Genomic DNA, 55914 nt, shown 5'->3' with positions numbered 1-55914 from the left:
CCGCGTCATGCCCATCGCCATGGCCACCGGCCAGGCCGCGGGCGTGTGCGCCGCCCTCGCCGTACGGCTCGGCCGCGTCCCGCGCGAGGTGCCCGCCGCCCTGGTGCAGGACGAACTCCTCCGCCAGGGCGCCCGCCTCCACCGCACCGCCGACACGGTGGCACGGGTCGCGGGCGGCTAGGCCCTGTCGTCACATTCCCGTCGTCGCCCGAAGGGCGGCCCTGCGGCGTCAGGTGCGTGCTCTCGGTGTGCCGGGCCCTGACCCTCGTACTGGATGTACTCGGGTCTGGGCCCGGTGCGGCGAGAGTGCGTGCATGGCGTCGCGGGGCAGACGGGAATGTGACGACAGGGCCTAGGACCACACCGGCCGCGCCGTGCTGACGGACCTGCCGCCCGGGCAGACAGGTTCTGCCGGCACGGTCGTCTCCGCCGGCAACGGCATCGGCCGGGCACAGACCCGCCGACGGGTCGCCTCCCGTGCGGAGGAGGTCGGGGCGCTGGGCGTCGCGGCGGACATGGACGTCGAGACGCCGTCGCCGTACGGCGTGCGGTGGGCAGGTGGACCCCGCGCCCGGGGAAAGCGCTCCGGTCGCCGGCGGCGAAGGTGTGCCCCTGCAGCGCGGCCACCGTGATGACCGGCAGCGACAGCATCCGCGCGGGGGGCTCGTGGACGGTGACGACGTAGTCCGGGTGCTGGTCGGCATGGGCGAACGACCAGTCCAGGTCGAGCCCGTTGGAGGAGAAGAACTCGCCGGTGGCGGCGGTGACCAGGGCGCGGGGGCCCTGCGCCTTCTCCACCTCGTCGAGCGCGCTCTCGACGACGGCGTGGCCCGCCCGGCGTGCCACCTGTCGGTAACTTATGGGGCATGGCCTGGACCGCGCGAGACGCCGGTCACGCACACGCTGATGCCCGCCCTCACGGCGGCCCGTCTGATCGGGCCGCGCACGGAGCCCGACAGCGGTGAACAGGTCGGGCTCCCCGCCCACCCGACGGAGATGAGGCCGCACTCCACGGTGCCTCCGGCGGCGACGACCCCGCCCCGTGTCCGGCATCGTGACGTCCCGCCGGAATGCGCTTGTTCGCCGTTCCGGTCCGGTACTACCGTGCCGCGGTGGATCTCTTCTCGCTCTCTTGGACGGCGTTGCGCACGGCGGTCGCCGACCTCCCGGACGACGACTTCGAGCGGCCCTCCGGCTGTGACGGCTGGCTCGTGCGGGACCTGGTGTGCCACCTGGTCATCGACGCCCAGGACGTCCTGATCACCCTGGTCACGCCCGCCGACACCGAACCGACCGTGGACGCGGTCACCTACTGGGACCTCCTGCCCGAACCACCGACCGGCGAGGACCCGCTCGACGCGCTGATCCCGCGACTGGCCGCCGCGTACGGCGAGCCGCGGTGGCTCAGGTTCCACCTCGACGACGTCGGTTCCGCCGCGGGCCGCGCCGCCGCACTCGCCGATCCCGCCGCCCGCGTCAGCACCCGCGACGCGGTGCTGACCGTCGGCGACTACCTCCGCGCGTACGTGCTCGAATGGTCCCTGCACCACCTCAACCTGATCGCGCATCTGCCGTCGGCCGCCGAGCCGCCCGCGGAAACCCTCGCGGCGGCGCGCGCGTCGCTGGAGAGGATCGCCGGGACCGCCTTTCCCGCCTCGTTCTCCGACAGGGACGCGCTGCTCGTCGGCACCGGACGGCGCACCCCCACCGACACGGAGAGGACCGCGCTGGGCGACCTCGCCGCGAAACTCCCGCTCATCCTCGGCTGAACGTTCACTCCGGCGGCACGTCGTCGGCTCCCCGCCGGCGTGCGGGACGGATCGCCGGTTCCGCGGCCCTGCGAGGAGCCCGAGCGCACGGACGAACTGCGCGCCGAGGTCGGCATCGCGCCCTTCCACGAGTGCGTCGCCCCGTCCCCGGTGACCTGACGCACCGCGCTCCCCGCCGCGACCGGCGGACCCCTCCCCGGCCCCACCCGCGGTCCGGGCCGGGCAGGCAGACGAAGCAGCGCCCACCTCGTCCACGTCATCATCCGATGGTCACCACCCGCGCCCACTCCGGCGGCGCGTCCGGCACGTAATCCGGATCGTCCTCCTCCCACGACCGGGCCGCCCGCTGCCGGGGGAACAGACCCACCACCGTCCGGCAGGGCGGTCGCGTCGCCGGCCACGGTGTTCGGCCGTCGGTCAGGACCACCAGGACGTCGGGGTGCGGTCGCATGCGGAGCGCCTTGGTGAAACCCGCGCGCAGATCCGTACCGCCGCCGCCCACCAGCGCGATGCCCTCGGCGCGGCACAGCGGGTGCGCGACCGGGACGGCGGCGTCGCAGGACAGCACCGTGACCAGGTCGCGGCGGCCGCCCACGGCCCGGGAGATCGCGGCGACCTCGAGGAGGGCGCTGCCCAGTTCGGCGTCGCCGACCGACCCGGAGGTGTCGATGATCACCGAGACGCGGGGCGGCTTGCGCCGCAGGCTCGGCAGTACGGCGCCGGGCACCCCCGCCGAGCGCCGCGCCGGCCGGCCGTACGTGTAGTCCTCGCCCGCGCCGCTTGTGGAGACCGCCGAGCGGACCGCCGCTCCGAGCAGCTCCCGCCACGGCTGCGGCGGGTGGAACGCCTCCTGAGCCCACCGCCGCCAGCCTCCCGAGGCGTTCCCGGGACGGGCGGTGATGCCCTGCGCCACCCGGAAGCGGACCGCGTCCCGTTCCTGCGCGCTGAGTCCGTGGGCGCCGTCCGGGCCGAGGTCCCACGCCCGTTCCAGTCCGTCGGCACCGCTGCCGCAGTCCAGCCAGGCCAGGTCCTGGGTGTGCTGCCCGAGCCGGAACCGGCTCAGGTACTCCTCCATGAGCTCGCCCACGGGCAGTCCCAGGGTCTCCGGGGCGACGGCGCCCTCCGGCCGGGCCAGCCCGTCGCCGAACGCGTCGTCGTTGATCTCGCAGTCCGCGGCGATGTTCATCCGCAGCCGTTCCCCCGCGCCGATGAGCCCCCGCTCCCGGGCGACCCGGTCGCTGCGCCCGTGGTGGTCGCGCAGCAGGTGCGACACCTCGTGCACCCACACGCCGGCGAGGTCCTCCACCGGGGTGCGGGCCACGAAGGCGGGTGAGACGTAGCACCGCCAGTGCCGGTCGACGGCCATGGTCGGCACCAGCCGCGACTCCACCGGGTGCAGGGCGAACAGGGCCGTCGCCAGGTACGGCCGGACGCGGGCGGCGTGCAGGCGGGCGGCGAAGAGCTTGTCGAGGTCCAGCGCGCTCGGACCGTCGGGAACGGGCGCCCCCGGTGCGCCGGCCGTCATCGGCCGGCCTTCGCCGCGGCGGCGGTGCGGGCGGCCACCTGGTCGGCCCGCCGCGACAGGTTCACCGCTCCGGCGAGCCGCTCGACCGACGCCGGGACGTCCCAGTCCTCGCGGCGCAGCGAGGCGAGGGTGGTGGCGGGCACGACCACCAGGTCAGGGGCCCCGGTCTCGAGCGCCCGGACCAGGAGCGTCCACGCCGCGTCCCAGCGCGACTTCTCCGGCTGTCTGCGGACCGCGGCGACCACCGCGTCCAGGACGGCCTGCCGCAGGTCTCCCCGTTCGGGCAGGACGGCCCGCGCCGGGTCGGCGAGCAGCACCTCGGGGTCCGGCAGGTCCATCCGGTCGAGGCTCGCCAGCAGTTCCAGCCCGGGGCCGTCCCCCACCGCGCCCCGGACGAGGAGGGACAGTACCTCCCGGGAGGAGCCGGCCGCGGTGGCGAAGGCGATCAGATGCAGCGTCATCTCCCAACTGCGCGGTGACGGCCAGGCCCCGCCCCGGCGGGTCTCGCCGCTGGGCAGCCGGTGGACGAGCCCCGGCCGGGCGGCGAGCAGCCCGCACACGGCACGGCGGGCGAGGGCCACGGACTCCGGCAGCCTGAGCGGGTCGAGCCGTGGCAGGGTGGCCCGCGGCCATGTCCCGCCGAGTCCGCGTACGACGACGTCGTGGTCGTGGACCCACTGGAGATGGACGAACCGGTTGGCGAGGGGCGGGCTCAGCTCCCAGCCGTCGGCCGCCGAGGACCGCGGGTTGGCGGCCGCGACGATCCGCACGCCGGGCGGCAGCCGCAGGGCACCGATCCGCCGCTCCAGCACCAGGCGGAGCAGCGCGGCCTGAACGGCCGGTGGCGCGGTGGACAGCTCGTCCAGGAACAGCAGCCCGCGGCCGGCCCGCACCAGGCGCACCGCCCAGTCCGGCGGGGCCATCGGGATCCCCTGCTCCGCGGGATCGTCCCCGACGACGGGCAGCCCGGAGAAGTCGGACGGCTCGTGCACGCTGGCGATCACCGTGGTCAGCGGAAGGTCCAGGGCTTCGGCGAGCTGGTTCAGGGCCGCGGTCTTGCCGATCCCAGGCTCACCCCACAGCATCACGGGCAGGTCGGCGGCCACGGCCAGCGTGAGGGCCTCCAGTTGGGGGTCGGGGCGGGGTTCGGTGGTGGTCTCGCGCAGCAGGGCCAGCAGGTCGCCGGCGATGTCCGACCGGGAGGCGTGGGCCGGGCCGGCGGGAGGGTCGGTCGTGGGGAACGGAGCGCGTGTGGGCATGGTCGATCACCTTTCGGGTTCGTGAGGAGACGTGTGGGGCGGGTGGGGGAGGGGGTGGGAATTCCCGGTCAGTGGAAGGCCGCGTGGCGAGGCCGCGTGCGGCGGACGCGGGGACGGCCAGGCCTCGCTGGTGGGACAGGGGCGGATTCGTCTCCGGCCAGGCCCGCCCGGAACATGCCGTAGGCGGTCCGCCGTTGCGCGGCCGCCTCCAGCGCGTCCCGCAGGGCACCGTCGCGCAGCACGGCGTCGGGACCGAGCAGGCCTTCTACGACGGCCAGCGCCCCGGCGATGTCCCCGTGGCCGAGGCGGTCGCGAACCCCCGCGAGGCAGTCGGGACGGCGGTGCGCCTCGTCGATGGCCCGCAGGCAGGGAAGCGGCGGGCCACCGAGCGCGGCCAGCAGCTCCTCGCGCCGGATCTCCTCCGGGGCGTGGTCCAGCGGAGCCAGGACCCCGTCGACCAGACCGATGTGGTGCCGGGCTCCCCGGCACTCCACGAGGCGCGCCGGCGCCGCCGGATCCGTGGTGCGGGGCGCGGCGGCCGGCGTGTGGTCCGGTACGAGGGCGGAGACGACCAGGGGGTGCAGTCGACCGGCCTCGATGGCACCGGAGCGGAGCAGCTCCAGGTCGGGCAGGACCCAGGTCGCCGCGTGGGGCAGGACCGGCAACGGGCGGGAACCGTCGTCCGTGGTGACCGCCGTGATCCGCGGTGGGGTCGGCCTGGTGCCGCCCCGTCCCGCTGCCACGTCCAGGACCAGCCGGTGACGGGCCCCCAACCGCACGCAGACCTGGCCGTCGGACCGCCCCTCGCACCCGAGCAGGATCGCCGCCTCGGCCGCCCAACGGTCGACGGCGCGGCGACGCCCGGGCGGCACCGTCTCACCCGGATCGGGGCCCCACACGACGTGCTCCGTCACCGGCGGCCGGTCGGCCCCGGAACGGATCCGCAACTCCCCGCTGCGGCGCGCGTCCCACAGGTGGCGGTGCAGGTCGAGACGGAACCGTCGGCTGGGGTACGGATGCGGATGCCGGCGGGAACGGTCGTCGCGGGACCCGTCCCACAGCGCGAGGCTGATGCGTTGGCCGCCGTCCGCCCGGGCCGGCGGAGTCCGCACCACGAGGTGCACCGGGTCCGTGCCGTCGCGCCCGACGGTGTCGTAGCGGGCCAGGGTGAGCGTCAGCCCCGGGCGCAGCAGCCCGTCGGGGGCGATGCGGGGCATGTGCCAGCGCAGCAGGTCGGGTGCCAGGTGCCGGAGGTCGGCTCGGACACGGGCCGCGAGGTCCCGGCCGTGCGTACGTGCCGCGGAACGCAGGTTGAGGTCGACATCGATGCCTGCGGCGGCACACGCCCCCGCCCAGTCGCCGGTGTGACGGCGGGCGGTCGCAGTCTCGATCATGGGGAGCGGCACGGCGTACTCACGCACGCGCAGCCAGAAGGAAAGGCGGGGATCCGCGTTCGCGGTGTGAGTGGACATCAGCACTCACCTTGCGCGGACCGGACCCCCCATCTGCCAGCGGAGGAAGTCGTCATCGCGGGGAGCATAGCCCCCGCCGTCGACCCGGGCACGGCAATATCGCGTCGCCGCCTCACACCTGTGCCGCGCCGTACGCGGTCGGTCCCCCGCGCCGTACGCAGTCGGCGCCGATCGCCACCGGACGGGCCGAAAGGTCATCTACATCCACGCAATGTCCTCCAGGCGGGCGGCTGTTGTGCGGTACGACCCGGCCCGCCCTGTTCCGGAACGGTGGCCTGTGTCGAACGTTCGAGCCATGTTCACCCGTCGGCCCGCCGCGGCCTGCCTCGCCCTCCTGGGGATCGCCAGCAGCGTGCTGGTGGCCCGGGGCGGTTTGAACACGGTGGTCGGCTGTGGAATCGCCCATGACCCCCGCCCCTCCCAGACCGCGAAGGACTGGGTGACCCAGGCGGACCATGCCGTCGTGGCCACGCCGGTCCGCGAACAGGACACCGGGCGCCAGGAGTTCACCAAGGGAGCGGTCCGTTATGCGACCGACCGCATGGTGACGTTCCGCACCGACCGCGTCCTGTGGTCCACCGACGCGCCGCAGCGCACGGTGGGCAGGACCTTCGACCTGGTGGCCGCCGGCTGGGACGTGTACCGGCAGGACGGCAGACGCGTGAAGAGAACGACCCCGCACGCCCCCCGCCTGGAGCCCGGCCACACCTACCTCCTCGCCCTGGCCTGGTCCGGGGAGGGGTGGACGGTCCTCGGCGAGGGCGCGGCTGTGCCGTTCGACCACCACGTCGCCGGCCAGGGGGAGTGGTGCGGACGCACCCTCCGCAAGGAGGACGTCGCCCTGGCCGAACGCTTCTCCCGCTCGGACGACCACAGCGTGGAGAAGACGGTGCTCGGCCAGGACGAGAGCGCGGTCGTCCGCGAACTGCGGCGCGCCCGCGGCGAGTGACCGGAGCGGGCCCGCGGCACGGACGACCGTGACGGCCCCCGCCCGGAGCCGTTGGAGTGCGCTGCGGCCTGCCGCGACCGGCAGGGGGCCGAGGCGGCTGACAGATCAGTGACCCCGTGCGATCCAGTCGGCGAGGTGCGGCGCTTCGGTACCGATGGTGGTGTCCTCACCGTGCCCGGTGCGCACCCTCGTGGCCGGCGGCAGCACCAGCAGGCGGTCCCGGATCGAGCGGACGATGGTCGGGAAGTCCGAGTACGACCGTCCGGTCGCGCCCGGACCGCCGGCGAAGAGCGTGTCGCCGGTGAGGACCGTATGCAGCCGGTGCGCGTGCAGGCAGACGGCTCCGGGGGTGTGCCCGGGCGTGTGGAGCACTCGCAGTCGGGTGCCGGCGATCTCGATGAGCCGGTTGTCGGACAGGTGGCCGCCCGGATCGTGATCCGGGTGGGTGTGTTTCCCGCAGGGGCCGGTCGTCCGGGTGGAGGAGGACGGGTGCACCGGTGGTTTCGGCCAGGGCGGGGGCCGCGTTGACGTGGTCGTCGTGGGCGTGGGTGCAGACGACGGCCCTCAGCCGCGGTCGCCGACCGCTGCCAGGACGGCGTCGGGGTCGTGGGCCGCGTCGATGACCAGCGCCTCGTGGTCGTCGCCGACGATCCGGACGTTGTTGTCGACGTCCCAGGTGCCGCCGTCCAGGCTGAACGTCCCCGACGTGACCACCCGTTCGACCCGCGCACCGGTCGTCAGAAGGTCACCACCGAGCGCAGTACGTCACCCTTGGCATGCGGGCGAGGCGTCCTCGACCTCGTCCAGGGTGATGGTCTCGGTGACGAACGTGTCCAGGTCCAGGCGGCCCTGGAGGTGGAGGTCGATCGGCATCGGGAAGTCCCGGGAGGGAAGGCAGCCGCCGTACCAGGAGGACTTCAGGGCTCCACCGCGTCCGAAGACGTCCAGCAACGGCAGTTCGAGCCGCATGTCCGGGGTGGGGACGCCGACGAGGACGACGATGCCGGCCAGGTCGCGGGCGTAGAACGCCTGCCGGTACGTCTCCGGGCGGCCGACGGCCTCGATGACGACGTCGGCGCCGAAGCCGCCGGTCGGTTCGCGGATCGCCTCCACCGGGTCGGTCTCCGTGGAGTTGACGGTGTGGGTGGCGCCCAGGATCCGGGCGGTCCGCAGTTTCCGGTCGTCGATGTCCACGGCGATGATCCGGGCCGCGCCGGCCAGCTCGATCCGGCGATCGCCGCGTCGCCGACGCCGCCGCAGCCGATGAGGGTCGTAGTCCGCCCGTCGGCAGCGGCGGAAGGGGTGGTCCGGGCCGACCGGGGACTCCAGGCTGCCGGCGAGCAGGCGCGGATGCCGCAGGAGACGGGATTCTCCGAGCCGCCGCTCACGGCCGGCGCCGGAGAGGGGGGCCGTCCACGGCTCGGCGGAACCCGGGTCCGGCGCGGCTCCGTGAGCTCTGCGCACCCCGCGACAGGGGTGATATCTGTCACACCCCTAAAACCTAGTGCTCGCTCGCTAAGTGTTCGGCCTCATCATCGAGCGCGGCCGAAACGTTTCGTATCCGTCGCGTCCCCATGGCCATCCCGTCAACGGCGCCTTCAGTTCGCCCTTCGCGCCTGGCTGATCCCCTGGCTGATCCCCGAAAGGAGCGGTCTCGTGACACCGACGTCGGCGAGCCCCTCGCTCGATGCAGCACCCTCCCCGCACCGTCAGAGGTGGACCCCGCGTCTCGTAGGCGTCCTGATCGCCCTCATCTGGCCCACGCAGTTGCTGGTCACGGTCGGCATCCTCGGCTCCAACGCCACCGCCGACGTGGCGCAGCACTTCCACACGACGCAGGTGGCCTGGTTCTCCCTGATCGTCACGCTGGTCTCCGCCCTGCTGAGCCCGTTCGTCATCAAGCTGGGTGACCTGTACGGCAAGAAGCGGATCATGCTCGGGATGATCGCCCTGGGAGTCGTGGGCGACGTCATCGCCGCGACCGCGGGCAGCTTCGAGCTCCTGCTGGTCGGCCGGGGCCTCGCCGCCTGTTACGGCCCCTTCCCGGCGCTCGCCTTCCCCGCGGTGCGGGACATCTTCCCCGGCGTGCTGGTCAAGTCCGCCAGCGGCATCCTGGGCAGCAGCCTGGGCCTGGTCGCCCTCGGCTCGCCCTTCCTGGCCGGCTGGCTGATCGACGGCTGGGGCTACAAGGGAGCCATGTGGTTCCTGGCCGCGGCCACCACCGTCTCCTTCGTCCTGGTGGCAACCCTGGTACCGGAGACGCCCCGGCACGCCTTCGAGCCCGGCTTCGACTGGCTCGGCGGACTGATCCTCGGCGGCGGCCTCGCCGTCCTCGTCTACGCCGTCGGACAGGGACAGAGCTGGGGCTGGGGCAGCGCGCGGACCCTGGGCTGGCTCGCGGCCAGCGTGGTCGCCCTCCTCGGCTTCCTGGCCGTCGAGCGGGCGAGCAGCCACCCGATCCTCGACCTGCGGGTCCTGCGCCGCCGTGCGGTGGCGACGACCGTCGTCTCCGGAGCCCTGGCCCAGGCGGTCGCCTACACCGCGCCCGTCATCGCCATCCTGCTGGCGCTCTACCCGCACATCCCCGGAGTCTCGGCCGGCTTCGGCTGGACCGCCCAGCACAGCGCCACCGTCGGCGTCACCTGGAACCTGCTGCTGTTCGTCACCGGCCTGGCCGCCAGCCGCTTCCTGCGCGGCGTCGACACCCGGCTGATCTGGTGGGCCGGGCTCGCGGCGATGGGCCTGGGATACCTGCTGGCGGGCTTCTTCCACGCCGGCGCGGTCCAGCTCACGTGGACGATGTGCGTGGCGAGCCTGGGCAGCGGTCTCGTCGTCGCGGCAGCCCCGGTGCTCGTCGTGGGCGCGGTCTCCACGGACGAGCAGGGCCTGGGCAGCGGCATGCTCACCATGCTCACCCACGTCTTCGGAGCCGTGTTCAGCGCCGCGATGTTCGCCGCCCTCGCCGCCCACAGCACCGTCCTGGAGGGCACCGCGTTCTACGACGACAGCGGCTACACCTGGGCCTTCTGGGTCGGCGCCCTCCTCAGCCTCGTCGCCCTCGTCGTCGGGTTCTTCATCCCCGCCCTGCGCGAGCCGGAGGAAGAAGCCCAAGAGGCACCCTCCGCAGTCTGAACCCCACCCCGTCCTGGTTCGGCCCGGCGCACGTCCCGCGTGCGCCGGGCCTCTGGAAAGGCATCGATGTCGCACCACTGGACCGCCCAGGTCATCACCCCCCGCCTGCCCGACGAGGGCCCGCCCGCCGAGGCGGCCCGGCCGGCCGCGCTGCTGCGCGGCGAGTTCACCGTGCGGGCCGGAGTGAGAGCGGCCCGGCTGACGGTCACCGCACTGGGCGTGTACGAGCTGGAACTCAACGGCACCGTGGTCGGCGACCACGTCCTGGCCCCCGGCTGGACCAGCTACCGCCACCGGCACCGCTACCACTCCTTCGACGTGACCGGGCTGCTGCGCACCGGCGCCAACGCCTGGGGCGCCCACCTCGCGGACGGCTGGTACCGGGGCCGGCTCGGCTTCAACGGCGGCACCCGTGACATCTACGGCCCGGACACCGGCCTCCTCGCCGAACTGCGCGTCGAGTACACCGACGGCACGGCCCAGACCGTCACCACCGGCCCCGGCTGGCGCGCCTCCCACGGGCCGGTGCTCTCCGCCGGCCTCTACGAGGGCGAGCACCACGACGCGCGCCGCGAACGGCCCGGCTGGAGCGAGCCCGGCTTCGACGACGCCGCCTGGCATCCGGTGCGGGTCCTCGACTTCGACACCACCGTCCTCTTCCCCGCCGACAGCCCGCCCGTACGCCGCGTCGAGACCGTCCGGCCCGTCGCCGTCACCGCCCTGCCCGGCGGTCGCGTCCTGGCGGACTTCGGCCAGAACCTCGTCGGGCGCCTGCGCATCCGCGTGCGCGGTGAGGCCGGGCGGACGGTCACCCTGCGCCACGCCGAAGTCCTCGACGGCGACGGCGAGGTGTGCGTGCGCCCGCTGCGCACGGCCGTCGCCACCGACCGGTACACCCTGCGCGGCGACGCCGACGGCGAGGAATGGGAGCCGCGCTTCACCTTCCACGGCTTCCGCTACGCCGAAGTCGACGGCTGGCCGGGCGAGCCCGCGCCCGGCGACATCACCGCGGTCGTCCTCCACAGCGACCTGCGCCGCACCGGCTGGTTCTCCTGCTCGGACCCCGCGCTCGACCGGCTGCACGAGAACGTCGTGTGGGGCATGCGCGGCAACTTCCTCGACGTACCCACCGACTGCCCGCAGCGCGACGAGCGCCTGGGCTGGACCGGCGACGTGCAGGTCTTCGCCCCCACCGCCGCGTACCTGTACGACGTGCGGGACTTCCTGCGGTCCTGGCTGCGCGACCTGGCCGCCGACCAGAGCCGCGACCAGCACGGCATCCCGCCGGTGTTCACGCCCGAGATCCCGGTCGTCGCCGACGTCCCGCTGCCGCCCGGCAACCCGCCCATGGCCGGCTGGTGCGACGCCGCCGTCATCGTGCCCTGGGTGCTGTACGAGCGGTACGGCGACAGCGACGTACTGCGCGACCAGTACCCGTCGATGCGGGCGTGGGTCGACGCCGTCGAGGGGATCGCCGGGCCCGGCCGGATCTGGGGCGAGGGCTTCCAGTTCGGGGACTGGCTGGATCCGACGGCTCCTCCCGAGGACCCCGGCCGGGCCGTCACGCCCTCCCACCTGGTCGCCACCGCCTACTTCGCCCGCTCCGCCCGCCTGCTCGCCCGCAGCGCCGACGTCCTCGGCGAGAAGGACGACGCGGTGCGCCACCACGCCCTCGCCGACTCGGTGCGCGACGCCTTCCGCGACCGCTTCCACGCCGGCGGCGGCCGGCTGACCGAGGAGACGCAGACCGCGTACGCGCTGGCCCTCTGCTTCGACCTGCTGGAGGATCCGGCCGAGCGGGCCGCCGCCGGCGACCGGCTCGCCGCCCTGGTCGCCGCGCGCGGCCACCGCATCGCCACCGGCTTCCTCGGCACCCCCCTGGTGTGCGACGCGCTCACCGCCACCGGACACCTGGACACGGCCTACCGGCTGCTGCTGGAGCGGTCGTGCCCGTCCTGGCTGTACCAGGTGGACATGGGCGCCACGACCGTCTGGGAACGCTGGGACAGCATGCTGCCCGACGGCAGCGTCAACCCCGGCGAGATGACCTCGTTCAACCACTACGCGCTGGGCGCGGTCGCCGACTGGATCCACCGCACCATCGCCGGTCTAGCCCCGGCCGCGCCCGGCTACCGACGCCTGCTGGTACGGCCCCGCCCGGGTGGCGGGCTCACCTGGGCGCGGGCCGCGCACGAGACGCCCCACGGCCGCGCCGAGGTCTCCTGGCGGATCACCGGGCACTTCCTGCTCGTCGACGTCCTCGTGCCGCCCGGCACCACCGCCGAGGTCGACCTGCCGGGCGCCGAACCCGTCCAGGCCGGACCCGGCCGCCACACCTTCCGCACCCCCCACCCCGCCCCCACACACGCCGAGGAGCAGCAGTGACCCACCCGTACCAGGACCCCGCCCGCAGCGTGCGCGAACGCGTCGCGGACCTGCTGCCCCGGATGACGGTGGAGGAGAAGGCCGGACTCGTCTTCCACCACGTGATCGGCCCCGCCCCGCACGCCGCGCCCGCCGGACGCACCGCCGAGCAGATGCTGGCCGAGAGCCGGATGACGCACTTCAACGTCCTGGGCGCCGCCTCCCCGCGCGAGATGGCCGCCTTCCACAACCGGCTCCAGGAACGGGCCGCCCACACCAGGCTGGGCATCCCGGTCACCCTGTCCACCGACCCGCGGCACGCCTTCACCGACAACCCCGGCACCGCGATGATGGCCGGCCCGTTCTCCCAGTGGCCCGAGACCCTCGGCCTGGCGGCCGTGGGCGACACCGACCTGGTGCGCCGGTACGCCGACACCGTGCGCCGCGAGTACCTCGCGGTCGGCCTGCGCGTCGCCCTGCACCCACAGATCGACCTGGCCACCGAGCCGCGCTGGGCCCGCGTCTCCGGCACCTTCGGCGAGGACGCCGACCTGACGTCCCGGCTGGTCGCCGCGTACATCGAGGGCCTGCGGGGACCGGGCGACGGGCTCGGCCCCGACAGCGTCGCGGCGATGGTCAAGCACTTCCCGGGCGGCGGCCCGCAGAAGGACGGCGAGGACCCGCACTTCCCCTACGGCAAGGAGCAGGTCTACCCGGGCGGCTTCTTCGACTACCACCTCAAGCCGTTCAAGGCGGCCATCGCCGCCGGGGCGACCCAGATGATGCCCTACTACGGCAAGCCCGTCGGCACCGACCACGAGGAGGTCGGCTTCGGCTTCAACCGCGGCATCATCACCGGCCTGCTGCGCGAGAAGCTCGGCTTCGACGGCATCGTCTGCACCGACTGGGGCCTGGTCACCGACCAGCTCGTCATGGGTGAACCGCACCTGGCCCGCGCCTGGGGAGTGGAGGACCTCACCCCGGCCGAACGCGTCCTGCGGATCTTCCACGCGGGCGCCGACCAGATCGGCGGCGAGTCCTGCTCCGAGCTCGTCACCGACCTCGTGCGGCACGGACAGCTGGAGGAGTCCCGCCTGGACGCCTCGGCGGCCCGGCTGCTCGCCGAGAAGTTCCGCCTCGGCCTGTTCGACGAGCGCCGCTACGTCGACGTGGACGCGGCCGAGGCCGTCGTCGGCCGCGCCGACTTCCGCGCCGCCGGCGAGGCCGCCCAGCGCTCCGGCCTCACCCTGCTCAAGAACGGCGACGCGCTGCTGCCGCTCACCGGCACCCCGCGCCTGTACGTCGAGGGCGTCGACCCGGCCGTCGCCGCCGAGTACGCCTCACTCGTCGACGACCCGGCCGACGCCGACCTCGCGGTGCTGCGGCTGAGCACCCCGTACGAGCCGCGTCCCGGACTGTTCGAGTCCTTCTTCCACGCCGGACGGCTCGACTTCGCCGAGGACCGGCTGAAGGAGATCCTGACGCTGCTGGACACGGTGCCCACCGTGGTGGCCATCCACCTGGAGCGGCCCGCCGTCATCCCGGAGATCGCCGACCGCTGCGCGGCGCTGCTCGCCGCGTTCGGCGCGGGCGACCGGGCCCTGCTGGACGTCCTGTTCGGGCGGGCGGAGCCCCGGGGACGGCTGCCGTTCCAACTGCCGCGCTCCATGGCCGAGGTCGCGGCGGGGCGTCCCGACGTTCCGCAGGAGAGCCGGGACCCGTTGTTCGGCTTCGGCGACGGCCTGGGCTACGCGCCCCGGCACTGAGCCGGGAGGGGCGGGGCGTCGGCCCTGCCCCTCACAGCCCCTTGCCGTCGGCCGAGACGGACCGCATCAAACGGTCCAGGTGTGCGCGCGTGACCCCGATGAGGTCGAAGGAACGCCCACTGGCCAGCCACTGCAGCCGCAGTCCCGCGTCGACGGCCGCGCACTCGCGGGCGATCGCCTCGTGGTCCAGGTCCGGCTTGAGCTCCCCGGCCTCGCTCGCGGCGCGCAGCCGGTCGGTCAGCTCCCGCACCCCCTTCTCCTGCCACTGCGAGAAGAAGTCGTGCGCGGGGTGGCCGGCGGCGGTGGCCTCGGCCGCGAGCACCACGGACAGCTCCACGATGCCGGGCATCCGCAGGGCCTCCTCCATGTCCTCGATGTGGCACCGGAACGCGTCCCGCACGGAGCCGGTCACGCGCCGCCACCGCTCGTCCATCTGGTGGTGCCAGTACTCGACGACCGCCTGCAGCAGTTGCTGCTTGCCCCCGAAGTGGTGCAGCAGCCCGGCGTCGGTGATGCCGGCGTCGCGCGCGACACGGGCCAGTGAGGTGTTGTGGTAGCCGTCCTGACCGAACCGCCTCATGGCCGCTTCCAGGATCTGCGGCCGCCTGGCCTGTCCCGCCGCGTAGGAGCCGCGCGGCCCTCTAGGTGTCCCCATGGGGACAACGTTAACGGGCCGCCTCGACAGGTCATGATCACCCCACCGGTCACGGGCCACCGGCGACCGCCCCACCGGGAGGGCCGCACGCCCAGGGGCGCGCCGCCCTCCCGGCCCGGTCGCCGTCGGCGCTAGCGCGCGAGGAGCCAGGTCCGGCTGGTGGCGATCTCCTTGAGCTCCTCGAGCGTGATCAAGTGCTTGGTGCCGCTCTTGGCGGACGTGGGGCTCGGCGCGTTGTAGGCGGAGAGGGTCATCCACAGCCCGTTCACCCGCAGGGCGTCGACGCGCAGTCGCTCGACTCCCGGCTGCTCGCCGGGCAGCCGCTGGGTGCTCACCTTCGTGCCGTCGGCGAGGGTCTCGCTCCACGTCACCTTGTCACCGGCGGTCCGTACGGCGTGGATGTAGGTGTGCTGTCCGGTCTTCGGGTCGACCACGACGACATGGCCCTCCGCTCCGGTGCCGCCTTCCGAGGAGACGTGGAGGCGCTCGGGCAGCAGTTCCTTCAGGACGGGCAGGATGTCGCCCGGTTCGGCCTGGGAGCCCGGCTTGACCGTCCCCAAGGAGTTGGCTTCGCCGTCAGGGGTGAACGAGCCGTCGACGAACATCGCGAGGTAGCGCAACTTGCCCGGGTTCATACGGGGGTTGCGGGTCACGGCCGTCTCCTCGTCCCGCTCCGCCTGCTCCGTCCCCGGCATGTTGTGGGTGGCTACCTCGATGAGGTAGCCGCTGGGCGAGAGCATCGTGACCGCCCACTTCTTGACCCCGCCCGCCTTGCCGGCCTCGGTGTATCCCTTCACCGCCCTGTTGCCGGGCTGTGTCGTGCACTCCTCGTACGGCGAATTCGCTGTGGGCGGGCAGGTGATCAGCTTCTTCAGGTCCTTGTCGGCCGGGTCGACGCGCCGCACCGAGAGCGTCACCCTCGCCGCGCTCCAGCTGTCGTCGAAGTCCATCGTGGCCGTCGCGGGCCGGTCCGGGTCGGAGCTGCCCGCCGCCTGCACCTGTTCGCGCTGGACGGGGATCTGGGAGCGGTCCATGCCGTTGCGGAGGATGTTCTCCATCTCGTCGGCGGTGACCGCGAAGTGCCGGTAGTCACCGGCCGGTCGCGGCGTCGAGGCGTGTTCGCCACGGGTGGTGTCGTCACCGCCGCGCTGCCCGCCCAGCCCGATCCCGGCCGCGGTCACGAGGACGACGGCCAGGGCGCTCGCGCCGACCACCGAGGCGCGGCGGCGGGCCAGTCGTCGGCGGCCACGGGCGAGGCTCCCCTCCGCCAGGGCGTACCGGTCGGCGGAGAAGGTGCCCGCTGTGTGGCGAAGTGCCCTCCCGAGCTCGTCTTCGAAGCGCATAAGGAAACCACCAGTTCCTGTGTTGGTGCTGAGGTGAAGCGGATCAAGGTGAAAGGGCGGGCCTGCGGCGGCCCGGCCGGTTCCCGCTGAGGGGAGGGAACGGCCCAGAGGTCAGGCCGGGGTGTTCAGCTCGGCGAGGCTGCCCCCCAGCCGTTCGCGCAGCTTCGCCAGCGCCCGGCTCGACCGGCTGCGTACGGCGGCGGAGCTGACGTTCATGGCGTCGGCCGTCTCCTCCACACTGCGGTCCTCCCAGTACCGCAGCACCACCACCGCCCGGTCCTTCGGCGGCAGTTCCCTCAGGGCCTGCAGCAGGGCCAGCCGCAGAGCCGGGTCGTCCGCGCCGCCGTCGGGGGGCACGCTGTCCGGCAGTACCGCCGCCGGGCGCTCCGTGGCGGAGTACCGCCGCCGGTGGGTGAGGAACGTACGGACGAGCACGGTCTGGGCGTACGCCGCGGGATTGTCGATCCGTGCCATACGGCCCCACAGGGTGTACATCCGGCTGAGCGTCTCCTGCACCAGATCCTCGGCGAGGTGCGTGTCCCCGCTGGTGAGCAGACACGCCGAGCGATGCAGATGCCCGGAGCGCCCCGCGGCGAACTCCATGAACTCATCCGTCCGGGACGATGTCCGGGACCTCTTCATTCCCACCCCTTGGCGCCTTTCCGTCGGCCTACACCTCACTGACGCGCCGGGCCGTGGCAAATGTTGCAGACGAGTTCGCTCACCGGTTCCGTGCGGACGCGCTCCGGCCCGGCGGTCACCGTCGCGTCGCCCGTGATCAACGAGGTGCGGGAGTCCGGCAGGGGGACCGAGTCGTCCCAGCTGCCGCCGACGAGGACGCCGCGGTCGGAGGGAAGGCAGCGGGCGGCCGCCTCCACGGCGGGGTGAGGAGTGCTGGGTCCGGACGGCAGGGCACGCTGAGGTCCGGAGCCATGGTGTGCTCGTGGCTGTCTGCGGGCGCTGCTGATGGCGACGATGGCCCGGCCGGCCAAACCCCGCATCGTCACGAGGTCGTCGTCGACGGGTGTTCGCGCCAGAGCGTCCATATCCGTTCCGACGTGCCCACCTCGTGACCCGCGCCGACGCGTCCTCACGGGGCCGGGGAAGCGGCGCCGTCGGGGTGTCCGTCTCCGCCCGTCGCGTTCCGCCGGGTCGTCGACCGTTCGCGCATCAGCGGTACGGCGCCGACGGCGGCGCGCAGGGGCACAGCGTCCGCGCGAGCCGGCCCATGTCCTTCGGCCGAACGCTGATGGAAGGCGCGTTTCGGGGTACCTGGGCCGGCATGGCACCGACGATCGATCACGCTGAATCCCTCCGGGCCGTGCGGCAGCTGCACCGGATGCGCACGTTCTACGCGGGAGGCGTCGCCCTGTGGGCGGCCTCCGCCGCATGGGTGGGGTGGGAGGACCCCGGGAGCCGGCAGATGTGGGTGTCCGTGCTCTTCCTGGTGGTCTTCACCGGTCTGCTGGCCCTGACGTCCCTGTGGCTGTGGCGCCGGCAGACCACTGACGCGGGGAGGCCCGAGCCCGCCCACCACGCCGCCCCGCGGAAGACGGTCTGGCGCCGCCACGCGAACGCCTGACAACCGGCGGCCGTGCCCACCCCGGGCGGACTCGAGCTCCGGACGAAAGGGGAGTCCGATCAGCTCGCGGCGTCCGGTGCGTGCGATCGCAAGGCGCCCGTAGGTCCTGGTAGCGGAGCTACCAGGACCTTGCGGCAACGCGGCGAGCGTGCGAGCCGGGCGCTCCTTTTGTTCGGAGCTCTCCGGCGTCTTGGCGTGCCGAGTGGCGGGCGACCACAGGACTACGTCTTTGGTGCCGGTCCACCCGGGCCCGCGGTCCGATCCGCCCAGTCGGCGTCCACGGTTAGCGTCACACCATGCGTATAGGACTACTGGGCACCGGCAACGTCGCACGAGCACTGGCCCACGGCTGGAGCGCCGCAGGACACGACGTGCTCCTCGGGTCACGTCGGCCCGAGGAGCGGACAGATCTCGGCCTCCCCGTGGCGGGACTGAGTGAGACGGCGGCCCACGCGGAGGTACTCGTCAACGCCACCCCGGGGGCGGTCTCCGTGGAGCTGCTGCGCTCCATCGGCGCACCGGCACTGGCCGGCACCTTGCTGATCGACGTCGGGGTCGGCCTCTCCGACGACTTCACCGAACTCTCGCACCCCAACAGCAGCCTGGCCGAACAGATCCAGGAGGCCTTCCCCCTGACCCCCGTCGTCAAGACGCTGTGCACCATGGACTCCACCGTGATGATCGCCCCGGAAGCTCTCGACGGTCCCAGCACCGTCTTCCTCTCCGGCGACGACGCCGAAGCCAAACGGACCACCGGCCGACTGCTCACCGACCTCGGCTGGCCCCCGTCGTCCCAGCTGGACATCGGCGGCATCACCACCGCACGCGGACAGGAGCACTTCGCGTTGCTCTTCATGGGCATCGCGGGCGGTCTGGGCGCCCACACCTTCAACATCAACGTGGTCACCCGCCCCGCGGCACAGGCGCTGCCGTCCACGTGACCGGGTGCCGGCGCCGTCGACCGCCGCACGCGGACGCCCTGACGCCTCGTCAGAGGGCCGTGCGTTGCAGCGGGTTCAGGCACTGGTGATGAGATCTGGCATGCTGGGGCGGTGCATGAGGGGGAGCCCGGGGAGAGCAGTGACAGCCGGCGACGAGAGGGCGCGTCCCGGCGAAGGCGACGACACGCCATAGGCGCGACCGTGTCGTGCGTGGCGATCGCCTTGGCGGTGGCGCACGTCATCTGGCCGGATCTCAAGATCGACACGATCACCGTGCTGCTGCTCGTGGCCGCCGCGGCGCCCTGGCTGGGCGAAGTCTTCGACAGCATCGAACTGCCCGGGGGACCGCGGCTGGAGTACCGGCGACTGGAGAGCCGTATCGAGGCCGCCGAGGAACGGACGACGCGCCTCGACCAGGAGCTCGACGGAGCGGCGGCGACCGCCCGCGTGGCCCTCGCCGCGGCGGGCAGCAGCAACCGGCCGGAGGACACGGCGGATGCCCGCGCGGAGCAGGCGGCGATGGAGCGCCTTGTCTCCGAGTACACGCGGCTGCGCCGGTCGACGCCCAGCGGCGCGGCCCGCACCGGGCAACAGGAGCGGATCTTCGCCGAGTTGCTCAAGGTGATGCCGCACATCCCCGCTCCGGACCTCGGGTCCATGCTGGCGTCGGACGATCCGGGGACGCGCCTGGCCGCGTACGCCCGCCTCTACGCCGTCCCGGACGCGACGACGTTCGACCTGCTCGTCGACGCCGTTCTCCGTGAGGAGCTGGCCTTCATCAAGTACTGGGGCTTCAACGTCCTGGGTCGCGCGGTGGACGAGGTGGGCGCGGACCAGGTCCCGGTCGGAGTCGTACGGAGGCTGCGCGCCTGCCTCCCCGAGCTGCCCCCGGGCAGCGATCGCGCAAGGTCCCTCCAGCGCGTCCTGACCAAACTCAGCACGGACTGAGGGGACGCGCCGAGCTCCACGGAAGCCGGCGCCGACCCGTCGGCGGGGGACGCCCCCGTGCAGCACTCAGCCGAGCCAGCGGCCGTCGCGCATCAGGTCGCGTCCCCGCAGCTCGTTCGCCTCACGCCAGGCCTGGACGCGCCGCGGCCGGATGCGGAAGTACTGGTAGGGCTCGTCGAGTCCGCGCGGATCGAAACCCGTCCTCGCCGCGAACGCGTCCCCCGTCGCGGGGCCGAGACCGGCGATGTCCACCGGCTCGGCGGTGCCGTCGACGACCACCACGTCGCGGGTCGGTCCGAGGCTGAGCCGCACCCGGCCGTCCGCCAGCAGGTTCCGGCCGGTGACCGAGGCACGCGGCGTCGAGATGAGGAAGGCCGTCCCGTCCCAGAGGTACGACAGCGGGATGAGGTGGACGCCCCCGCCCGGGGAGCCCGACGTCGCGACCCAGGCATCGACCTCGCTCTCCAGCTTCGTGCGGGTGTCCCGCAGCCTCTCCTCGAGTCCACGCGGCGGCGCGCCCGTCATGATGTCCTCCAGTCACTCGGTCCACTCGGTGCGGAGCCCCTTTTCCGGGGAAGGGGCTCGGTCGGCCGTCGGTCGGATCACCCGGCCGCGGATGTCGCGGTGGGGCGTCAGGGCGTCGGTGCCGGCGTCGCCGCCTCCCAGGCGAACCCGTCCGGATCGGTGAACGCACCCGCGCCGCCACCGATCACGAGCCGGTGCGATCCGGTGCCGTCGGGAGAGACCCCGACATCCTTGGCGAGGGCACGGCGCCGGTACAGCGCCGGCTTGACGGGACTCGACCCGGCGGCGAACTCGACGTACACACGGCCGAAGCTCTTCGCCACGGCGAGGCCCCGGCCGAGGTAGAACCGCTTGCTCGCGGCCACGTCGGCGACTCCCAGCAGCAGCACGATCTCGTCGATGTCCCGGGTCGCGGGGCCGGTGTCCTTCTTCGCCGAGGTCGCGACCTTCCAGATCGTCCCGTCCGGGGCCTGTACAACACCTCCGTAGCCCCAGAACGACTTCGTGGCCGGCTTCAACGGCGTGGCGCCGGCGTCGAGGGCGGTGCCGATCAGACTGTCCACGGTGGCCGGCTGGGACACCGTGAGCGACAGCGAGAACCCACGGAAACCGGTGGTGGGCGCCTCCGAGGCCCGCAGACGTATCTGCGTGTCCAGACCGAAGGCGTCGGTGTAGAAGCGGTGGGCGGCCGTGGGGTCGGCCACGTCCAGGGTGACGGATTCGATGACTGTCATGACCTTCACGCTAGATGCGGCTCGGCGACCGGCGCTTCTCGATTCCTGACCGGTCTCGTCACCTGTTTCGCCACACAGGGCGGCATCCCCGTCCCGGCACCCGACGCGCGGCGCCGGTATGCGCCGGGCGGCATGCCGACCAGCTCGGTGAAGCGGGTGCTGAAGGTGCCCAACGACGAGCAGCCGACCGCGAAGCAGACGTCCGTGACGCTGAGGTCGCCGCGCCGCAGCAGCGCCGCCGCGCGTTCGATGCGCCGCGTCATCAGGTAGCTGTACGGCGACTCGCCGTAGGCCAGCCGGAACTGCCGGCTGAGATGCCCGGCGGACATGTTCACGCCGAGAGCGAGCGCCTCGACGTTCAGTGGCTCCGCGTACTCCCGGTCGATCCGGTCGCGGACCCGGCGCAGTCGCGCGAGGTCGCTCAACCGCTGCGCCGCGGTGAGAGCGCGCCCCCACGAGGGGTGACACATGAAGGACTCCTCTTTCATCGGCAGACGTACCCGCCCCCGGTGTCCCAGATCGCGAGCAGCTCCGCGAGGGTGCGGCCGCCGAGGGCGTGGTCGAGGACGGCGGCCGGGAAACACCGGCCGCCGTGTGCTCAGCGCGTGGACGGGACGCCGGCATCAGGCCGCGCCCACGACCGGACGGTTCAGCGAACCTCCTGGATGCGGACCAGGTTGCCCGCCGGGTCACGGAAGGCGCAGTCGCGGATGCCGTACGGCTGCTCGGTCGGCTCCTGGACGACCTCGACGTCGTGGGACTGCACCTTCTCGAAGGTGCCGTCGAGGTCCGGGGTGGCCAGCAGGATCCAGCCGTAGGTGCCCTTGGCCATCATCTCGGCGATGGTGCGGCGCTCGTCCTCGGTGATCCCGGGGTCGGCGGCCGGCGGCGCCAGGAGGATGGACGTGCCGGGCTGGCCGACGGGGCCGACCGTGATCCAGCGCATCTTGCCCTGTCCGACGTCGTTGCGGACCTCGAAGCCGAGGACGTCGCGGTAGAAGACCAGGGACGCGTCCGGGTCGTCGTGCGGAAGGAAGGTCGAGTGAATGGTGATGTCCATGGCGATCAGGCTAGGTGCGGCTCCTGACCCCCGCTTCTCGATTCCTGACCGATCCCGCCGGGCCGCGGTCTCCGAGGAGGTACGTGCCTGGCGCAAGCGGCAGGCCGAGTCCCGTCGGGAGCCGGGGGGACGATCGGCCGGGGACTCACCGGCGGACCTCCCACCGGCGACGGGCGGCGTTCCAGTGGACCGTCTCCTGGTGTCCCTCATCCGGCGCCGGCGTATCGGGAGCACCTGACGGGAGGTCGAGCCGGGCCAGCGCCTCGAGGGCCTCGTCCGACGCCTCCGTACGGATGTGCAGTGCGAGCTCGCGGCTGAAGTCCCGTGCCACGAGGATGCGTTGACCGGGCTCGGCGACGACGGCGTCGGGATGTCCGCGGCGCTGGAACATCCTGCGCAGGGCGTTACGGGCGACCTCGTGGGCGTCCTGTGCGACGAGGCCCACGAGCGCCTGGACGAACGGGACCAGGGCGACGCTGACGATGAGCGTCGTCGCCGCCGTCGTCCAGTCCACGGATGCCGGCGACCTGACGTACCGGACCGCCTCGGCCCGGGCGTACCACTCGGCCATACCGTCCACGTCACCGCACAGGAACGCCACGTCCCCCGCATCGAACAGGGTGGTGCGGAGCTGGTTCTCCCCGTACGTCCGCGCCTCCAGCTCCTCGGCTCTGCGTACGGCACGGCCCGCGGCGGCCAGGGACTGCTCGCGTCGGCCACGGGCGGCGTACCAGCGGCCGGCGAAGAGGGCGCCGGCGCGGTCGCCCAGGGCATCCGCCTCCTCGTAGAGGGGCCCGGCCTCCTCGCTCCGCCCCGCCTTCTCCAGCCACTGCCCGTAGGCGATGAGGCCGGCGGGATCCTTGGCGCGGGCGGCCCGCCGGTACCACGCCTCCGCCTCCTGCGGGCGGTGCCGCTCCCATCGCCGCGCCACGCGCAGGGCGGCTTCCCCGTCGGAGGACACCCCCGAGAGCACGAGCGTCTCGAACGCGTCGTCGGGTCGTCCCGCGGCCACCAGATCGTCCAGCAGGAACTCGATGGCGAAGTGGTGCCCGTTCAGCTGACTGCCGCGCGCTTTCCGGAGCCAGGGACGGTACTCGTGGGCCGGTCTGCCGTTCAGGAGCAGCCAGCCACCGAGCTCGATCCAGGCGGCGGGATCGCCGCCCTCCGCCGCGCGCCGAAGCTTCGCCTCACGGTCCGGGACGTCGCTGTCGCCCGCCGGGGGAGTGGTCATCGTCATTGCCTCCGTGTACACGACCGTTCGGGTTCGGCCCAACGGTCCGCCCGGTCCAACGGTCCCGAGGGGCCCTATGCCCGGAGGCGGCACCGGCGAAGCACCGGCAGGCGCGAGCCGGCCGGATGTGCGACGCATGCCCGGCGGAGCGCCGGGGTCCACTGAGCCTCCGCCGACATGGACGTGCTGGTCGGAGGGGTGATGTGACCGGTACTCGGGGCACTCGCGCTGGTCGTGGGCGGCTGTCTGAGGAATGGTTCATCGGTCAGCGGTCGGCTGGTCGTCTTCCGTTCGCTGCGGCCGGGCATCCTTCTACGATCCGGTGCAATGCCGTCCGGAGCCGTCCCGCCGACCAGCGGTCCAGCGCAGTCGTGGAAGATGAACCCATGACAGGGGACGCGAGCGAGATCGTTCTGAGCAAGCAGGACCTTCGTGAGGTCACCGCGTTCGCTGCGGCCTGTGCTGAGGCGGCGCTTGAGGTATTCGAGGCCGATCAGCCGGACGACTCGCGGCCTCGAGACGCTGTCGATGCCGCGTGGGAGTTCGCTCGGGGCGGCGAACGCGGGAAGTCTCTGCGCGACACAGCATCCGCGGCCCTCAAAGCGGCCAAGGACGCGGACACTGCGGCTGCCCGAGAGGCAGCGTGGGCTGCGATGTCCGCGGCAGGCGCCGCCTACCTGCATCCGTTGGCCAAGGCCACCCAGGTCAAGCACATCCTCGGAGCCGGCGCTTACGCGGCCAGAGCGGCCGAACTCGTCGCCGGCGACGATCGGAGCGTGGGTGCCGAAAGCATCGAGCGGACGGTGCATCGTGCGACACCAGTCGTCGTCGACGTGCTCAAACGCTTCCCGGCGGCGCCGAGTGGCGGCGGACGGGTCGGCGAGTTGATCCGCATGCTGGACGCCGGCCTTCGGTCACTCACCATCGCCGAGTGACTTCCAGCGTCCAGGCGCAGCGGCCTCACGTCCGTCGGCGGTTGACTGGAAGGTCGGCTTCGTACGAACCGCTGCGTCCCTGGGAGGCCCGATCGCCGGCTCGTCGGTCGAGGTCCGTCGTGGCCTCGACCGCATGGGTCCTGCGGGACTGCTGCGGGACGACGGCGGTCGCCGTGTCCCGTGGCCGGGTGCGGTCACCCCGGTGCCGGGGTGACCGACGGTCCGGGGCAGCTCACGCTGGGACGGACTCGACGCCGGGGCCTGTTCGACGGCCCGGACCCGCCGGCCGTGACCACACCGTCCTGTCTCCGCGCGACGTCCTACCGCGGCGCGACGGTCACGCAGGCCGCCCGTGCGGCCGTTCCGTCCGGCCAGGTCCACCCGGCGACGAGGCCTCCGGACGAGCTCTGCCCGGAATCGGTCGGCCGCAGGACGCGGTTGACCTGAACGTCGAGGCCGTCGCCGGGGCCGCTTCCGTGCACGGTGACGGTCGGGTCAGGGGTGTCGCTCCTGCTCTGGTGCTGCGCTGTCACCTCACCGCGCAGGAGGGCGCGCAACTGCGCCATCACCACCGGGTCGTGGACGCCGTCGTAGATCCACCGGGTGCCGAGCACCCCGTGCTCGGAGGTGCCGATCAACGCCTCGCCGGGGACGCCCTCCAGCGCGGCACCGCGGTAGCCCATCGGCACCAGATACGCCACCGGCTCCCGCGCGCCGGCGTCCACCACGACCATGAACTCGATCCCGACCGCGCCCTCCGGATCGTCCAGACGGAACCCACCGGCCCTGACCAGGTCCGTCGTCGCCGCGTCGCCCACGTACCAACTCTGCTTCGGCAGCCACCCGGTGAGCAGTTCCAGCTTGGTGGGTGTCAGGGTGGTGTGGTGGATGACAGCCATGTGCAAGCTCCCTCACGCGTGAATCCGGGCCTGTTCCGCAATGGATGTGATCGAACCTATAGGAAACCGCGTGTCGTTCCGAGCGGCGGTGGACGGACCCCGAGGAACGGCCCCGCGTCCGGTGAAGGGACGCGGGGCAGACGCCCGCCGCCCGGGCGAGCGTCCTGACACCACAGACGGAAGACAGGAGCGAGCAGGAGCGAGTGGCTCCACGTCCTCCGCACCCCCTGGTCACCTCCGCCTGCCCGGCGCTCGGCCGGACCTGGCACCGCGGACACGACCTAGCGCTGACGGTCCTTCAGAACCTCGATCACACTGGCGTAGCTGTCGGAGCCGTGCCCTGCGGCCTTGGCCCTCTCCATCGTGGCCTTCAACAGCTCGGGCAGGGCGTTGTCGATGCCCCGGGCCGCCGCAGCGTGGATGAGGTGATCGATGGCGGCGATCTGTACGTCCACGGTGGCGTCGTCGCCCGGGTAGCGGCCGGCGTCCACCTGGGGTGCGTAGGTGGTCAGGAACCCTGCCACGGCGGTCAGCCAGCGGATCGCGACGGGCGTGAAGTCGGTGGCCGGCGTCTTCTCCGCGCCGACCAGCGCGGTGCCGTGCAGCCAGCCGGTCATGGTGGACCACATCAGGCCGAGAAGCGCGGCGTCGTAGAGAGAGGCCAGTCCGGGGTCGGCGCCCAGGTACAGGGGGTCGCCCAGGGCCGTCAGGGTCGGAAGGTGGGCATCGAGGACGGCACGCGCACCGCTGTACAGGAACATCATCTCGGGGCTGCCGACACCGGGCGGGGTGGTCATGATCGCGCCGTCGAGGTAGTCGGCGCCGTGGGACCGAGCCCACGCGGCGGCCTCGTGAGCCTGCTCCGGGGAGCCGGAGGTGAGATTGACCAGGGTCTTGCCCCGCAGGGCGCCGGCGACGGGATCGAGGACCGTGTACAGCGCCTCGTAGTCCAGTACGCACACGATGGTAAGCGGGCCGGCCCCGATCGCCTCCTCGGGCGACGCGGCCAGGCGGGCGCCCCGGTCGACCAGTGGCGCGGCCTTGCCCGGGGTCCGGTTCCACACGGTGGTCGGATGGCCCCGGTCCAGTAACGCGGCGGCCAGCGCCGAGCCCATGGAACCCAGTCCGACGACGGTGACGGCCTGACGGTCGGTGTTCATGCGTCAACTCCTCGCAGATTCTGCAGGTTACGAGAGATCACGTTCGCGAGTGATCACGTGCACGCCACGCTCGCACCCTGCGGCGAACGGGAGAAGTGACACTGGTGACGGCCTTCACCAAATTCCTGCCATAGCCTTCAGGGTATGAGCGCCGGTTCTGTCGCCGTGGTGGTGACCGAGGAGATGGGGGTCCCCTCATGGGACCTGTACGAACTGAGCATCCCGTGCACCGTCTTCGGGAAGCCGCAGCTTGATCTCGCCGACCCCTGGTACGAGTTGCGGCTGTGCGGAACGGGAACGAGAGCGCAGGACGGTACGACGGCCGGCGCCGGACTCACGCTGCGGACCCCGTACGGACTCGACGACCTCGTCGGCGCCGACACGGTCATCGTCCCCTCGGTGCCCGACGCGTGTGTCGACGAGGGCAGACCCTTGCCGCCCGAGCTGATCAGGGCCCTGCGCCGCGCCTACGACGCGGGCGCCCGCATGGTGTCCCTGTGCACCGGCGCGTTCGCGCTCGCCGAGGCCGGACTCCTCGACGGACGCCGTGCCACCGCCCACTGGATGCACACCGCCCAACTGGCCGGGCGATACCCGAAGGTGCGGGTCGACGCGTCCGTCCTGTACGTGGACGACGGAGACGTGCTCACCAGCGCCGGCCTGACCGCCGGCCTCGACCTCTGCCTGCATCTGGTCCGTCGCGACCTCGGCGCGCACGTCGCCAACCAACTGGCCCGCAGGATGGTGGTGCCCGCCCACCGGCCCGGCGGCCAGGCGCAGTTCATCGAGCTGCCGGTGCCCCCGAGGGACGACGAGGGACTGGCTCCCGTACTCGACTGGGCCAGGGCACACCTGGACCGGCCGCTGACGGTCGCGGACCTGGCGCGGCGGGCCGCGATGAGCCCGCGCACGTTCTACCGGCGGCTTCACGCGGCCACCGGGACAACTCCGCTTCAATGGCTCCTCGACGAGCGCCTGGGACGGGCCCGGACACTGCTCGAATCGACAGACCTCTCGATCGAGAAGGTGGGGGAGCTGAGCGGTCTCGGCACCGCCAGCAACCTCCGCCACCACTTCCTCAAACACATCGGGGTATCACCGAGCGACTACCGGCGGGCGTTTCCCCGGAGCATGCCCGGGTCACCCGTCTCGGGTTAGGACCGACACGGGCACGGCCTGTACGCGCGAGGAGCGTGGCGACCGCCGCGCGTTCCCGGTGGGTCAGCTTCTGCAGCCCCGGGGCGGTGCCGGTGTCGGACGGCTGGGTGACGTACCTGTCGATGAGCATGCGGGTGATCGAGGGCGCGAGCAGGGCGTCACCCGGCGCGGCGACTCGTACGGCGTGCAGGAAGTCCTCCGGCAGTATGTCCTTGACGAGGAATCCGGCAGGCCTGGCGCGCAGCGCGTTGAAGACGTATTCGTCCAGGCCGTAGTTGGTCAGGATGGCGACGTGCACGTCGGCCAGCGCCGGGTCCGCGGCGATGCGTGGACCGCGCAGCAGTTCGACGCGCTGATCCAGCACCGCCGGCTCGGTTGCAGCAGCGCGGCCGCCACCGTGGTGGGCCCGGACGCGAACGAGGTGTGCCACCGGGCCCTGCCTCCGGTCGGCCCCGGCCGCTCGGCGCCAGGCCGTACGGCACCTGCGTCCCTCGTTGCGGAGCCGCCCGCGCGGTCCGAGGCGACCGTCCCGCCCGTGCAGGGGTTGCCACGGGGGTGCGGGCGGACCCGGCCGACGTAGTCGTCAGCCGTTGCCGCAACGCGGCTGATGCGTCCCGACCGGGACACAGCCCTCGGGACGTCAGGCCGACTGCTGCGAGGCCTGCTCGGTGGACGCGGACGCCTCGGCACTGTCGGGAGTGGTGTAGAAGACGGACGTGCCCTGCTTGGTGCGCTGGGCCTGGTTCTTGGCGACCAGCCCTTCCAGCGTCGTACGCACCACAGTCGTCTTGACGTCGCGCTCGGGATGCTGCTGCTTGAGAGCGGTCGCGATTTCGGCAGCCGAGCGCGGCTCCTTCTGACCCGCGAGGTGTTCACGGACGAGCTCCACCAGCGTGGGCTGGGTCGCCGGCGTGGCCGGTGCCGCAGCGGCGGCCTTCTTGCTGGTTCGCTTCCGGGCCGGGGCGGGCTTCTTGGCCTTCGTCTGCTTGGCCGCACCGGACGGGGCCGTTGCCTTCTTGCGGGGAGCAGGCACCGCCGCGACAGGCTCGGCCGCAGGCGCATCGGGCGCCGGCGACGGGACGCCGAGGGCCTGCTGGATGTTCATCAGCACGCTCTGGTCGTGCCGCAGGGCGGCCAACTTCTCCTGAAGGGCCTCGATCTCACTGCTGAGACGTTCCTGTTCCTTGAGATTGCGTTCAAGGTCACCGGCCACCTGTGTGCTGTACTGCGAGGTCAACTCGGTGCTCTGGGCAGTGGTTTCGGACATGATGCTCACACCCTTCCTGGGAGCCGCGGCCGGGCGAGAGGCGAGCCCGCGGCGTATGCGAAATCTAATGTCTGTGGTTTCCCACCTGATGCTGCAGGAGCAGTGGCAGTCACTGTTGCACAGATGTGCCGTAGTGATGGTACGGAAGACAACTGTGCCGTTCCCCGCAGTATGGCTGAGATGCGGCAGGCGGGCGCCTGGCTGTGGGGCAATGGCACGCTTGTTTCGCGGACACAGCGCCTGCCGCGCAGCAGACCGTCCGACAGCCGGGCGCACCAGCCGTGCCGACGCGCAGGGGTGCAACAGCAGACGCACGCAAGGATGATGCCGATCCGCCGATCCGCCGACTCGCCGATTGCCCGAGCGAGCAGTGCGGTTTTCGGGAGGTCATAAAACGACAGGCGTCAACGTCTCGTTTTCCGGACTCGTGGCACAACTCGCTCTTCGGCAGGCTGATCTCACCCTGACTTTCGAGGAGGACAAGAGTGACCACGTACGTCCCGTCCGTGACGCCCGCGAGCGAGCGGGCACAGCATCGCCCGGCACGTGTGTCCGTGGAGCGCATGGTGATCGTCGTCAACGAAGAACTACCGCCGGGACACCTGGCGAACGCCGCGGCCGTCGCCGGCCTGATCGCCGGTGCGAAGATGCCCCACCTGCTCGGCGCCGACCTGGTCGACGCCGACGGCCTCGTACACACCGGCACCTGCACCACCGGCCTGCCCATTCTGCGCGCCCCGTCGGCCGAACTCGTATGCCTGCGGGCGCGAGCGGCCGAGTACGGCCTGGGAGTGTGCGCGTTTCCCCTGCACGCCCAGACGACGAACAGCTACGAGAAACTGGCGAGCCTGGTGAGACGTACGCCCACGCACGAGCTGGCCTATGCCGCTCTGACCATCTACGGATCGAGGAAGGGCGTCGACAGCATCACCGGGAGCCTCCCCCTGGTCCGCTGACCGAGCCCCTCGAGACCGGCCCGCCTCCCGGCCCCCCCACGTGCGGGACCGCTTCAGCGAGTTTTCCCCTCCGGGACAGCGATGGCTTGCTGCCCCGGCGCCGGCCCGGCTGCCGACCCTTACCCCTCGGCGGCCGGGCCGGAAGAAGCGGGGTGCACGTCCGGTCCGGGACGAGTCCACCGGTCGCTCGTCACCGGGCCCCGGCGCACACCGGCTGACACGGGCGGAGCCACCATGAGTCCGACCACGACCACGACCACGACCACGACCACGGCCACGGCCCCGGCCGTGGCGCCCGGCCCTGCGGCGTCCGTCCAACCCCGCCTCCGTATACGGCAGTTGGGAGCGTCAGCCCGTAGATCTGCCGTGGCGGGGTATTCGGGAAGCGACAGCGGTAACCCGTCGAACGTCGAGGAGGAACGTGCCGTGCGCGCCTTGAAGCGCTGGTTCGACCGCTCTCTGACCGCTCAGGCGGTCGTGATCTTTCTGGTGGCCGTGGGTGTGATCGCCCTCCTGTCGGACCGGGACGAGCATCCGGCGTCGTGGTTGATCCAGGGCGCGATCTACACCGCCATCGTCATGGTGTTCCTGGCCGTGCAGCGCCGCAGGACCGGCCGCGCGGTCGGCACCGACCCGCGCGGACTCGCTGAGCTCAACCGCAGGATCCGGCACCGTGAGGTGCCGAAGGACCCCGAGGAACAGGCGGCCATGCGACGGCTCGTCGCCGAACAGCTGGGGCGGATGGAGCGGGGAGGCCGGTGGCTGCCGTACTGGCTGGGGTTCATGGGCCTGGTCGCGGCCGGCATGATCGCTCTCGGGGTGGTCAACGGCTCATTGGCCTTTCCGCTGGTCTTCGCGGTCGGCGTGATCGGGTTCTGTTGCTGGGTCCTCTGGATGCGTCGCCACTGGATGGATCGCTGCCGCTTCATGCGCTCAGCGCTGCAGAGCCGGCACGAACGGGTGTCGTGACTTCGCCACCACGAACGCAGCGATGCCGCCCGGCACCGCCGCACGGCATCGCGCCCAGGACCGCCCCGGTCCACCGGCACCGGCACGCGCCCAAGGTCCGTCGGCCTGACGAGCCGGCTATCCGTCCCGCACAGGCATGACCGGCGGCTTACGTGGCACACGTGGTGAGCATGAGCACCACCGAAGCACGGCGGGGTGACCCGGTCACCACGGTCCTCACCTGGGAGGTGCGCCCCGGCCGGGAGCAGGATTTCGAGGACTGGACGCACGGGATCACCCGCTGCGCCAGACGGTTCCCGGGCAACGAGGGCGTCTCGTGGCTGCGCCCCGAGCAGGGCCACCGCTTCCACGCGGTGCTCCGCTGGTCCGATCCGCACCGGCTCGCCGCGTGGCTGGAGTCGGACGAGCGCGCGGAATGGCACGCACGGATCGAGGGCGTCGCCTCGGAGATCGGCAGTGAGCGGCAGTCGACGTCCGGGATGGAGACCTGGTTCAGCCTGCCCGGCACCACCGTGCAGGCCCCGCCCCGCTGGAAGATGGTGCTCACCACCTTCCTCGGCGCCTATCCGTTCACGCTGCTGATCCAGTGGCTGGCGACACCCCGCACGGGTGCCTGGCCCCTGCCGCTGCGGGCCGCCGTGTTCCCGGTGGTGCTGCTGCCGACGCTGACGTATCTGGTGATGCCACGGCTGAGCCGCCTGCTGCGGCGGTGGCTGTACCCTCCGCCGGACCGGTGATCAGGTGTTGGCCTTCCGGCCTTCCGAAGGACGCCGCCGGGTCGTCCGGCGCCGGCGTGCGGGTGGTGCCACCGGCCGGGGGCGTGGAGGGCGGACACGAACGCCGGCTACCACCCCGACTCGGCCTCATCTCTCTGGTGCGCGGCGTGCGCGTGTCCGGACCGCCGTCCGTCTCGCCGGGCAGCGCTGTCGGTGCCCACGGTTAGGGTGCCCGCCATGGACAAGGGAATGGTGACCGAGTCGCTCTCCGGTTCCTGGGCCGACACCCGGTCGGCCCGGGACGCTCTCGTGGAGCAGGGCGCTGCCGTCGTCGAGGCCGTGCTCGAGGTGCTCTGCGACGAGCAGTCCTGCGTGGACTGGACCGTCTCGGCGGACGTGCTGCGCCGGATCGGCGAGCCCGCTCTCCGGCCCCTGGCAGACGCAGCCGCAGCGGCGGGCTCACCCGAGGTCGCGAGAAGAATCGGATGGACGCTCGGACGGCTGGACGTGGGGGACTACGAGGTCTACGTACCACTGCTGCGTCACGCACTCCCCAGCGTGAGGAGCCACGCCCTCTCCGCCTTCCAGAGCCGGGGAGAGGAGGCAGCGTGCTTCGCCGACCGGTTGATCCCACTGCTGGGAGACCCGGAACCCGAGGTCCGGCAGCGAGCGGTGTGGGCGTTCAAGGCGATCGGCGGGGGAGTCGTCCCCCGGTTGCGGCGACTGCGGCAGGAGCCGGCCACCGGGCCCGGAATCCGCTCGGGCGCTCTGCGGGCGCTCGCTGCCGTCGCCGGGCCGGCCGCGCTGGACAGCCGGGATCTGGAGGCGTGGCGCCGGCTCACGAGGATCAAGCAGCTGACCGAGGTCCCTCACGGCATGCACCTGTGCGGATCCTGGTACGCGGTCCCGAGCAACGACCAGGAGGCGGTGCTGGACGCATTCGACCTGGGCGTTCCCGAACCGGTGACCCTCCGCACGGGGGAAGCGGCCTGGAACCACGACCATCACAGCTGGGACCGGAAGCACCCGCACGACACCTGCGCACGCGTCTTCGTCAGCCCGGTGCTGGACGGCTGGACACTGGTCTTCGGTGACAGCTCCCAGGACACCCACCGCATCGAGGACGCGGACGACCGCGACGAAGTCCTCGCGGACGTGGTGCGCAGGCGGTGCGTCGCCCTCAGCCGCAGGTTCGAGGCCGCGCACTGGTACGGAATGAGCTGCGGTGACGGCTGGACCGCCTGGTGCCTCGCGGAGGCCGGCGACGTGGTGCGCCACTACGACGCGTTCGACGCCGAGGAGCGCGGTGACGAAGGGCCGTCGCACCCGGCCGAGTCCGGGTACCTCCTGCCGCATCAGGACGGTTTCCCCGAGAACGCCTTCGACGGTGTGGACCCTTCGGACCCCGCGGCCGTCGAGACGCGCTGGCGCCGAGTGAAGGAGGAGTTCGGCATACCCGACACCTGCTACGCCAACGACATCGCAGCGCGGCTGTCGGTCGATCCCGGAGCGCTGGGGGCGGACACCGGGATCTCGGGACACGGAGTCCTCGCGCTCACCGCATGCGGCAGGGAACACGGTCACCCCGCCGGAGCGCTGCCCGTGTGATGTGCCGTTCGGCCCCGATGGCAGAGCACAGACGGCACGGCACCTACGGCGGCGGGCGGCCCTCCGAGCCGGGCGGAGGGCCACGGCCCCCGCGGGGTCTCCCCCGGCCTCCCCTGATCCTCCGGGATGCCCACCGGCCGGCGACGGCCGCGGCCGTGGCGGCGCGCCGCTCAGCCTGCTTGTGCCTCAGCGTGGTGGGCCGGCCCTCCGGGCCTGGTCGTAGCGGCTTTCACCGAGGCTCATCAGCGAAGAAGTCCGCCAAGGAGGAAGCAAGTGCTTGCGGAGCCTGTTCGGCCACGTGGTGGCCGGAGTCGATGCCGTGGCCGCGTACGTCTGCTGCCGCCCACCGACGCCAGATCCTCACGGGGTCGCCGTACAGGTCCTCCAAATCGTCCCGGAGTGACCACAGGATCAGTGCGGGGCACTGGATGCGTGTTCCGGCGGCCTGGTCCTCCTGTTCGTGCTGCTTGTCGATGGTCAGGCCGGCGCGGTAGTCCTCCAGCATCGCGCGCACCACGTCGGGATTCCTCGTCGCCTGACGCCACTCGTCGTAGTTCTCCTGGCCCATGCTCTGTGGATCGCCGCGGTACCAGCTGTCCGGATCGGCGTTGATCACCCGCTCGGGGATGTCCGGCTGGGCGAAGAAGAACCAGTGCCACCACTGCGTGGCGAACTCGGCTGTGATGCGGGACAGGTGCTCGGTGAGGGGAAGGCAGTCGATCAATGCCACCCGCGAGACCGCATCGGGGTGATCGAGCGCGAGGCGCAACGCGACACTTCCACCGCGATCGTGTCCAGCAAGCGCGAACCGGTCGTGGCCCAGAGAGCGCATCACCGCCACCACGTCACCGGCGACCGCCCGCTTGGAGTACCCCGCGTGGTCTTCCGTGGCCACCGGGCCGCGAGAGCGGCCGTACCCCCTGAGGTCGGGACAGACGACGGTGAAGCCGCGCCGGACAAGGAGCGGGGCCACCCGGTGCCAGGTCGCGGATGTCCTCGGGTGACCGTGGAGCAGCACCACGGGTGGGCCCTCGCCACCGTAGCGGACGAAGATCGATGCCTCATCGAGCTGAACCCGCCTGGTCTCGAAGCTCTCGAACAAAGCTGAACCCTCCCGGCCCGTTGTCACCTGCCCGCCGCACCCGCAGGCCGCGGACAGTCCCGCCAGGAGGGGGACCAGGGCCGGCAGGCCGCGCCGGCCGACACTTCCCGTCGGCCACTGCGCAATCGACACAGCGTTCCCGTGCTCCTGCCCCCGTGGATGTCGTGAACACAACTGGCCGGCAGCCACGCCCGGCAGACCGGCGTGCGGCCGCCAGTACGCGGGGCCGCGCGTCAGAGGGCGAGGGACGTGAGCCAGTCGGTGAGGATCCGGTTGGTGTCCTCGGGGCGTTCCTGCTGGATGAAGTGGCCGCAGCCGTCGAGGACGTGCGAGGCGACGAGATGGGGCAGGGTGGTGGGGTACGCCGCGATGGCGTGGGCGAGCCAGGTGGTGGAGGCATCCGTACCGCCGCCGACGAACAGCGACGGCTGGATGAGGGGAGGCTCCGTGGAAGTCGGCCAGGTCCTCCCAGTCCCGGTCCATGTTCCGGTAACGGTTCAGGGCGCCGGCCATGCCGGTGCGTTCGAACTCCCCGGCGTGGACGTCGAGGTCATGTTCGCTGAGCGAGGCCGGCAGCCGGCCGGCGGGGAAACGGTCGCGCAGCATGCCGCCACGGCTGACGAAGTGCGGTTCCGGGGCGCCGGGCGCGGGCATGGTGTCGGCGGACAGGGCGGCGTAGAACCCCGCCAGCCACAGGACTTGGGGAACCCGTGCACGAGCGGGACCAGCGGCCCGTTGCCCTGCTCCACCAGGTGTGTTCGGCCGGCCGATGAGGACACCAGTCGGTGGGCGCGGTCGGCTGAGGGTGTCTGAGGCATGGATCGTTCCTCCCGGAGCGTCGTGCGGGGGGAGCCGGTACGGTCGAGCAGTCCGGACTGGCCTGACGTCTCCGCCGCCGAGGGTGACGCCGGCCTGCCGCGCGTACTGCTCGGCAGGCCGGCGGACGGCCGGACGGGATGCGCTGCATGGGCACATGCCTGCGCTGCGGGCCGGGTCCGCGACATCGCGTCAGCCGCAGGCCTCAGCACCGGGACAGATCGGTGCCGGCCGTGCCGGCGGTCGTGACGCGCACCCAGATGCTTCGCCGGCCGGACGGCGAGGGTGCCCACGCCGCCGGAAACCGGCGTGGGTCACGCCACCTTCGGCGCCAGGGCCAGGCCCTGCTTGACGAGCCGGGTGACGTCGTCGGCGAGGATCTCGGGCAGTCCCCGCTCTATGCCGTTCAGCGCCTGGGCGGCGACGTCGGCGGGGTCGATCTTCTGATCGGCCGGAACGAAACTGGCCATGTCGGTGTCCATGTATCCGACGTGCAGTGCCGAGACACTGATGCCGCGGGGCGCCAGCTCCTCGCGGGCGGCGTCGGTCAGAGCCCAGGCGGCGGCCTTGGCTGCCGCGTACGCCCCGAGGCCGGCGGGATGCAGCCAGGACAGTACGGACAGGACGTTGAGTACGGTGCCGCCGCCGTTGCTCTCGATGACCGGGGCGAATGCCCGGGTCACGGCGAGCGGCCCGAAGAAGTTGGTCTCCATCTCCAGGCGCACCGCGTCCAGCTCGCCGGCGAGCAACGGGGTGGCGGTGGAGATCCCCGCGTTGTTCACCAGCAGTGTCGCGTCGGAGGCGATGAGTGCCGCGGCCCGGATCGACTCCTCGTCGGTCACATCCAGGCGGAGGGGCGTGACGCCGGCCAGGTCCACGCTCTCGGGGCGGCGGGCCGCCGCGTAGACCTTGGCCCCGCGCTCCTGGAGCTGGGTGGCCAGTCGGCGTCCGAGCCCCCGGTTGGCACCGGTGACCACGGCGACCGCGTCCTTGAGTTCCATGTCTGCTCCCTGCACTGCTGTCGCCCGGGGACCGGGCTCCCATTAGATTACGGATGAAATCTAAACTGGAGCCTAAAATAGATGACGGCCGACATCAAACAGGGAGGTGGCCCATGGGTCGCGTATCACAGGCGCAGGCGCACGAGAACCGCAAGCGGGTCGTGGAGACCGCCTCCCGGCTGTTCCGTGAGCAGGGCACCCATGTCAGCGTCGCCGACCTCATGAAGGCCGCCGGCCTGACCCACGGCGGCTTCTACAAGCAGTTCGCCTCCAAGGAGGCACTCGTCGACGAGGCCACCGCGCACGCCTTCGGCGAAGTCGCCCGGCTCCGCCAGGCCGGGCTGGAGCGGCATTCCGGCCAACGCGAGGCCGCCCAGCGTGAGTTGATCGACCGCTACCTCTCCGTCGAGCACCGCGACAACGCGGCGGACGGTTGCCCCGTCGCCGGGCTCGCCGCCGACATGGCGCGGGAAAAAAACGGTCATGACGAGGCCCACCGTGTCTACGCCGAGGGCGTGCGCGCCTTCGCCGACTCGCTCGCCACCGAGGACGAGGACGGCGTCATCCGGCTGTGCGCCATGGTCGGAGCCCTCGTCCTGGCCCGCGCCACCAAGGACTCCCCGCTCTCGGACGAGATTCTCACCGCCGCACGCGCAGCCCTGACGGCGAAGGGCTGATCCGACAGACCATCCACGCGCCCGGCCGCACACGCGGGATACGCAGACCCCGCGCCCGGTCGCCTTCACCCGTCGGGCCGTCTTCCAAGCGGCGCGCAGCGTGTCGGCGGACAGTGGCCCAGCGGCGCGACCGGATGCGCCCTTCCCTTCCCTGCCGGCTTCAGCGGGACGCGCGCTGCCCCTCCTCTGGAACGCAGCCCTCCCAGGCGTCACGGACGCGGTCCGCCCACTCACCGCACGGGCTCCGCCCCTGTCATGCCGGGCGCTCTCTTCCCGCGCCGCGAGGCATGGGCCACCGAGTCCGCCGCCCGTCCGGCCCCGTTCGGCGAGACGGGCCCGGAGCCCATGATCCCTGCGTCGTCCAGGGCCTGGGCGCGGGCGGCACGGGGCGTCGATGCCCTCGCTCCGACAGTGGTCGGGCCGGTAGCCTGCGCGCCGTGAAGGTGGGCACCGAAGAGACCCGGCTGGTCGTGCTGCGCGGCAACAGCGCCTCCGGGAAGTCGTCTGTCGCGGCCGGCTTGCGGGAGAGGTTCGGCCGAGGCCTGGCGCTGGTCGGGCAGGACAACCTGCGCCGTGTCGTCCTGCGCGAACGCGACCGGCCGGGAGCCGCCAACGTCGGCCTGATCGACCTGACCGTCCGCTACGCCCTCGACCACGAGTTCCACGTGGTGGTGGAGGGCATTCTGTACGCCGACCACTACGGCGACATGCTCGCCCGACTGCATGCCGACCACCGCGGCCCGACCCACGCCTACTACCTGGACGTGCCGTTCGAGGAGACCCTCGTCCGGCACGCCACCAAGCCGCAGGCGAGCCAGTTCGGCGAGAAGGAGTTGCGCGCCTGGTATCGGGAGCGTGATCTGCTGCCGGCGGCATCGAGGCCGTCATCGGTGCTGACAGTACCCTCACGGCGACCCTCGACCGGATCATGCTCGACACGGGCCTGGGCCGCCTCCCGGCTGTGGATCGGTGACGTCCCGGGTCGGCGGTGGACTCCTGGCCGCCGGCGGACCAGCCGTACGTCGCCGTGGACACCGGAGTGTCGGCGTCGGTGGCGTACCCGCAACCGCGGCGCCCGCGGTGCCGGTCGTCACGAGGTCCAGGACGGGGGCGTCGCCGGCCTCCTGTGCTCGCCGTAGGTGTATGAGGCGTGCGTCCGCGCCCGATACGACCGTGCCGGCTGCCGGAGCGGTGCACTTCGCGGTGGGCGGTGGCGGGTTCGGTGATGCTGTGGCCGCAACGCAGCGGTACTGCGCGACTTGATCGAGCCAGGGACCGGGCCGGGGACCGAGCCAGTGATCGGGCCACTGGTCGACTTCGTCCGAGGGCCGTTGGATGCCGCGGGTGATCGGGCCAGGGACCGGGCCGAAGACCGGGCCAGGGACCGCGCCGGAGATACCGGGTCAGGGACCGGGCCGGAGACCGAGCCAGACATCGAGCCGGGGACCCAGCCCTGTGTCGAGTTCAAGATCGACACAGGGAGTGCACAGGTGATCCACCACTCGCCACTGTCTCCTCCGTAAATGATCTTTAGGTTCTGTGATCAACTCCGCCCCGCGTTCCGCGGCGGAGGCTCCACTGACCTCTGAGAGGCATAGTGCACCGTCACAGATTCGCCCGAATATCCCGCCGTGCGGCGGTCGTCGCGCTCGGTCTGAGCCTGCTCAGCCCGCAGTTCGCCGTCGCCGCCGAGCAGGACGGGACGGGCAGCGCGTCGTCCGCGCTGCCGGCCTACTCCTCCCACTCGTTGAAGCCGGTAAAACTCGAAGTAGGCATCTCCACCGCGCAGTTGAAGAAGTTGCGCGAGCGCGGCAAGGCCGCCGAGCGGTCCGGCAAGCCTCTGCCTGAGCCGGTGATCCCGTTCCAGACGGAGCGACGCCCGGCCGCGAAGCCGTCCAAGGGCGCAACGACCATGACCTTCGCCGAGGCGGCCGAGTTCATGGAGCGGGACGTGCGGCGCAGGACGGCGCCGATGAAGAGCACGGTGGACGACTACCAGCGGCAGCAGCGGGGTGCGCGGACGCCGGCCACGACCACCGCGACGACCGCGGACGGCGGCTTCACGACGATGGCCACGGGTGCGACGATCGGTGAAACGCCGTCGCAGGCCCTGTACGACACGTGCATGACCGACGCGGCCTCCTCCGACGGCGGGCGCGTCTACGACCGGTTCACGTTCTGTCAGCGCGTGCCGATCACGGCCGACTACTGGGAGAAGGACGCGGCGGGCAACCCCGTGGACCACCTCGGCACGACGACGGCCACGCTGGAGATCGTCGCCCAGGGGATCGAGGACCAGCGCAGCATGCGTCTGTTCTCGCAGATCAAGCAGGGCTCCGTGTCGTACGACTGGGGCTGGTGGGACAACATCTGGACCGCGCCCGGCGTACCCCTGTCGCTGTTCGGCACCTGCGCCCCGGGCCAGCTCGACTGCGGCGCCTCCCGCAGCCCAGCGACCCTGACCTGGGACAACTGGAACAACAACCCGAGCTGGGCGTACTGGGACATCAGCAACTCGGCGACCGCCGGCTACGGCCGGGACAAGGTGCTGCCGAGCTTCTGGCAGGTCGAGTACTTCACCGAGTCGGACGACTTCAGCACGGAGGAGCCCGGCACCTCCCCGGTGCAGGTGATCCGCTGCGACTCGGCCACGTACATCTCCGGTCCGTTCGGCGCCGACCGTTCCCACGGGTGCGTGTTCCCCGGCGCGACGCCGATCCTGACGTACAGCCTGAGCGGTACCGAAGCCGCGGTGGCCCAGCACATCCTGGGCGCCCAGACGCGCCCGGAGTACACCTACCCGCGCCTGCCGGCCGCGGAGGACGCGGAGCGTGACAAGGACATCCCGGGCCAGGCCGTCGGGGGACAGCCGGTGCACTACGGCCTGCACCGCATCCACTCGACCCTGAACGCCGAGGACTACCAGAAGAACCGCGACCACAAGGACGGCGCCTGCTACGGCACCGGCCCCTACGCCGCGCAGTACACGGGCCTCGGTCTCGACCCGCGGCCGGACACCTCGACGCAGCAGTGCGACGAGTACCCCTTCGCCTCCACGTTGGAAGGCGCCGGCAGCGCGGAGTGGGACTTCTCCGTACAGGCGGTGCCCATCACCGACAACGCCTCCGCCGGCGGCAAGCTGATCGCCTACTACAACGCGGACCGTATTCTGGCGTGGGACGCGAGCCTTCCGTATCCGGAGGGCAGCAACGACCGGTTCTGGGTCGAGATCGTCGAATAGCCGAACGCCGGGGGCCGTTCTGCGGGCTCCAGGAGCCCCGCGGGGCGGCCCCCGTGCCAGGGAGACCAAACGTATGCACGCACAACCGCTCGACCTGACCAGCATGTGGGGCGAGGGCTGGGCCGTGACGCTCGCGCCCCGCTCGCCCGCCTTCTGCCTCGGCGCCATGGGCGTCACGGAGCCCGCGCCGCTTCCGGAGGGGCTGGCGGCGTTCGCCCAGCGGTCTCCGTTCGGAGGGCCGCCGGTGCTGCTCGCGGCCGCCGACCTGGACGACGAGTGGTCGATCGTCGTCGAGAGCGAGGCACAGACCGGGTGGGTCGGCACGCATCCGGACGTCCTCGAAGCGCTGGCCACTCCGCTGGCGCCGGCCTGCACGGTCACGTCCGATCCGAACAAGGTGCAGGTGCTGTTCCGGGAGCACGGCCAGGGGGTGGGCGGCATGGAGGTCCTCACCAACCGCCGTTGGGGCCACTTCGGTGAGGAGACCCGCCGGGCGCTGCGGGGAGCCGGCTTCCCCGACGACCACGCGACGCCGCGGAACCCGGTACCGGCCGCGCCGAGCGAGGGGGCGCTGGGGCTACTGGCGGCCCAGGCGATCACCGGGGCCGAACTCCGTTCCGAGCATCTCCAGGGGCCCTGGCTGGGCGGCCTGACGGGCAAGCCGTATCCCACCGCTCCTCGGTGAACGGGAGGCCCTGGTCCGTGAGGTCGCCCATGGCCTTCTTCGCCCGACCACCTGGCAGAGGGGCCTCGGTCCTCCGGAGTGACGGCAGCACCGTGACCTGAACCCGAGGGCACAGTCCGACTCGACGGGACGGGGGCACTCGTATGGGAGATGAACGGCACAGGGGCACTCGTACGGGAGATGAGGGGCCCTGTCCTCACTCGGCGCCCACGCCCCGGTGCCCGGCGCAGGCGCACTGTTCCGAGGCTGAGCCCTGGTACCCGGCTGACGCTCGCGAGGCGGCTGGACGTCGGCCCCCTGATGGCGGCGACAGCTGCGAGTGAGGGCCGCGCGCTCCGCACGAGTACGGGCGGCCTTCCGTGACGAGCCGGCCGTGCACAAGGCGTTCGAGGGTGCTTGCGGCGCGGGTGACCCCGTCAGGGGTCCGTGCCGGCGAGCGCGGAACCGGGTCCGCTCGGTCCACTCCACGTCGGGAGCGAGGGTGGCGCGCAGTGCTTCCAGGTCGCCCGTGGCCGAGGCGACGTACTGGCGGCGTACGACGTCGGCGGGGCGGACGCGAAGAAGTCGACGCCCCTCACCACAGGGGCGGGTGTGACCACCGCTCGCATCCACTGCCACCCCGTCTCCGGAAGCGGCGACGGCCATGCGACGAAGCCACCCCCACCCAGCAGCGCAACGCTGGTGAGCGTGGGCGTACCCGGCCGGGCACGGTTCGGGTCCCGGCGGGACGCCCACGCTCTTCCCTCAGGCGGCGGCGGGCTTGCCCGGACCGGGGACGTTGCGGAAGCGGAACGGCTCGGGGTCGCGGCCCGCCTGGATGTACCAGCACTCGCCGGTGCCGTCCCCGGTGATGATCCGCAGTACCGTGTCCGCCACGACCTGAGCCGGGATGACCGGCAGGCCCTGCTTGGAGAGCATGTCGCGCAGCGGTTCGATGATCCGCGACTCGGCGAACCCGGGGCATACGGCGTTGAAGCGCACGTTCTCCGGCGCGAGAGCCGGTCCCAGGGACCGTGCGAGTCCTACGACCGCGTGCTTGTTGGCCGCGTACAGGGGATCCAGCGGTACCGCCGCCAGGCCCGCCAGGGACGAGGTCGCCACGATCGAGCCCCCGCCGCGCGCCCGCAGCGCCGGCAGCACCGCGTGGGTGCCGAAGACCACGCCGTCGAGGTTGGCGCCCATGGCGCGCCGGTAGCGCACCAGGTCGAAGTCCTCGCCGACGCCGCATCCGGTCGCCACCCCGGCGTTGAGCACCGCGATGTCGACACCGCCGCACTGCTCCCGGGCGAAGTCCACCAGCGCACGGTTGGCGTCGGGGTCGGAGACGTCACAGGCGCGGAAGTGGCCGCCGACCAGGTCGGCCACCTCGCGGCCGGCCCGTGCGTCGAGGTCCGCGACGACCACGCGTGCCCCCGCCTTCCCCAGCGCCAGTGCCGTGGCCCGGCCCAGTCCACTGGCGCCGCCGGTGACGATCGCCACCTTGTCCCGCAGCGCGGCGCCGTCCGTCTGTCCCGGACGGGCGGCGTCCCCGCTCTCGGCGGCGGTCACGCCAGCTCCAGGACGAGCTTGCCGACGTTCTCGCCGCGGAAGAGCATCTGCAACGTCTCGGGGAAGTCGTCCACGCTCCCCCTCACCACGTGTTCCTTGACCTTGATGCGGCTGGCGCCGATCCAGGCGGAGATCTCCTGGGCGGCCTGCGCGTAGCGCTTGGCGTAGTCGAAGACGACGAAGCCCTCCATGCGGGCGCGCCGCACCAGCAGCGAGAGGTAGTTGGAGGGGCCCTTGACCGGTGTGGCGTTGTTGTACTGACTGATCGCACCGCAGACCACGACGCGCGCGTGCATCGCCAGCCGGGTCAGGGCGGCGTCGAGGATGTCTCCTCCCACGTTGTCGAAGTAGACGTCGATGCCGTCGGGGGCCTGTCGCCGCAGCGCCTTCCTGACGTCCTCGGCGCGGTAGTCGATCGCCGCGTCGAAGCCCAGTTCCTCGGTGAGCAGCGCGCACTTCTCCGGGCCTCCGGCGATGCCCACGACCCGGCAGCCCTTGGCCTTGGCGATCTGACCCGCGATGGTGCCCACCGCTCCGGCCGCCCCCGACACCACGACGGTCTCGCCGTCCTTCAGCGCCCCGACGTCCAGCAGGCCGAAGTAGGCGGTCATGCCGGGCATGCCCAGCGCGCCCAGGTACGTCGAGGGCGGGGCGAGGGAGGTGTCGATCTTCATGGCGCCTCGGCCGTCGGACACCACGTACTCCTGGACGCCGAACGTGCCGACCACGTGGTCACCCGGCTGGAAGCCGGGGTGGTCGGACGCGGTGACCTCGATGACCGATCCGGCGCGCATCACCTCACCGATGGCCACCGGCGGCAGGTAGGAGGGACGGTCGTCCAGCCAGCCCCGCATCGCCGGGTCCAGGGAGATGACACGCGTCCGGCCCGCGAACCGGCCCGGACCCGGCTCGTCCACGGGTACCGAGGAGTGCTCCCAGTCCTCGGGTTTGACTTCGCCCACGGGGCGGGCTGCCAGGCGGATCTGGCGGTTGTTCGCGGACATGGCGCCTCCTGTCGTTCGCGGCTCCGCCGAAGGGTACCGACCGGTAGGTATGCCCGGCTGTATGACCTTCGCCACACGTCGGCGTCCCCGCTGCGAGGTCCGGCCGACCGGCGAGCCGAGGTCGAAGGACCGCGTCCGCATCGCCTCCGAAACGTGACCCACCGCGGACTTACAGGCATCCCAACCAGTCGGTATGGTGCGCCGCCCGAACCACTTCCCCCGTATACCTCCACGGATCCGAGCCGTAGTGGAAGGCCAGGCGATGACATACCCCGACGAGAACCGGTATCCGCCGACAGCACCTTCCGGATGGCCCCTGCCGCACACCGATTCCCAGGCGTACGGGTACGGCGTGCCTGCTCACGACGCGTACGGCCAAGCCTCGCGGCACGAGCCGTACGGGTACGGCGTGCCTGCTCACGACGCGTACGGCCAAGCCTCGCGGCACGAGCCGTACGCGCAGGAGCCGCATCAGCGCGGCACCGATCTCGACGCCCTCCGCTCGGCCTACCGCCTGCTCCGCCGAGCGTCCACGCTCACCGCACTCGGCTCCTTCGTGGTCTACGTCGTGCTGTCCTGCGGTGCGCCGGGCCTGATGGGGGGGGCCGAGGTCGCGGGGGAGCTGAGCCTGGGCATGGCCCTGGGGATCCTCCAGCTCGGCGTCACCTTCGCCGCCGTCTTCTGGTACGGCCGCAGCGCGCGACGTTCGGTGGATCCGCTGGCCCGCGCCATCAGGGAACGAGCGGCCACCACGGCCCGCAACGCGGGGGCGCCGAGATGAACGACTTCAGCTCCGGGACCCAGGGCACCGTCCTCAAGAACGGCCTGGCCATCGCGGGTGACTACATCTCCGCGGCGACGGTGCTGAGCACCACCGGCATCGTCGCGCTCGCCGGATACGACGGCTATGTCCTCGCGGTCAGCACCGCCCTGTCGCTGGTGCTGCTGATGTTCCTGCTGGCCGAACCCCTGCGGAACGCCGGCAGGTTCACCATGGGGGACGTCCTGGCCCGCAACATGCCGGGGCGGGCCGTGCGTATCGCCGCCTGCGTGGTCACGCTTTCGGCGACCCTGCCCTTCCTCGTCGTCCAGCTCTCCGGGGCCGGATCGCTGCTCACCTTCATCCTGGACCTCCCGCACGTGGCGGGCGCCAGGACGGCTTGCGTCATCATCGTCGGCAGCCTGATGATCATCTACGCGGCGCTCGGCGGCATGAGGGGCACCGCCCTCATCCAGATGATCAAGATCGTGATCCTGCTCGGCACCAGCGCCGTCGTCGCGGCCCTGGTACTGAACCGCTTCGACTGGAGCCCCGGCAAGGTGCTCAGGGCCGCCCAGCACGGCAGCGGTACCGGCCCGGCCTTCCTCCAACAGGGCCTGCAGCTGGGCACCTCGGCCGTCGACCGGCTGGACTTCATCGGCCTCCAGATCACCGTGGTCCTCGGCGTGGCCTGCCTGCCCCACATCACGATGCGCCTGTACTCCGCGCAGGACGTGCCGGCCGTCCGGCGGTCCATGTCATGGGCGGTCGGCACGGTCACCACGTTCTGCCTGCTCGTGATCGTCATGGGTACGGGCGCGGCGGCGCTGGTGGGATCGCAGCGCATCACGGCGGCCGACCCGCAGGGCAGGACGTCGGTGCTCATGCTGTCGCAGGTGCTCGGCGGGGCCCCCGGCTCCGCGGGCGTGACGATCCTCTACTCGGCCGTGGCGGGCATGGTGTTCATCACGCTGCTGTCGTCGGTCGCGGGGATGACCCTGGCGGCGGCCTCGTCGCTCGCCCACGACCTGTTCGCCCATGCGGCGCGCAGGGGACAGGCGGAGCCGCGTACGGAGATGACGGTGGCGGTGTGGACGAGTGTGGGCGTGGGAACCGTGGCCATCGCGCTCTCCACCCTGGTCCAGGGCTGGGACGTCGGCGTGCTGACCACCCTGGCCGTCTGCGTCGGGGCATCGGCGGTGGCACCCGCGCTCACCTACTCCCTGTTCTGGCGAGGATTCACGCGCACCGGTCTGCTCGCCTCCCTCTACGGCGGCGCGGCCTGCGCGCTGCTGCTGATGGTCTTCTCCAAGGCCGTCTCGGGCACCCCGTCCGCCATCTTCCCGAACGCCGACTTCGACCTCTTCCCCATGCAGTCCACCGGACTGGTCTCGATCCCGTTCGGCTACCTGGCGGGCTGGCTGGGCAGCCGTCTCGACCACCGGCGCCGCGCCGCCGGGAGCCAGGAGAGCCGGCGGCAGTACGAGGAGAGCGAGGCACGGCTGCTCGCCGGGGCCGAATGACACGGCGGCGCGGCGGGCTCCGCATGCGGCCCCGACGGCGGCGCAGCCCGCCCAGGTCCCAGGTTCCGGGTCCCGTGTCCGTCAGCACCCTGTCGGGCAGGCCCGCACCACCTGCCCGGCCCACCGTGGCGGACCGCCGACGTCAGGCCGAGGCCGTACGATTTTGCCGCGACACACCTGAGCGGATCGGCCGGAGAGCAGGAGAAGCCGCGCCCTCCGCGGATCGGTCTGCCACCCTGCCCGTCGCGTACGCGGCACCTGCCGGACGCGGGTGGAGGCACTGCGCCGATCCACGCCGCGCGTGGCGCACAGAACACACGGACACCAGCGAGGGAACCCCATGATCTTCATCACCGCCAAGTTCCGAGTCCGCCCCGAACACGCCGACCGCTGGCCCGAGATCACTGCCGACTTCACCCGGGCCACGCGCGCCGAGCCCGGCTGCCTGTGGTTCGACTGGTCGCGAGGTGTGGAGGACCCGACGGAGTACGTCCTGCTCGAGGCCTTCCGCGACGAGGAGGCCGGCGTCGCGCATGTGCGGTCCGCGCACTTCGAGGCCGCGCAGCAGACCCTGCCGCCCCACCTGGCCGAGACGCCGCGCATCGTCAACGTGAGCGTTCCGCAGAACGACTGGTCGCTGCTGGGCGAAATGGCGGTCCCCGGCCAGGAGTAGCCTCCTCTGCCCCGGCGTTCCACCCTCCGAGCCGACAGGAACAACAGGCCGCGCCCGCCCTTATCGGTTGATCAAGTCCCGGGTCTGGGCGTAGACCGTCGCGTCGGCGAGCAGGCCCGTGTGGCTGAGACAGGCGGTCTGGGTGTTGGTCGCGCCGGACAGGGGGACGGAGCTGTCGGGGTTGATCACCGTGTCGCAGGGCGACCACCAGGTCGCGTAGCGGGACGAGCCCGGTGTCTCGTCGCCGGAGTTGAGCGCGGCGAGGAAACTCGAGCCGATGCGCATCTCGGTGCAGGACGTGTCGAAGCAGCTGTTGGCCGTGTCGGTCCCGTGGTTCGGCCCTCCCAGCGACACCCAGGCGTCGACCTTCGTGGCCCCTGCCAGGTTCTTGAGGTAGGAGCGCGAGGACAGCCCGCCCATGGAATGGCTGACGATGTCGACCTTGGTGGCGCCGGTCGCCGCGAGCAGACGGTCGACCTCGGCGGAAAGCTGCTGGGCGGTCGTGGCGTTCGACTGACGCCAGTCATAGGTCCACTGGTCCATGTGGGAGGACGGCCAGCCGTCGGTCCTGAAGCGGTCGGCCATGGTGTTCCAGTTGCTGCCGTCACCGCTGTAGCCGTGCACGAAAAGGACGGGATTGCTGGTGGAGCGGTACGTGGAGCTGCTCGAGGCTTCGGCGGGACCTGATGCCTGTACGGCGAGAAGGGCGCCGGCCGTGGCGGTGGCCGCGGCCACCAGAGATCTCTTCACGAGGGGGCCTCACGGGGTGCGGTTCGGAAACGCGCTCGACGGCGCGCCTGGGCGGGGGAGTGCGTGGGGCGTCTCCCGGGTTGCGGGAGGCCGTGGCCGCGGGTGTGTGGGGGCACGGCCGAGGAGCCGGTTCGCCGCAGCCGCAAGGGACACCGGAGTCGTTGAGGGGTGATGTGAGCGTACTGACCGGTAGGTATCAGTGGTCAAGAGGCGTGCGCCGGTTTTCTCGCGCGGTGGCCGCCCCCAGCGCGGAGGCTGCAAAAGGATCCAACGGAAGTCGTTGATCGTGTGACTGTCGGGCTGTCTGCTCGTCGGCGTGGTCCCGGGGGAAGCGAGTGTCGCCGCCACGACGTGCCTTTCATCCGTTCGGCCCTGTGCAGGGCCGGCAACCGTGCGCCGACGACAGGGCGTGTACCCGGATCTGGGAGGGATCGGTCGACTGACGGCGCACTGTCGCGGTAGCGACTGCCACCGCACGGGTGTAGCGTCGTGATCAAGCAGTCGTGGTTCCGAAGTGCCGTTCGCCCGTGATCGCCATCACGGGCGTTCTTGCTTTTCCAGCGCCTCTCCGGACCAGAGCGATCACCTCCGGGTGCGCAGCGCGCGGGCCCGTTCCCCCCCCACGAAGGAGACAGCCATGGCCAAGGGCACTGTCAAGTGGTTCAACAGCGAGAAGGGATTCGGCTTCATCGAACAGGAGGGCGGCGGCCCCGACGTCTTCGCCCACTACTCCAACATCGCCGCACAGGGGTACCGCGAGCTGCAGGAGGGCCAGAAGGTCGAGTTCGACGTCACCCAGGGCCAGAAAGGCCCCCAGGCGGAGAACATCCGCCCCGTTTGACCCCGCCGCTGCAACAAGGCCCTGCTGCCGACCACGGCACGCCGGGCCTTCCGGGGGCGAACGTCACGACGGCCCTGTGACCGCCCAACCCCACTCGCACCCCGGGCAACACGCTCCATCCTGGGTGACGTCGTTACCACCCGGGCGTATGAGCCCTCGCGGCGCCTGCGTTCGCCTGTGTGCCCGGGTTGCCGGTCGGCTCACAGGAAGCGCCGGATCGGGATGACCGCGGCTTCCTTGGCGCGTCGCAGCGTGGCCCGTCGTGTCCATCGAGCGGGGTCGATGTCCAGGCTGCGCTCGAGGTCGGCCTCGTAGTCGCGGTCGAGCGAGGCCGTGAACTCCTCGTCCAGGACGGCGAGCATGACCTCTTCGTCGTGGTGCATGGACCGGCGGTTGAAATTGGTGGATCCGATGAGAGAGGCAACCGAGTCCACGGTGATGATCTTGGCGTGCATCATGGTCGGCTGGTACTGACGGATGCGCACCCCGGCCTGCAACAGACGCGTGTAGTGGTGTTGACCGGCGAGCTGACAGGCACGCTGGTCAGTGTGAGGGCCGGGCAACAGAATCTCGACGAGCACGCCGCGACGAGCGGTCGCGCAGAGCAGGTCGATGAAGTAGCGGTCTGGGGCGAAGTAGGCGGTTGCCAGCCGGAAGCGTTCCTCGGCGGAGCTGAGCATGACCCGGATGAGGGTTTGCATGTCCTGCCAGCCGATGCTCGCGGAACCGCGAACGACCTGCACCACCGACGAGCCGGCGCGCGGGTGTTCCGTGAAGCGGTCACGGTCGTCGAAGAGTTCGTCGTGGCACTCCGCCCAGTTCTGCGCGAACGCGGCCGCGATGCCGTCCACGGCCGGACCGCGCACCTGGACGTGGGTGTCTCGCCACTCGGCTGGGTTGCGGGCATCCCCGCACCACTCCTCCGCGATCCCCACGCCGCCGGTGAAGGCGGTGTGCTCGTCGACGATGAGGGCCTTGCGGTGACAGCGGTGATTCTGTTTGAACGGCGACAGCCACACGGGTTTGCGGAACCAGGCCACCTGGACGCCCGCGGTGCTCATGAGGTCCAGCAGTCGCCCCTCGATCTGCTTGGCGCCGAAGCCGTCGAGCAGCAGGCGCACGCGCACCCCCGCGCGGGCGCGGTCGGCCAGAGTGACGGCGAAGTCGTGAGCGATCCGGCCCCGCCAGTACACGAACGTCATCATGTCGATGGTGTGCCGAGCCGAACGGATCGCCCCGAGCATCGCGGGGAAGATCTCATCACCGTTGCGCAGGGGCACGAGATCGTTTCCTTCGGTGGCGGCCACGCCGAGCAGGCGCTCCAGCCGACGGCGTAGCCGCTGCTTGCGCGCTTCTGCGTCGGGCGCGGTGCCGCGGGCAGGGGGTACCGGTATGCCGTCGAGTATCACGCCGAATCCCCCACTGAACCATGAAGACAGAACGTCACGGGCTGCTGGACGCGTCCGAACAACCACATGCCCGGCCTGTACCGCGTCACACCAGGCGGTCTGCCCGAACCGAGCGGATCGGAAGGGGAGGGGCTTCGTCCACACCGGAGACGAAGAGGAACGGCTTCGTGCACGGCACGTCGGCCGAGCGCCTGAGGTGTTGTGGCCGGAGGGGCGGGGCAGGGCGGACGCTGCGGCGAATCGGGGCGTGATCAGCTGGGTTCGCGTCGGCCGCGCCGCCGTCAGCGCGGCCGCGACAGGCGGGGGCGACGACAGGCCGGGGGATGTCGGCGGGGGAGAGGCCGGGGCGGGCACGGCGCAGGGGTGCGGGGTGGCGCCACCGGCCGGAGGCGGCGCGGGTTTTGCCGGCGTCGGCCTCCGAGACGCGCCCCTTTCGCGGAGCGATGACATGGGATACGCGCGGCAGCCCACGCCGCGCAGGTGGGCCCGCGCCGCCCACGTCAGCCCACGCCGCGCAGGTCGGCCCACAGGCCCACGTCAGCCCACTTCGGCCCACAACACGTTGTCACGGGCCGTTGTCACGGCCCCGGTCCTGGATCCGGCTGCACGGCCTCGGTGATGCCGGCTCGGGCCGCTTCGAGCTGAGCGGCGAACGCGATGCCCAGGAACAGCGCCACACCGGTCAGGTTGGCCCACAGCAGCAGGGCGACGAACGCCGTCAGCGGTCCGTACACCGCGCCGAACGATCCGCTCTTGGCCACGTAGAGCGCCAGCAGCCACGTGGCCGTGACCCACAGGACCAGGTGGACCGCCGAGCCGAACGCGAGCCAGGTGTAGCCCGGCTGGTCCCTGCGCGGAGCCCAGCGGAAGATCACCGCCGACGCGACCCAAGCGAGTACCACGCCCAGTGGCACTTCCAGGGGCCTCCACCAGTCGAGCCGCTCTCGGGGCCAGCCGAGGGCCTGCACGACCGCGTTTCCGACGGCATCCCCCGCGACGAGCACGAGGAACCCCAGGACCATCGGCATGCCCGCTGCGAGGGCGAGGAGCAGGGACCGCCCGTACTTGGCCAGGAACGGCCGGTCGCGCTCGATGCCGTAGATGCGGTTGGCGCCTCGCTCGACCTGTCCCATCGCCGAGGCAAGGTTGAGTATGGCGAAGGCGAGACCCAGCCACATGGCGACGGCGTTCCAGACTCCGGAACCGGCGCTGCGCGCCGTGGCGTCCAGAGCGTCCTCGATCAGACTCGCACTGGCGCCCGGCACGATCTGGCCCAGGGTGAGTTCGATGATCCGCCCCACGCTCTCCGTGTGCACGGTGGTGGCCACACCGACCAGCGCGATGGTGAACGGCACCAGCCCGAGGACCACTTGGAATGCGAGCGAACGGGAGTTGGTGAAACCGTCGGCGTAGCGGAACCGGGCGAACGCGTCGAGGAACAGTCGGCGGCCTCCGTAGTGCCTCAGCGCGGTGAGCGCCTCGTCCCCGGACAGCTCGTCCCCGATCATGTCCCGCGTCTGCGGGACGTGCACAACGGTCCCCATGGAGACGTCTCCTCCTGTAGTTCGCGCGGCCGGATGAGGAACGCGCCCTTGCCGCCGGGAGAACCGTACAGCCGGACGACCGCGGGGTCGGCCGTCCGGTGGGTCCAGGGTGACTGCCGGCCGGCTGGTGCGGTGGGACGGAGGAGTGGGTGAATGAGCCGGCGTGGTCGGCCGACGACGCCGGCCACGGACGGGATCGTCGAGCGGGGGCAGGAACTGGGTGACGTCGTTGCGCTGCCGCCGGTCAGCGACGCTGCGAGCGGGATGCCCTGCCTGACGGCGATGTGATGGTGTTTGCTGCGCGGGATCGGCTCCGCCTCGGTCGCCCGTCACCTCGCACCTGGGCCAGGAGTTGGACGCACTCGGCGGTGGCAGCGTCGACTGCGGCGCGGTCGGCGGCGGTGAGGCGCGTACGCCGGGCGGACCAGCGGCGCTGCTCGGCGATCAGGCCTCGGCCCGCGCGGTTCGGCCGCTCTCCGCGCCTCGGCGACCGACAAGAACCGTGACAGGGGTACTCCGGGCTCTCAGGGGTACGCGTGTCCAGCGCCCCCTCGGAAAGGCGCCTGCACGCAGCAATCGTTGAAGTAGTGGGAGATGACATGAGGCTCCGCCAGTCGGCTTCGGCACTGTCCCGGTGGTCCGCGGAAGTGCTGGCGGGGCGGTATCGCCTGGACGCGGTCATCGGCTCGGGTGGCGCCGGTGACGTCCACCGCGGATTCGACCTACGCCTGAAACGACCGGTGGCAGTCAAGATCTTCCGCGCCGGGGCCGACCTCGACATGGAGGAACGCTTCCACAACGAGGCGGTGATCCTGGCCCGGTTGCAACATCCCGGCCTGGTCACGGTCTACGACGCCGGACGGCACCGCGGCCACGCCTACATGGTCATGCAGCTGATCGAAGGCCTCACGCTGAAGGAGCGCATCGCCGCAGGCCCCCTGGCCCCCGGCGAAACCGCCGCGCTCGGTGCCGACCTCGCCCGGGCTCTGTCCCACGCGCACGAGGAAGGGATCGTTCACCGTGACGTGAAGCCCTCGAACATCATCCTGGACGCGTCCGGCCACCCCCACCTGACCGATTTCGGTATCTCCCTGCTGCTCGACGCCACCACCCGCACCGCTACCGGCGAACTCATCGGCACAGCCGCCTACCTGTCCCCCGAGCAGGTGCTCGGCCAGTCCGTCGGCCCGCCGGCCGATGTCTACGCCCTTGGGCTGGTGCTCCTCGAATGCGTCACGGGCAGACTCGAATACGACGGTGGTCCCCTGGAGGCCGCGATCGCGCGACTTCACCGTCGGCCCGAACTGCCCGGCTTCCTGCCGGAAGACCTCGCGGCCCTGCTGCGGGACATGACGGCTTTGGAGGCGCGGGACCGCCCACCGGCACACGACTGCGCCCGGACACTGACCGCCCTGAGCGGCACGACCGATCCCGAGTCCGTTCCGTCCCCGGCTGACGTCACGAGCATGGTTCCCAGGCAGGCGCCGGCGCGGGCCGACGTCACGCATCCGCGTCCGTCGCACCCCGCGGGCGTGAGCACGACGAAGGACGCGCCCGCGCGGGGACGCGTCCTGGTAGCCGGTGGAGCCGCCGCGCTCGCCGCTGTCATGGCCGCCGCTCTCGCCGTCTCCGACGGCTCCTCGTACCAAGGAAGCGGTGACAAAGCGACACGGGCCGCCAGCGGCCCCTCCGCGGAAGCCGTCTCCCCAGGCACGTCCGCTCCCAGGAACGGGGCAGGACCTGCGGCTCCGACGCCCTCGCCCCGCGATGCCTCCGCCGAACAGCTCCGAGCCCCCGATCCGGATGACCCCGGTCTCGGTCAAGGATCCGGTTCGGCCTCCGCCGCCCCGAGCCGGGAGCCGGTCGCCGGCACCGGCACACAGGGCACCACCGCCGCACCGTCGCCTTCCACCGCGGCCGGCACACCGGACAGTCGGGTCACGGAGGTGTCCGACAAGGCAACGCGTGCCGAGACCGGGGCACAGACCCCCAGCGAACAGCCCGGGAAATCCAGCAAGGCCGCGAAGCCTCGGGAGAAGGCACGGACGAGCAAGGACTGACCAGCCTGCGCGTGCGTGACCAGCGGCGGCAGACGGCGTGGTCGCAGCCCCTGTCGCCGTGGATCCAGCCCGCCCGCGTCGGCGCCGGACGCCCCCCCGCGAGCGGATGGGCGCCATGCCCTGCACCAGCGGGATGTGTACCTGGCGCCCCGCCCGGCCGGCTCATGGTCTGTCACCCGGTCTCAGGGCTCCACGCCCCAGCGTCGCGCGATTGCCTCGAGGCGTTCGAGTTCGTGTCGCGCTGCTGTCGGGTGGGCGAGATCGAGGGCCATCCCGGCCCGGGCGGTGATGTAGAGGATGTCCTGGCGGGTGGCGGCGTCGAGGCCCGGGGCGGTCCGGAGACGGCGGCCCGTGACGCTCAGGTAGATCGCGATGCTGTCGAGATCCTCGCGCAGGGACACAGGAAGAACCTGCCGCAGTTCGTCCTTGGCGTAGTCGCGCGCCTGCCGGTCCGCCTCGTGGGGGCCGGGTTCCAAGGGAGCGCAGGGAAGGCCGGCTTCTCGGGCGTCGGCGTACATGTCCGCCACCAGGGCGCGTGCGGACGCGGGATCGCCCCCGGCGTCTGCCGCGCGGGCCGACTCCAGCATGGAGCGCAGGCGGGCCCGGACCTGAGGATCCTCGCCGGTGTGGGCGTTCAAGTAGCCGGACCACACGTCGAACGCCTTGCTCAGCTCGGCATCCAGCATGATCTTGTACACGTCCGGCACTTCGCCGCCCCTCCTGCCGGGCCATCCCGGCATGGACGGCAGCGGACAGGATAGGCCGGGCGCTGGGAGCACTGCCCGTGAATTACCCGGTGCAGCGCGCTGGAGCCCCGCGTTCACCTGAGATGCTCAGTCACGTGTGCCCTTCGCAGTCATCGCCTGACGGGGTCGGTGGTCAGGCGAACGGGTCGGAGTCGGCGTGGAGCCGGTCGCGGATCTCCTGCCGCTTCCGCTGGGCCGACAGGGAGGGGAGGCCTGCGATGGCCTCAGCGGGCCGGCCTTGTCTGATGAGGAGGTTCGCCAGCTCTTGTGGCGCTTGTGACCCGGCGGACGATCGGAGCAGGGCGAGGGCCTCGTCCACGCGGCCGACCTTCTCCAGCAGCCGCGCGATCGTCCCGTCCCTGTCCCAGCACTCCTCCGGCGACAGCGCCATGGCCTCCGCGATGGCCTCCTCGTGGCGTCCGGCCGCCGCCAGCAGCCACAGCCGCTTGGAGTTGACCGAGTACGCGTGCTCCTTGACGTACTGTGCGCTGCGCTCGTCCAGGAGTCTCAGAGCCTGCTCCGGTCGCCCGTCCTCGACCAGCAGGTGCAGCACCCATTCCAGGTGATTGCCGCAGTCGTAGTACTCGAAGGTGGGCCGTCCGACCTCGACGGCGTCGTCGATCCGGCCCTGTCGGGCCAGCAGGTCCACGAGGGTACTGCGGTGGTGGGGATGGTCGGTGGCGTGGATGATCTCCCGCAGAATGATCTCGGCCTCCTGCGCCCGGCCCCGGTCCTCCAGCGCCTTCACATACGGCTTCAGGGCGGCGGTCGCGTGGTCGCCGGTGGCCAGCTCGCGCAGCTCATCGATGCGACCGTGACGCGCCAGCAACTCCGCGTAGAACTCGACGGTGTTCTGCACCAGGTACCGGCACGAGGTCACGTCCGCCCCGAGCCTGCGGACCGCCTCGTCGACGCGCCCGGCACGCTCGAGGACCCGGGCCTGGAGAGTCAGGGCCTGCTCGCCGGGATGGCACCACTCGCCTTCCGCCCTGGCCCGTCGGGCTCCCTCCGCCCAGGGGGCCAACAGCTCCAGGACACGTTCGTCCCGATCCCGCCCCTCGGTCATCTCCACCAGGGTCGACTGCAGCCACCAGTCCTCGAGGTGGGGAGCGAGGACCTCGATCGCGTCGTCCAACCGCCCGGCTCGGGCGAGCAGCAGGGCGTAGTCCCGCCACTGGCGGCCCTCCTTCACCGGCTCGTCCGGGCGGACCAGGGCCAGTGCCTCGTCGACCCGCCCCGTCCGGAAGCGGACTTCGGCGGCCTCTGTGACCGCGGGCTTCCAGCCGGTTGCGGCGAACGGCTGGATCACGGCCCACGCCCTCTCGTGGTTCCCCGCCGCACACAGTTCGCGCACCGCCGCCAGCGCGCAGAACCACTCACCCCGCTCGCCCGCGGCCTGCTCCACGAGATCCAGGTGCCCGAGGCCGAGGAGGAGGTCCGCCGTCCGGGGTGTGATGCCCCCGTACGTCCGCGCCTGCCACTGAAGATCATCGACGTTCATGGCGGGGAGCATAGGGAGGCCCACTGACATTCCCGTCGGCCGAATGACCGCCCGAAGGGTGGCTCTGGGCCGGCAGGAACGTGGCGTGGTGCGGCAGGCGGACGCAGTGGGGTGGGCGGGTGCGCGAGGTACTGGAACGCCGACGGGGCGGCGTACGCCGACACGATGTCGGAGTACGCCGCCCTGGAGGAGGACGAGGTGCCGGCCCTACTTCGGGTCGCGGTTGAACAGCGAGGTGGACCAGCGGTAGCCGAGCACCGCGAGGCCGAGGCTCCAGGCGACGGCGAGCCATCCGTTGTGGCCGATCTCGGTGCCGAGCAGCAGTCCGCGCAGGGTTTCGATGGCCGGGGTGAACGGCTGGTACTCGGCGATCGGCCGGAACCAGCCCGGCATCGCGTCGACGGGGACGAAGGCGCTGGACAGGAGTGGCAGGACCATCAGTGGCAGGGCGTTGTTACTGGCGGCCTCGGCGTTCGGGCTGGACAGGCCCATGCCGACCGCGATCCAGGTGAGCGCCAGGGAGACGAGCGCCAGCAGCCCGACCGCCAGCATGCACTCCGGGAGGGTGGCATCCGTGGTCCGGAACCCGATCGCCACCGCGACGGCCCCGACGAGGACCACGCTCATCACGCACTGCAGCACACTGCCGACGACGTGCCCGATGAGTACCGACCCGCGGTGGATCGCCATCGTACGGAAGCGGGCGATGATGCCCTCGGTCATATCCATGGCGACGGACACCGCGCTGCCGATCGTGGTGCCGCCGATGGTCAGCATCAGGATGCCCGGGACGAGATACGCGAGGTACGCGGACCGGCCGGTGCCTCCGTCCCCGATGCCGGCGCTCATCACGTCGCCGAAGATGTAGACGAAGAGCAGTAGCAGCATGATCGGCGTGAGCAGCAGGTTCAGGGTGAGGGACGGGTAGCGCCGGGCGTGCAGCAGGTTGCGGCGCAGCATCGTGGACGAGTCGCGTACGGCGAGGGAGAGCCGGGCCGGGCGGGCGGGAGCCAGGGGGGTGCTCATCGGACGTTCTCCTTGGGCTGGTGGGGGACGTTGGCGGGGCCGGTCAGGGCGAAGAAGACGTCGTCGAGGTCGGGGGTGTGCACG

49 protein-coding genes and 7 pseudogenes (1 of these 56 only partly in view) are annotated in these 55914 nt (G+C 71.9%); 25 read left to right on the top strand and 31 right to left on the bottom strand.

Going from position 1 to position 55914, the window contains the following annotated elements; genetic code table 11:
- A protein-coding gene (locus tag ACIBBD_RS31220; RefSeq protein ID WP_399422917.1) for an FAD-dependent oxidoreductase crosses the window boundary here: on the top strand, positions 1–181 show its final stretch. 1274 nt of this gene lie to the left of the window's left edge; the window shows 181 of its 1455 coding nt (coding positions 1275–1455); its start codon lies off the left edge, out of view; it ends in the stop codon at positions 179–181.
- 410 nt (positions 182–591) lie between these two features.
- Here ACIBBD_RS31220 and ACIBBD_RS31215 read toward each other — a convergent pair.
- Positions 592–819 (bottom strand): annotated as a pseudogene (locus ACIBBD_RS31215) (enoyl-CoA hydratase/isomerase family protein); the annotation flags it as partial.
- A gap of 293 nt (positions 820–1112) precedes the next feature.
- Here ACIBBD_RS31215 and ACIBBD_RS31210 point away from each other — a divergent pair.
- On the top strand, positions 1113–1769 hold the full coding sequence (locus tag ACIBBD_RS31210; protein WP_399422915.1) for a maleylpyruvate isomerase N-terminal domain-containing protein: 657 nt from the start codon (positions 1113–1115) through the stop codon (positions 1767–1769).
- A 259-nt stretch (positions 1770–2028) separates the two neighbouring features.
- On the opposite strand, the gene ACIBBD_RS31205 is transcribed toward ACIBBD_RS31210, so the two are convergent.
- The 3 genes from ACIBBD_RS31205 to ACIBBD_RS31195 all read right to left on the bottom strand — a co-directional run bounded on the left by ACIBBD_RS31205 (position 2029) and on the right by ACIBBD_RS31195 (position 6025).
- A complete protein-coding gene (locus ACIBBD_RS31205; RefSeq protein WP_399422914.1) occupies positions 2029–3294 on the bottom strand; it encodes a VWA-like domain-containing protein in 1266 nt (421 codons plus the stop codon).
- A complete protein-coding gene (locus tag ACIBBD_RS31200; RefSeq protein ID WP_399422913.1) occupies positions 3291–4553 on the bottom strand; it encodes an AAA family ATPase in 1263 nt (420 codons plus the stop codon). Before ACIBBD_RS31200 ends, ACIBBD_RS31205 begins: the two co-directional genes overlap by 4 nt.
- A gap of 68 nt (positions 4554–4621) precedes the next feature.
- Positions 4622–6025: a hypothetical protein gene (locus tag ACIBBD_RS31195; RefSeq protein WP_399422912.1), complete on the bottom strand. Its 1404-nt coding sequence runs from the start codon at positions 6023–6025 to the stop codon at positions 4622–4624.
- Between the two features lie 295 nt (positions 6026–6320).
- On the opposite strand from ACIBBD_RS31195, the gene ACIBBD_RS31190 reads away from it, so the two are divergent.
- Positions 6321–6974, top strand: coding sequence for a hypothetical protein (locus ACIBBD_RS31190; RefSeq protein ID WP_399422911.1), 654 nt, complete (start codon positions 6321–6323; stop codon positions 6972–6974).
- Positions 6975–7079: 105 nt separating this feature from the next.
- On the opposite strand, the pseudogene ACIBBD_RS31185 reads toward ACIBBD_RS31190, so the two are convergent.
- A pseudogene (locus ACIBBD_RS31185) lies at positions 7080–7715 on the bottom strand (MBL fold metallo-hydrolase).
- Positions 7712–8242, bottom strand: a pseudogene (locus tag ACIBBD_RS31180) (zinc-binding dehydrogenase); the annotation flags it as partial. The pseudogenes ACIBBD_RS31185 and ACIBBD_RS31180, both read right to left, overlap by 4 nt.
- A gap of 388 nt (positions 8243–8630) precedes the next feature.
- On the opposite strand from ACIBBD_RS31180, the gene ACIBBD_RS31175 reads away from it, so the two are divergent.
- The 3 genes from ACIBBD_RS31175 to ACIBBD_RS31165 all read left to right on the top strand — a co-directional run bounded on the left by ACIBBD_RS31175 (position 8631) and on the right by ACIBBD_RS31165 (position 14236).
- Positions 8631–10106 (top strand): MFS transporter, encoded by a 1476-nt coding sequence (locus ACIBBD_RS31175; protein WP_399422910.1) that lies wholly within the window; start codon positions 8631–8633, stop codon positions 10104–10106.
- Between the two features lie 66 nt (positions 10107–10172).
- Positions 10173–12491 (top strand): family 78 glycoside hydrolase catalytic domain, encoded by a 2319-nt coding sequence (locus ACIBBD_RS31170; RefSeq protein ID WP_399422909.1) that lies wholly within the window; start codon positions 10173–10175, stop codon positions 12489–12491.
- Positions 12488–14236: a glycoside hydrolase family 3 N-terminal domain-containing protein gene (locus tag ACIBBD_RS31165; RefSeq protein WP_399422908.1), complete on the top strand. Its 1749-nt coding sequence runs from the start codon at positions 12488–12490 to the stop codon at positions 14234–14236. Before ACIBBD_RS31170 ends, ACIBBD_RS31165 begins: the two co-directional genes overlap by 4 nt.
- 31 nt (positions 14237–14267) lie before the next feature.
- Here the strand turns inward: ACIBBD_RS31165 and ACIBBD_RS31160 are convergent, their stop codons facing one another.
- From ACIBBD_RS31160 to ACIBBD_RS31145, 4 genes are all read right to left on the bottom strand, one after another.
- A complete protein-coding gene (locus tag ACIBBD_RS31160) occupies positions 14268–14891 on the bottom strand; it encodes a TetR/AcrR family transcriptional regulator (RefSeq protein ID WP_399422907.1) in 624 nt (207 codons plus the stop codon).
- A gap of 131 nt (positions 14892–15022) precedes the next feature.
- Positions 15023–16234: a hypothetical protein gene (locus ACIBBD_RS31155; RefSeq protein WP_399422906.1), complete on the bottom strand. Its 1212-nt coding sequence runs from the start codon at positions 16232–16234 to the stop codon at positions 15023–15025.
- A gap of 111 nt (positions 16235–16345) precedes the next feature.
- A complete protein-coding gene (locus tag ACIBBD_RS31150; protein ID WP_399422905.1) occupies positions 16346–16876 on the bottom strand; it encodes a SigE family RNA polymerase sigma factor in 531 nt (176 codons plus the stop codon).
- Between the two features lie 35 nt (positions 16877–16911).
- Positions 16912–17280, bottom strand: coding sequence for a hypothetical protein (locus tag ACIBBD_RS31145; RefSeq protein ID WP_399422904.1), 369 nt, complete (start codon positions 17278–17280; stop codon positions 16912–16914).
- Positions 17281–17555: 275 nt separating this feature from the next.
- Between ACIBBD_RS31145 and ACIBBD_RS31140 the strand changes: the two genes are divergently transcribed.
- From ACIBBD_RS31140 to ACIBBD_RS31130, 3 genes are all read left to right on the top strand, one after another.
- Positions 17556–17816, top strand: coding sequence for a hypothetical protein (locus ACIBBD_RS31140; protein ID WP_399422903.1), 261 nt, complete (start codon positions 17556–17558; stop codon positions 17814–17816).
- 296 nt (positions 17817–18112) lie between these two features.
- Positions 18113–18757, top strand: a complete 645-nt coding sequence (locus ACIBBD_RS31135; protein ID WP_399422902.1) for an NADPH-dependent F420 reductase — start codon at positions 18113–18115, stop codon at positions 18755–18757.
- A gap of 210 nt (positions 18758–18967) precedes the next feature.
- Entirely contained in the window at positions 18968–19705 is a 738-nt protein-coding gene (locus tag ACIBBD_RS31130) for a hypothetical protein (RefSeq protein WP_399422901.1), read from the top strand.
- A gap of 66 nt (positions 19706–19771) precedes the next feature.
- On the opposite strand, the gene ACIBBD_RS31125 is transcribed toward ACIBBD_RS31130, so the two are convergent.
- From ACIBBD_RS31125 to ACIBBD_RS31105, 5 genes are all read right to left on the bottom strand, one after another.
- Positions 19772–20230 (bottom strand): pyridoxamine 5'-phosphate oxidase family protein, encoded by a 459-nt coding sequence (locus tag ACIBBD_RS31125; RefSeq protein ID WP_399422900.1) that lies wholly within the window; start codon positions 20228–20230, stop codon positions 19772–19774.
- Between the two features lie 107 nt (positions 20231–20337).
- The gene (locus tag ACIBBD_RS31120) at positions 20338–20964 is read right to left on the bottom strand and encodes a glyoxalase (RefSeq protein WP_399422899.1); all 627 of its coding nucleotides are present in this window, start codon (positions 20962–20964) and stop codon (positions 20338–20340) included.
- Between the two features lie 5 nt (positions 20965–20969).
- A complete protein-coding gene (locus tag ACIBBD_RS31115; protein ID WP_399422898.1) occupies positions 20970–21434 on the bottom strand; it encodes a helix-turn-helix transcriptional regulator in 465 nt (154 codons plus the stop codon).
- 179 nt (positions 21435–21613) lie between these two features.
- A complete protein-coding gene (locus tag ACIBBD_RS31110) occupies positions 21614–22024 on the bottom strand; it encodes a VOC family protein (RefSeq protein ID WP_399422897.1) in 411 nt (136 codons plus the stop codon).
- 145 nt (positions 22025–22169) lie between these two features.
- Entirely contained in the window at positions 22170–23255 is a 1086-nt protein-coding gene (locus tag ACIBBD_RS31105) for a hypothetical protein (RefSeq protein WP_399422896.1), read from the bottom strand.
- Between the two features lie 386 nt (positions 23256–23641).
- Here ACIBBD_RS31105 and ACIBBD_RS31100 point away from each other — a divergent pair, with 386 nt between their 5' ends.
- Positions 23642–24190, top strand: coding sequence for a putative immunity protein (locus tag ACIBBD_RS31100; RefSeq protein ID WP_399422895.1), 549 nt, complete (start codon positions 23642–23644; stop codon positions 24188–24190).
- 320 nt (positions 24191–24510) lie between these two features.
- Here ACIBBD_RS31100 and ACIBBD_RS31095 read toward each other — a convergent pair whose 3' ends face one another.
- Positions 24511–25089, bottom strand: a complete 579-nt coding sequence (locus ACIBBD_RS31095; protein ID WP_399422894.1) for a 1,4-alpha-glucan branching protein — start codon at positions 25087–25089, stop codon at positions 24511–24513.
- 281 nt (positions 25090–25370) lie between these two features.
- Entirely contained in the window at positions 25371–26249 is an 879-nt protein-coding gene (locus ACIBBD_RS31090) for an NAD(P)-dependent oxidoreductase (protein WP_399422893.1), read from the bottom strand.
- 144 nt (positions 26250–26393) lie between these two features.
- On the opposite strand from ACIBBD_RS31090, the gene ACIBBD_RS31085 reads away from it, so the two are divergent.
- The gene (locus ACIBBD_RS31085) at positions 26394–27407 is read left to right on the top strand and encodes a GlxA family transcriptional regulator (protein WP_399422892.1); all 1014 of its coding nucleotides are present in this window, start codon (positions 26394–26396) and stop codon (positions 27405–27407) included.
- A gap of 37 nt (positions 27408–27444) precedes the next feature.
- Here the strand turns inward: ACIBBD_RS31085 and ACIBBD_RS31080 are convergent.
- Both ACIBBD_RS31080 and ACIBBD_RS31075 read right to left on the bottom strand, forming a co-directional pair.
- A pseudogene (locus tag ACIBBD_RS31080) lies at positions 27445–27735 on the bottom strand (DNA-binding response regulator); the annotation flags it as partial.
- A 312-nt stretch (positions 27736–28047) separates the two neighbouring features.
- Positions 28048–28674: a hypothetical protein gene (locus tag ACIBBD_RS31075; RefSeq protein ID WP_399423009.1), complete on the bottom strand. Its 627-nt coding sequence runs from the start codon at positions 28672–28674 to the stop codon at positions 28048–28050.
- 485 nt (positions 28675–29159) lie between these two features.
- Here ACIBBD_RS31075 and ACIBBD_RS31070 point away from each other — a divergent pair, with 485 nt between their 5' ends.
- The 4 genes from ACIBBD_RS31070 to ACIBBD_RS31055 all read left to right on the top strand — a co-directional run bounded on the left by ACIBBD_RS31070 (position 29160) and on the right by ACIBBD_RS31055 (position 32923).
- Positions 29160–29630 (top strand): DUF2000 domain-containing protein, encoded by a 471-nt coding sequence (locus tag ACIBBD_RS31070; protein ID WP_399422891.1) that lies wholly within the window; start codon positions 29160–29162, stop codon positions 29628–29630.
- 426 nt (positions 29631–30056) lie between these two features.
- On the top strand, positions 30057–30599 hold the full coding sequence (locus ACIBBD_RS31065; RefSeq protein ID WP_399422890.1) for a hypothetical protein: 543 nt from the start codon (positions 30057–30059) through the stop codon (positions 30597–30599).
- A 170-nt stretch (positions 30600–30769) separates the two neighbouring features.
- Complete coding sequence (locus ACIBBD_RS31060; protein ID WP_399422889.1) at positions 30770–31336, top strand: antibiotic biosynthesis monooxygenase; 567 nt, start codon at positions 30770–30772, stop codon at positions 31334–31336.
- A 216-nt stretch (positions 31337–31552) separates the two neighbouring features.
- On the top strand, positions 31553–32923 hold the full coding sequence (locus tag ACIBBD_RS31055) for a HEAT repeat domain-containing protein (protein ID WP_399422888.1): 1371 nt from the start codon (positions 31553–31555) through the stop codon (positions 32921–32923).
- A 229-nt stretch (positions 32924–33152) separates the two neighbouring features.
- On the opposite strand, the gene ACIBBD_RS31050 is transcribed toward ACIBBD_RS31055, so the two are convergent.
- The 3 genes and pseudogenes from ACIBBD_RS31050 to ACIBBD_RS31040 form a co-directional block, all read right to left on the bottom strand.
- Entirely contained in the window at positions 33153–34025 is an 873-nt protein-coding gene (locus tag ACIBBD_RS31050; RefSeq protein ID WP_399422887.1) for an alpha/beta fold hydrolase, read from the bottom strand.
- 233 nt (positions 34026–34258) lie between these two features.
- Positions 34259–34718: pseudogene (locus tag ACIBBD_RS31045) on the bottom strand (alpha/beta fold hydrolase); the annotation flags it as partial.
- A 437-nt stretch (positions 34719–35155) separates the two neighbouring features.
- A complete protein-coding gene (locus tag ACIBBD_RS31040) occupies positions 35156–35842 on the bottom strand; it encodes an SDR family oxidoreductase (protein ID WP_399422886.1) in 687 nt (228 codons plus the stop codon).
- Positions 35843–35955: 113 nt separating this feature from the next.
- Between ACIBBD_RS31040 and ACIBBD_RS31035 the strand changes: the two genes are divergently transcribed.
- The 4 genes and pseudogenes from ACIBBD_RS31035 to ACIBBD_RS31020 all read left to right on the top strand — a co-directional run bounded on the left by ACIBBD_RS31035 (position 35956) and on the right by ACIBBD_RS31020 (position 40445).
- Entirely contained in the window at positions 35956–36519 is a 564-nt protein-coding gene (locus tag ACIBBD_RS31035; RefSeq protein ID WP_399422885.1) for a TetR/AcrR family transcriptional regulator, read from the top strand.
- 428 nt (positions 36520–36947) lie between these two features.
- Positions 36948–37492: pseudogene (locus ACIBBD_RS31030) on the top strand (AAA family ATPase).
- A 624-nt stretch (positions 37493–38116) separates the two neighbouring features.
- Positions 38117–39760 (top strand): NucA/NucB deoxyribonuclease domain-containing protein, encoded by a 1644-nt coding sequence (locus tag ACIBBD_RS31025; protein WP_399422884.1) that lies wholly within the window; start codon positions 38117–38119, stop codon positions 39758–39760.
- A gap of 73 nt (positions 39761–39833) precedes the next feature.
- A complete protein-coding gene (locus ACIBBD_RS31020; RefSeq protein ID WP_399422883.1) occupies positions 39834–40445 on the top strand; it encodes a hypothetical protein in 612 nt (203 codons plus the stop codon).
- 379 nt (positions 40446–40824) lie between these two features.
- On the opposite strand, the pseudogene ACIBBD_RS31015 reads toward ACIBBD_RS31020, so the two are convergent.
- The 3 genes and pseudogenes from ACIBBD_RS31015 to ACIBBD_RS31005 all read right to left on the bottom strand — a co-directional run.
- Positions 40825–40994: pseudogene (locus ACIBBD_RS31015) on the bottom strand (DUF4440 domain-containing protein); the annotation flags it as partial.
- A gap of 195 nt (positions 40995–41189) precedes the next feature.
- A complete protein-coding gene (locus ACIBBD_RS31010; protein ID WP_399422882.1) occupies positions 41190–41993 on the bottom strand; it encodes an SDR family NAD(P)-dependent oxidoreductase in 804 nt (267 codons plus the stop codon).
- Positions 41990–42997, bottom strand: coding sequence for an NADP-dependent oxidoreductase (locus ACIBBD_RS31005; protein ID WP_399422881.1), 1008 nt, complete (start codon positions 42995–42997; stop codon positions 41990–41992). Before ACIBBD_RS31005 ends, ACIBBD_RS31010 begins: the two co-directional genes overlap by 4 nt.
- A gap of 409 nt (positions 42998–43406) precedes the next feature.
- Here ACIBBD_RS31005 and ACIBBD_RS31000 point away from each other — a divergent pair, with 409 nt between their 5' ends.
- From ACIBBD_RS31000 to ACIBBD_RS30990, 3 genes are all read left to right on the top strand, one after another.
- Positions 43407–43778, top strand: coding sequence for a DUF485 domain-containing protein (locus ACIBBD_RS31000; RefSeq protein WP_399422880.1), 372 nt, complete (start codon positions 43407–43409; stop codon positions 43776–43778).
- Complete coding sequence (locus ACIBBD_RS30995; protein WP_399422879.1) at positions 43775–45280, top strand: cation acetate symporter; 1506 nt, start codon at positions 43775–43777, stop codon at positions 45278–45280. The genes ACIBBD_RS31000 and ACIBBD_RS30995 overlap by 4 nt, the downstream gene beginning before the upstream one ends.
- A 340-nt stretch (positions 45281–45620) precedes the next feature.
- A complete protein-coding gene (locus ACIBBD_RS30990) occupies positions 45621–45953 on the top strand; it encodes a putative quinol monooxygenase (protein WP_399422878.1) in 333 nt (110 codons plus the stop codon).
- A gap of 60 nt (positions 45954–46013) precedes the next feature.
- Here ACIBBD_RS30990 and ACIBBD_RS30985 read toward each other — a convergent pair whose 3' ends face one another.
- Positions 46014–46703, bottom strand: a complete 690-nt coding sequence (locus ACIBBD_RS30985; RefSeq protein ID WP_399422877.1) for an esterase/lipase family protein — start codon at positions 46701–46703, stop codon at positions 46014–46016.
- 637 nt (positions 46704–47340) lie between these two features.
- On the opposite strand from ACIBBD_RS30985, the gene ACIBBD_RS30980 reads away from it, so the two are divergent.
- Positions 47341–47544 carry a cold-shock protein gene (locus ACIBBD_RS30980; RefSeq protein ID WP_086766595.1) on the top strand — a complete coding sequence of 68 codons (204 nt, stop codon included), beginning with the start codon at positions 47341–47343 and terminating at the stop codon, positions 47542–47544.
- Between the two features lie 200 nt (positions 47545–47744).
- Here ACIBBD_RS30980 and ACIBBD_RS30975 read toward each other — a convergent pair whose 3' ends face one another.
- Entirely contained in the window at positions 47745–48953 is a 1209-nt protein-coding gene (locus ACIBBD_RS30975; protein ID WP_399422876.1) for a phosphatidylserine/phosphatidylglycerophosphate/cardiolipin synthase family protein, read from the bottom strand.
- A gap of 578 nt (positions 48954–49531) precedes the next feature.
- Complete coding sequence (locus ACIBBD_RS30970) at positions 49532–50497, bottom strand: YihY/virulence factor BrkB family protein (RefSeq protein ID WP_399422875.1); 966 nt, start codon at positions 50495–50497, stop codon at positions 49532–49534.
- Between the two features lie 153 nt (positions 50498–50650).
- Between ACIBBD_RS30970 and ACIBBD_RS30965 the strand changes: the two genes are divergently transcribed.
- On the top strand, positions 50651–50785 hold the full coding sequence (locus ACIBBD_RS30965; protein WP_399422874.1) for a hypothetical protein: 135 nt from the start codon (positions 50651–50653) through the stop codon (positions 50783–50785).
- Positions 50786–51096: 311 nt separating this feature from the next.
- Positions 51097–52557: a protein kinase gene (locus ACIBBD_RS30960; protein WP_399422873.1), complete on the top strand. Its 1461-nt coding sequence runs from the start codon at positions 51097–51099 to the stop codon at positions 52555–52557.
- A gap of 182 nt (positions 52558–52739) precedes the next feature.
- Here ACIBBD_RS30960 and ACIBBD_RS30955 read toward each other — a convergent pair whose 3' ends face one another.
- The 3 genes from ACIBBD_RS30955 to ACIBBD_RS30945 form a co-directional block, all read right to left on the bottom strand.
- Complete coding sequence (locus ACIBBD_RS30955; protein WP_399422872.1) at positions 52740–53297, bottom strand: hypothetical protein; 558 nt, start codon at positions 53295–53297, stop codon at positions 52740–52742.
- 139 nt (positions 53298–53436) lie between these two features.
- Positions 53437–54804, bottom strand: a complete 1368-nt coding sequence (locus ACIBBD_RS30950) for a hypothetical protein (protein WP_399422871.1) — start codon at positions 54802–54804, stop codon at positions 53437–53439.
- 207 nt (positions 54805–55011) lie between these two features.
- Positions 55012–55830: an ABC transporter permease gene (locus ACIBBD_RS30945; RefSeq protein WP_399422870.1), complete on the bottom strand. Its 819-nt coding sequence runs from the start codon at positions 55828–55830 to the stop codon at positions 55012–55014.
- Between the last annotated feature and the right edge of the window lie 84 nt (positions 55831–55914).

Origin of the sequence: Streptomyces sp. NPDC051315 (assembly GCF_044455165.1) — a bacterium.
In the GTDB taxonomy this organism is placed as follows: domain Bacteria; phylum Actinomycetota; class Actinomycetes; order Streptomycetales; family Streptomycetaceae; genus Streptomyces.
Note: the sequence above shows the minus strand (reverse complement) of the source record. Positions and strands in the feature narration are given on the sequence as shown.

Coding starts and splice junctions, on each gene's coding strand:
- ACIBBD_RS30965 (WP_399422874.1), top strand. CDS start 50,651: ATGAGCCGGCGTGGTCGGCCGACGACGCCGGCCACGGACGGGATCGTC.
- ACIBBD_RS31150 (WP_399422905.1), bottom strand. CDS start 16,876: ATGAAGAGGTCCCGGACATCGTCCCGGACGGATGAGTTCATGGAGTTC.
- ACIBBD_RS30980 (WP_086766595.1), top strand. CDS start 47,341: ATGGCCAAGGGCACTGTCAAGTGGTTCAACAGCGAGAAGGGATTCGGC.
- ACIBBD_RS31160 (WP_399422907.1), bottom strand. CDS start 14,891: ATGGGGACACCTAGAGGGCCGCGCGGCTCCTACGCGGCGGGACAGGCC.
- ACIBBD_RS31060 (WP_399422889.1), top strand. CDS start 30,770: ATGAGCACCACCGAAGCACGGCGGGGTGACCCGGTCACCACGGTCCTC.
- ACIBBD_RS31100 (WP_399422895.1), top strand. CDS start 23,642: ATGACAGGGGACGCGAGCGAGATCGTTCTGAGCAAGCAGGACCTTCGT.
- ACIBBD_RS31020 (WP_399422883.1), top strand. CDS start 39,834: ATGCACGCACAACCGCTCGACCTGACCAGCATGTGGGGCGAGGGCTGG.
- ACIBBD_RS30945 (WP_399422870.1), bottom strand. CDS start 55,830: ATGAGCACCCCCCTGGCTCCCGCCCGCCCGGCCCGGCTCTCCCTCGCC.
- ACIBBD_RS31055 (WP_399422888.1), top strand. CDS start 31,553: ATGGACAAGGGAATGGTGACCGAGTCGCTCTCCGGTTCCTGGGCCGAC.
- ACIBBD_RS31110 (WP_399422897.1), bottom strand. CDS start 22,024: ATGGACATCACCATTCACTCGACCTTCCTTCCGCACGACGACCCGGAC.
- ACIBBD_RS30955 (WP_399422872.1), bottom strand. CDS start 53,297: ATGCCGGGATGGCCCGGCAGGAGGGGCGGCGAAGTGCCGGACGTGTAC.
- ACIBBD_RS30995 (WP_399422879.1), top strand. CDS start 43,775: ATGAACGACTTCAGCTCCGGGACCCAGGGCACCGTCCTCAAGAACGGC.
- ACIBBD_RS31155 (WP_399422906.1), bottom strand. CDS start 16,234: ATGCGCTTCGAAGACGAGCTCGGGAGGGCACTTCGCCACACAGCGGGC.
- ACIBBD_RS30960 (WP_399422873.1), top strand. CDS start 51,097: ATGAGGCTCCGCCAGTCGGCTTCGGCACTGTCCCGGTGGTCCGCGGAA.
- ACIBBD_RS31085 (WP_399422892.1), top strand. CDS start 26,394: ATGAGCGCCGGTTCTGTCGCCGTGGTGGTGACCGAGGAGATGGGGGTC.
- ACIBBD_RS31040 (WP_399422886.1), bottom strand. CDS start 35,842: ATGGAACTCAAGGACGCGGTCGCCGTGGTCACCGGTGCCAACCGGGGG.
- ACIBBD_RS31135 (WP_399422902.1), top strand. CDS start 18,113: ATGCGTATAGGACTACTGGGCACCGGCAACGTCGCACGAGCACTGGCC.
- ACIBBD_RS31195 (WP_399422912.1), bottom strand. CDS start 6,025: ATGTCCACTCACACCGCGAACGCGGATCCCCGCCTTTCCTTCTGGCTG.
- ACIBBD_RS31035 (WP_399422885.1), top strand. CDS start 35,956: ATGGGTCGCGTATCACAGGCGCAGGCGCACGAGAACCGCAAGCGGGTC.
- ACIBBD_RS31095 (WP_399422894.1), bottom strand. CDS start 25,089: ATGGCTGTCATCCACCACACCACCCTGACACCCACCAAGCTGGAACTG.
- ACIBBD_RS31200 (WP_399422913.1), bottom strand. CDS start 4,553: ATGCCCACACGCGCTCCGTTCCCCACGACCGACCCTCCCGCCGGCCCG.
- ACIBBD_RS31120 (WP_399422899.1), bottom strand. CDS start 20,964: ATGACAGTCATCGAATCCGTCACCCTGGACGTGGCCGACCCCACGGCC.
- ACIBBD_RS31115 (WP_399422898.1), bottom strand. CDS start 21,434: ATGTGTCACCCCTCGTGGGGGCGCGCTCTCACCGCGGCGCAGCGGTTG.
- ACIBBD_RS31105 (WP_399422896.1), bottom strand. CDS start 23,255: ATGACCACTCCCCCGGCGGGCGACAGCGACGTCCCGGACCGTGAGGCG.
- ACIBBD_RS31090 (WP_399422893.1), bottom strand. CDS start 26,249: ATGAACACCGACCGTCAGGCCGTCACCGTCGTCGGACTGGGTTCCATG.
- ACIBBD_RS30950 (WP_399422871.1), bottom strand. CDS start 54,804: ATGAACGTCGATGATCTTCAGTGGCAGGCGCGGACGTACGGGGGCATC.
- ACIBBD_RS31170 (WP_399422909.1), top strand. CDS start 10,173: ATGTCGCACCACTGGACCGCCCAGGTCATCACCCCCCGCCTGCCCGAC.
- ACIBBD_RS31075 (WP_399423009.1), bottom strand. CDS start 28,674: ATGTCCGAAACCACTGCCCAGAGCACCGAGTTGACCTCGCAGTACAGC.
- ACIBBD_RS31125 (WP_399422900.1), bottom strand. CDS start 20,230: ATGACGGGCGCGCCGCCGCGTGGACTCGAGGAGAGGCTGCGGGACACC.
- ACIBBD_RS30970 (WP_399422875.1), bottom strand. CDS start 50,497: ATGGGGACCGTTGTGCACGTCCCGCAGACGCGGGACATGATCGGGGAC.
- ACIBBD_RS31145 (WP_399422904.1), bottom strand. CDS start 17,280: ATGGACGCTCTGGCGCGAACACCCGTCGACGACGACCTCGTGACGATG.
- ACIBBD_RS31005 (WP_399422881.1), bottom strand. CDS start 42,997: ATGTCCGCGAACAACCGCCAGATCCGCCTGGCAGCCCGCCCCGTGGGC.
- ACIBBD_RS31190 (WP_399422911.1), top strand. CDS start 6,321: ATGTTCACCCGTCGGCCCGCCGCGGCCTGCCTCGCCCTCCTGGGGATC.
- ACIBBD_RS30990 (WP_399422878.1), top strand. CDS start 45,621: ATGATCTTCATCACCGCCAAGTTCCGAGTCCGCCCCGAACACGCCGAC.
- ACIBBD_RS31205 (WP_399422914.1), bottom strand. CDS start 3,294: ATGACGGCCGGCGCACCGGGGGCGCCCGTTCCCGACGGTCCGAGCGCG.